This is a genomic window from Ideonella sp. FW305-24 (assembly GCF_058788035.1).
In genome coordinates, this window is record NZ_JBYTAI010000021.1 from 55,849 (window position 1) to 96,812 (window position 40,964).

Sequence of the window (40,964 nt, forward strand, 5' to 3'; positions counted from 1 at the left end):
GGCCTCCAGCCGGATGCGCGCATCACCCAGCTCGAAAATGCGCGCCAGTAGCCCGGCCGGCGCCGGCCGGGCCAGCGCCTTCAGCAGCACCAGCACCGTCTGCAGGTTGCGCCGCGAGGGCCGGGCCGGGTCGCGGTAGAAGTCCAGCGGGTTGACCTCGTCGTCGAACCACAGCGTGTCGTTGGCACGCTGCGCCCTGTCCTCGGAATCGTTGAAGACATGCAGCGTGACGCTGGGCGCCGTGGTGTCGGGATTGCCCAGTGCATGGATGCAGGGCGGCACCAGGAAGCCGGTCTGGCCGCGGGCGGCCACGAAGCGCTGGGTCGGGTTCAGCGTTTGGCTGGCGGCGTCGCGCTGGTAGAGCGCCACGTCCAGCCGGTTGTGCATCACGCCGCTGACGCTCCAGGTGTTGTGCTGGTGCGGCGCATTGGTGAAACCCGGGTCCCACAGGAACAAGGCCATGCGCCAGCAGCGCCCGTGCTCGATGTGCAGCGGCTCGTAGGGCGCGCCTTCGAGCAGGCAGCGGGCGGCCTTGTCGGTGGTAGCTTCGGCGCATTCGAGCACGAAGCGCTCGTCCAGCATCGCGCTGCCGACGATGGGCCGCACCGCGTGCACCACGTCGGCCGGCGACAGGTGCCGGTCAACCGCGTCGTTGATGCCTTGGATCAGGGTGGTCAGTGCCATGCACGGCTCCCGCTGCACGCGAAGCACTCGCCGGTGCAGCGTCAAGGAACTCGCCGAGCAAACCGCAAGCTCGGACCTCGGAACAGGGGCACCCCGACCCGGCACGCTGTTGACATGCCGCACCAAGGTGCCTGGACGGGGCTCAGGCGAAACCGCCCGGGCCGCGTCCGTCAACAGCTCACGAGCAGCTCAGGCAGCCGACGGCTTGGGCAGCCACGGCGTCGACGCTCTGGGTGTCGACGATTTCGAACGCGTCGACTTCTTGCAGCAGCGCGACGTCAGCGGCCGAGATCACGGTGGTTTCGATGCTCATAGTTTCTCTCCTTGAGTGTTAAGAAAAACCCCGGCATGGACATGCCTGGGTGGCGGGTTTTTACATGCCATCGCCCTGTTTCCGACATCCCCTGACATGGGGGGTTATTCAAAACAATGGCGATCGACTGAAAACCAAACCCGCGTAACACCAGGAAACCGATCTGAATCTATTTGTATCTGCAGTTTCACTGCCGCACAGCCGGGCACGCCGCTTACATCCATGCACATTTCTCAGCTTCGCCTAATGCTCGCCTAACGCAGCGTTTGCGCTGCTGCGCTAGGGGTGTGCGCGCGATGGCGCGCCGCACGCGTCAGCGCGCATATACCAGGGCCGAAAGATATTCGAAAGTGCTGCTTTCAAGGCGTTACAGATACACCCTGCCCGGATATCGGATATTTCCATTCCGAGAATAACCAACCCCCTTCAACGTGGGATATCGAGCCGGATTCGCGCGGTGTGCAATCGGCGCGCAGGAGATCCCGAAAAGGGTTTTCCAAAACCCCACAAACCAGGGTGAGAAAAATGAACCACATCGACTGGACCGAGCTGCTGGCGCAGCCGCAGATCAATCTGGCGGACTGCCTGGTGCAACGCCACATGCGCGAGGGCCGCGGCGCGCGGCCGGCCCTGCTGTTCCACGACAGCCGGCTCAGCTACGACGACCTGCAGCAGGCCATGGCCCGCAGCGCCAACCTGCTGCAGCGCCACGGCGTGCAGCCCGGCGACCGGGTGCTGCTGGTGGTGCCGGACAGCCCGGCCTTCGTCAGCAGCTTCTACGCCATCCTGGCGCTGGGCGCGGTCGCCGTGCTGGCCAACCCGCTGCTGCCGCCGGCCGACCTGGTCTACATGGCCCAGCATGCCGGGGCCCGCTTTGCGGTGATGCACCAGGGCATTGGCGCCAAGGCGCAGGCCGTCGGCGAAGCGGGCGTGCAGGTGCTGCAGTGCGGCGACGGCGCCGCCGAGCGCGGCGAGCTGGAGCGTGCCGCGGCAGGCGAGCCCAGCGTCTTCCCCATTGCCGAGACCGCAGCCGACGCGCTGGCCTACGTGCTGTTCAGCTCCGGCACCACCGGCAAGCCCAAGGCGATTCCGCGCCGCCACCGCGACATCCTGCACTGCACGCGGGCCTTTGGCGACGACATCCTGGCGATGGGCGAAAACGACCTCATCGTCGCCGTGCCCAAGCTGACCTTCGGCTATGCGCTGGGCGGCTCGCTGCTGTTTGCCGGCGTGGCCGGCGCGGCGGCGGTGGTCTTTCCGCTGCGCTCGACCGCGGCCATGGTCGCCGAGCAGATCGAGCGCCACCGGCCTTCGGTCTTCCTGGCCACGCCGCGCATCCTCGCCGAGCTGCTGAAGAGCCCCGGCGCCGAGGCGCTGCTGGACAGCGTTCGCATTGCCACCTCGGCCGGCGAGCCGCTGCCGCCTTCTGTGCTGCAGGCCTGGCGCGCGCGGCTGGCCGCACCCTTGATCGACGGCTTCGGCTCGACCGAGGTCGGCCACATCTTCCTGTCGAACTCGGTGAGCGACATCCGCGAGGACAGCTGCGGGCGCTGCCTGTCCGAGTTCCGCGTCAAGCTGATCGGCGACGATGGCCAGCCCGTCAGCGAAGGTACCTCGGGCCGCATGTGCATTGCCGGCCCCAGCGTGGCCAGCGGCTACCTGAACGACCCGGAGCGCTCGGCCGCCAGCTTCGACGGCGAATGGCACATCAGCAGCGATCTGTTCACCTGCCGCGACGGCGCCTACACCTACGTTGGCCGGGCCGACGACATGGTCAAGAAGGGCTGCGGCGAATGGGTCTCGCCCTACGAGGTGGAAGACGCGCTGATGAAGCTGGACGCGGTGCTGGAGGTCGCGGTCGTCGGCAGCCGCACGCCGGCCGGCGTGATCGGGCTGAAGGCCTTTGTGGTCACCACGCCGAACACGCCGGTCTCCGAAGCGCTGATCACCACGCTGATCGAGCACACCCGCCAGCGCTGGCCCGACTTCCCGCACAAGCACCTGGACGAGGTCGAGTTCATTGCCGAGCTGCCGCGCAATGTGGCCGGCAAGGTGCAGCGCCAGCAGCTGCGCCAGCAGTCGCTGACCGAGTTCTCGTATGACTGCTGAGGCCTGCCCGCTGGGCAGGGGTGGCGCAGCGCAGGCCGGGCTGCATGCCGGCCTGCGTTATGCAGGCTACCTGCGGCTGGACCAGGTGCTGGGCGCGCAGGCGCCGCTGAGCGCGGACACCGCGCAGCCCATCCACGACGAGCACTTCTTCATCGTGCTGCACCAGGCCCACGAGCTGTGGTTCCGCCAGTGGCTGGTCGAAGCCGCCGCGGTGCTGCAGGCCGATGCGCAGGCCCCCGGCTTTTTTGCCGACGCACTGCCCAAGCTGCACCGCATGGCCGAGATCCAGGCGCTGCTGAACCAGCAGCTGGGCCTGCTGGCCACGCTGGACCCGCTGCAGTTCCTGGCCATGCGCCCACTGCTGGGCAGCGCCTCGGGCAGCCAGAGCCTGCAGTTCGTGCTGCTGGAAGCCACGCTGGGCACGCTGGACGAAGCCCGCGCGCCGCAGGCCTGCACGATGATGACGCCGGCCGAAAACGCGCAGGTGCTGGCCACCTGCCGCCAGCCCACGCTGCACGACCAGCTGGCACGCGGCCTGGCCGCCGAATGGCAGCGCCAGCAGGCCACACCGGCCGCCAAGGCCTGCCACGCGCAATGGGCCCAGGCACTGACGGAACGCGAGGCCGCCCAGGGCTGGCCGGCACTCGCGCTGCCGGCGGCCTTTGCCCGGCTGCCGCGCGCGGCCGCGCTGGCGGCGCTGCTGGCGCGCTCGCGCAGCCAGCCGCGCGAGCGGCTGATCGACGATGCGCTGGACCGCCTGTGCCAGCTCGAGCAGCAGCTGCACCGCTGGCGCCTGCTGCATGCCGAGCAGGTGCGTGAACTGCTGGACGAGCTGCCCGGCACCGGTGGCAGCAGCGGCCACCGCTACCTCAGCGCCAATGCCGCCGCGCAGCCGCATTCGGCGCTGCGCACGCTGCGCCAGTGGGCCGCCCGGCCAGGCATCCAGGTGCCTGCATGACGTTGCAGCCCGCCCTTGCCCACGACGCCTTCTGCCGCCCGCTGGCCGCAGACGGCCGGCCGCTGAGCTATCTCTGCGGCCATTCGCTGGGCCTGGCGCCACGCGCCGCGGCCGAGCGCGTGGCGCACGAGATGCACCGCTGGGCCACGCTGGGCGTGCGCGGCCATTTCGAAGCTGCGGACCGTGGCGACACGCCCTGGGCCCTGGCCAGCGAGCCGCTGCGCGCGCCGCTGGCACGGCTGGTCGGTGCCTCGGTCGGCGAGGTGGTGGCGATGAACAGCCTCAGCGTCAACCTGCACCTGCTGCTGCTCAGCTTCTTCCGGCCGCAGGGCGCACGCTCGCGCGTGCTGCTGGGCCGCAACGCCTTTCCTTCGGACCGGCTGGCGCTGGAGTCGCAATGCCGGCTGCACGGGCTGGACCCCGCGGTCTGCCTGGTCGAGGCGCAGGCCACCGAAGGCGTGTCGATGACGGACGCGGTGCTGCGCGAACTGCACCGCCACGGCGAGCGCGTGGCGCTGGTCTGGCTGGACGCGGTGGACTACACCACCGGCGAAGTGGTGGACATTGGCCGCGTGGCCCGCGCCGCGCAGGCGGCCGGTGCCCGCGTCGGTTTCGACCTGGCGCATGCCATCGGCAACCTGCCGCTGGCGCTCAGCGAAGACGGCGTGGACTTCGCCGTCTGGTGTGGATACAAGTACCTCAATGGCGGTCCGGGCGGCCTGGGCGGCGCCTATGTGCACCGCCGTTTCCATGACGACGCACAGCTGCAGCGCCTCGAAGGCTGGTGGGGCCAGGCCGCCAGCTCGCGCTTTGCCTGGGGCCAGCAGCCGCGCGAGCGGGAGGCCGGCGCCGGCGCCTGGCAGCTGAGCAACCCGCCGGTGCTGGCGGCGGCGGCGCTGGTCGCATCGCTCGAACTGTTTGACCGTTTCCCGGCCAGCACCTGGCGCGCCCGCAGCCTGGCGCTGACCGCGCTGGCGCGCGAGCACATCGAGGCGCTGGACCGCCCGCCGCTGCGCATCCTGACCCCCGCCGAACCGGTGCGCCGGGGCTCCCAGCTGTCGCTGGACCTGCCGGGCCAGGCGGTGGCGATGGAACACGCGCTGCTGCGCCACGGCGTGGTCTGCGACGCGCGTGGCGCCGACATCCTGCGGGTCTCGTTCTGCCCGCTCTACAACGACGCCGACGACGTGCGCGCGCTGGCCCAAGCCCTGGAGCAACTGCTGTGAAACGCGTCTGCATTGCCGGCGCCGGCCTGGCCGGCCTCTACCTCGCGGTGGCGCTGGCCCGCCGCGGCATCGCGGTCCAGCTGCACGAGCGGCGCGAGGCTTCCGAACTGGGCCTGACGGAAGACGCCAAACGCCGCTCGATCGCGCTGGCGCTGTCGCACCGCGGCCTGCATGCGCTGCGCAGCCTGGGGCTGGAAGCCCGGGCCAGCGAGATCGGCCGGCGCATGCTCGGCCGGGTCATCCACCAGGCCTCCGGCGAACTCGCTTTCTCGGCCTACGACCCGACCGGCCAGGGCCGCATCCTGGCGGTGCAGCGGGCCGAGCTGTACGAGCTGCTGGCCGAGGCGGCGCGGCGCGAACCGCTGGTCACGCTGCGCTTCGGCCAGGGCTTGCGGGACTGGGCGCATGGCGAAGACGGCCAGGTCCAGGTGCGTTTCGACCACCTGGCGCAGCCTGCCACCTTCGACGCGCTGCTCGGTGCCGACGGCGCCGACTCGCGCACCCGCGCCACGCTGGAACGCCAGCGCGGCGTGGCCTTCCAGCGGGTCGACTTCGAGCAGGCCTACAAGGAGGTGCGGCTGCGCGTGGCGCCGCGTCCGGCCGGGCAGGACGGGCTGCACATCTGGCCGCGCGACGAGGTGATGCTGATCGGCCTGCCCGGCCGCCAGGCCGGCGAGCTGGACGGCACGCTGTTCCTGCCGCGCGCCGCCGAGGCTGCCTGGTTCGGCCTGGACGCGGCGGCGCTGCAGCAGCGTTTTGCCACGCTGTTCCCGGACCTGCAGCTGCCCGCCGGCGAAGCCCAGGCGCTGCGCAGCCGCCCGCTGGGCCGCATCAGCACCATCGAAGGAGGGCCCTGGTGCGACGGGCCGGTGCTGCTGGTAGGCGACGCCGCGCATGCGGTCACGCCCTTCCTCGGCCAGGGCATGAACTGCGCGCTGGAAGACTGCGAACTGCTGCTGGACTGCCTGGACCAGGCCAGCGGCTTTGCGCCCGCCTTCCAGGCCTTCTACCAGCAGCGCCGCGAGGACGCGCAGGCGCTGGGCCAGATGTCCACCCGCAACCTGCAGGAAATGATGGTCGAGACGCGCACCCCCGCCTATGCTCGCCAGAAGCAGTTGGAAGCCTGGCTGGCCACGCGCTTTCCCGGCGTGTTCCTGCCCAGCTATTCCGCGATCACCTTTGATCGCATGCCTTATGCCAAGGTCTTGCGCATGAAGACACTCCAGGAAGCGCTGCTCGCGCGCTTGCAGACGGCCAGCGGCGAGCCGCCTGCCACTGCCCAGGCCGAGCGCGAAGTGGCCGCCTACCAGGCCGCTTTTTCTTCGCTGATGGCGGAGCCCGCATGCTGAACACCGCTGCCACGGCGCCGCTGCTGCAGGTCAACCAGCTCGGCAAGCAGCTGGGCGCCCGCGTGATCTTCCGCAGCCTGAGCTTTGCCTGGGCCCGGCCCGAGCTGGTCTGCGTGCGCGCGCCCAACGGCGCCGGCAAGACCACGCTGCTGACCATGCTCGCCGGTGCCGCGCTGCCCGATGCCGGCCAGGTGCTGCTGCAAGGCCTGGACCTGGCGCGCTCGCGCGAACAGGCTGCACGCCAGCTGGCCTTCGTGCCGGACGGCTGCCCGATCTACCCTTTCCTGACCGGCCGCGAATGGCTGGCCTTTGCCGCTTCGGTGCACGGCAGCAGCCCGGCCGCGAGCGACGAGCTGGTGGCGCGCTTCCAGATCACGCCGCATCTGGACACCCGCTTCGGCGCGATGTCGCTGGGCACCGCGCGCAAGTTCCTGCTGGCCTCGGCACTGGCCAGCGACGCGCCGGTGCTGATCATGGACGAGCCGACCAACGGCCTGGACACCCGCTCGCTGGCCGTCTTCAAGGACTGCCTGGACCAGCGCCGCAGCCGCGGCCTGGTCGTGCTCACCTGCCACGACACGCAGCAACAGCAGCTGCTGGGCGTGCGCCCCGTCGAGCTGGCGGACCTGGAGGCGGTGCCAGCGTGAAACCGACCGAGTCCATGCCGGCGCCCACGCAGATGGCTCGGGCCGAGCGCCCCGCCGAGCCGCAGCCTGCCCGCCTGCCTTCGGGCAAGCGTTCGACCGCGCCCTCGCCCAGTGGGCAGACCACGTTCCGCAAGCTGTTCTGGTGGCGCATGCACCATGTCGCCAGCGTCGGCTTCCGGCTGCTGACGCGGCGCTGGCAGGCGGCCATCCTGGTGCTGTTCATGGTCTCGCCCAAGCTGATGCCGCTGGCCCAGCAGCTCGAGATCCTGGGCACGCCAGTGCTGCGCCTGACCGAGCCCGGCGCGCCGGCCACCACGCTGGGCGTGTGGCTGCTGATGCTGAGCCTGGCGGCCAGCTGGTGCGCGCTGCAGGCGGGCCTGCTCAGCGGCGGCCCGGCCTGGGCCTACCTGCGCACGCTGCCGCTGCCCAGGCACCTGACGCGCCGGGTCGACCTGGCGTTGCTGGCGGTGGCCGACCTGCCGCTGCTGCTGCCGTTTTTCGCCGCCCAGTACACGCTGCACCACGAGGCCGGCCCGGCCGGCCATGCCCGGCTGGCGGCCACGCTGGTGCTGGCCGCGCAGCTGCCGCTGGTCCAGCTGCTGGGGCTGCAGCGTTCGCGGGCGCTGCTGCCGCTGCTGGCAACGCAGGCACTGGCGCTGCTGGCGGTCGCGCTGGGCCTGGGCAGCGGCTGGCTGGCGCTGCTGCTGCTGGCCGCCAGCGCCGCGGCGCTGTGGCTGCCGGATGCGGTTCGCCAGCGCCGGCCGCGCGCCCCGCTGCCACCACCGGCCTGGCTGCGCATGAATGCGCAGCAGGCGCCGCGGGCCAACCTGCTGCGGCTGGACCTGCGCTTCCTGCTCGCCCCTGCGCAGCTGCTGCGCCAGCTCGGCCTGTTGACCGCCACCGGGCTGCCGGTGCTGCTGTGCTGGCTGTTGCCGCGGCTGGGCGTGCAGGCGGTGGTCGTGCACTACGTGCTGCTGATGCTGCTGGTGCCGTTGCTGTTTGCGCTGGCGGGCCGGGCCTTCGACCTGCGCCAGCTGCATGCGCCGATGGCCGCGCTGCATGCCAGCCAGGGCATCAGCCCGCGGGCCACGATGCAGGTCGGCCTGCTGGTGCTGCAGCTGCTGGGCCTGCTGGCGCTGCTGCCGCTGGCGCTGGCGCTGCTCTACAGCCTGGGCGCCGCCCGCGCGCTGTGGCTGCTGCCGGCCGGCCTGCTGGCGCTGCTGCTGCTGGCCGCGCTGAACTACCGCGGCGACCAGGGCATGTTCATTCCCAAGGTCCTGATTGCCGCGGCCGCCAGTGGCGGCCTGATGTATGCGCTGCTGTGAGCGGCGCCGCTTGCCCATCCCAACTTGCCTTTCCCACACGCCCGGAGGAATGCCATGACCCCCATCGACAGCATCAAGGCCCTGACCATCGACTACCTGGTCAACACCGCGCAGGTCCCGCGCGAGGAGCTGGCCAACGGCGCGGTCAAGCTCTCCGCGCTGAACATCGACTCGCTGTCGCTGGTCGAGATGCTGTGGATGGTGGAGGAGCAATACGGCGTGACCATCGGCCGCACCGAAGCGCTGCGCGACATGACGCTGGACGACATGGTCGCCGCGCTGGCCGAGCAGCACCGCCAGCGCGGCCAGCCGGGGCTGGACCCGTTGCCGCTGCCGCTGGCTTCGTGATGCGGCGCGCGGTGGCCATCACCGGGCTGGGCGCGGTCACCCCGCTGGGGCTGGACTTCGCCAGCAGCATGGCCGCGCTGCTGGCCGGGCAGAGCGGTGTGCGCGCCGCACCGGCGCCCATCCTGGCGTCGGCGCCCACGGCGATTGCCGCCTCAGTGCCGGAGGGGTTTGCCGCGCGCATCGCGCCGGCCGAGGCGGGCTACGACCGCGTCACGCTGCTGGGCCTGGCCGCTGCCCGCGAGGCCGTCGCGGATGCCGGGCTGGCGCCGGATGAAGCACAGCGCGAGCGCATCGGCGTGTTCACCGGCATTGGCATGGGCGGCCTGCTGACGCTGGAGACCACGATGCGCGACGTCGAGGCCAAGAAGGCCCAGCGCGGCCCGCACGGGCCCATCCTGGTGCACCCGTTCACGGTGCCGCGCATGATGCCCAACGCGCTGTGCGCCTGGCTGGCCATCGAGCTGGGCCTGCACGGCCCCACGCAAAGCTACAGCGTGGCCTGCGCCTCTTCGGCGGTGGCGCTGGGCGAGGCCATGCGCTGCATTGCGCACGGTTATGCCGAGGCCATCGTCGTCATCGGTGCCGAGGCCTTGCTGTCGCCCGGCTCCTACGCCGCCTGGCAGGCGCTGCGCGTGCTGGCCACGCCAGATGCTGAGGACCCGGCCCGCAGCCACAAGGCCTTCGACCTGAAGCGCTCGGGCTTTGTGCTCGGCGAGGGCAGCGCCGCGCTGGTACTGGAAGCCGAGGACTTCGCGCGCCGCCGTGGCGCCCGCATGCACGCGCGGCTGGCCGGCTACGGCAACAGCACCGATGCGCAGCACATCACCAAGCCCTCGCGGCCAGGCCAGGCCGCCGCCATGCGCGCCGCGCTGCGCGACGCCGGCTTGCCGGCCGATGTGGTGGGCTACGTCAATGCCCACGGCACGGCCACGCCGCTGGGCGACCTGGTCGAGTCGCAGGCCATTCACGACGCTTTTGGTGCGCACGCCAGCCACCTGGCGGTCAGCGCCACCAAGTCCATGCACGGCCACCTGATCGGTGCCGGCGGCGCGCTGGAGTTCGCGATCAGCGTGCATGCGCTGGCCAGCGGCTCGATCCCGCCGACCGCCAACCTCAGCGAACAGGACCCCGAATGCGCGCTGGACGTGGTGCCCGGCAGCGCACGCCACGGCCAGCGGCTGGACGCGGTGATGTCCAACTCGTTTGCCTTCGGCGGCAGCAACGTGTCCTTGATCGCCACGCGGGCGCCAGCATGAGTGCGCTGCTTCAGTCCGTGGCGGCACCGTTGCCACCGCTGCAATTGGACCGCAACGCGATCGAGCAGCTGATCCCGCACCGCGGCGATGCGCTGCTTGTGCACAGCGCCGAAGTGCTGGGCGAAGGCCGCTTTGCCGGCAGCGCCTGCTGGTCCACCGAGCTGGCGGCGATGCAGGGCCATTTCCCGGGCCGGCCCATCGTGCCGGCGGTGCACCTGGTCGAGGCCGCTGCGCAGATTGCCGGCGCCGCGCTGCGCGCCAGCGAGCCGCAGGCCCAGGCCGCGGGAGGTGGCCAGCTGGGCGTGCTGGCGATGATCCAGCGCTGCAAGTTCCTGCGCCCAGTGCTGCCAGGCCAGCAGGTGCGCTTCACGCTGGCGGTGGACCGCGCCACGGCGGGTTTTGTCTCGGTAAGCGGCCAGGCCATGGTCGACGGGCAGCGGGTGGCCGAGCTGTCGTTCGTGCTGGGGCTGGCCGGTCCGGCCGAGCTGGGTTTGTCATGACCTTGGCGCTTCAGATTGCCAGCCTGCGCAAGGTCTACGACAGCGGCTTTGTCGCGCTGCAGGACCTCAGCCTCAGCGTGCCGCGCGGCGAGGTGTTTGCGCTGCTGGGTCCCAATGGCGCCGGCAAGAGCACGCTGATCAACATCGCCTGCGGCATCGTGCGCGCCAGTGGCGGCACGGTGCAGGTCGAGGGCTTCGACACGGTGCGCGAAGCCCGCCAGGCGCGGGCCCGCATCGGCCTGGTGCCGCAGGAGCTGCCCAGCGATGCCTTCACCACGGTGCAGGCCGGCGTGGCCTACAGCCGAGGGCTGTTCGGCCATGCGCCGAACCCGGCCCGCATAGAAGCGGTGCTGCGCAGCCTGTCGCTGTGGGACCAGCGGCGCAGCCCGATGAAGGCGCTCTCGGGCGGCATGAAGCGCCGGGTGCTGATCGCCAAGGCCCTGTCCCACGAACCCTCGCTGCTGTTCCTGGACGAGCCCACCGCCGGCGTGGACGTGGCCTTGCGGCGCGACATGTGGGCCACCATCCGCCAGCTGCGCGAACAGGGCGTGACCATCATCCTGACCACCCACTACCTCGAAGAAGCCCAGGCGCTGGCCGACCGCATTGGCGTGCTGCGGCGCGGCGAACTGGTGCTGGTCAGGCCCACGGCCGAGGTGATGCGCGAGCTTGGCGGCAAACGCCTGACGCTGCAGCTGCAGCAGCCGCTGGTCGAACTGCCCGCGGGCCTGGCCGACCTGGCGTTGCAACGCTCGGCCGATGCGATGCAGCTGAGCTGCGACTGCACACCGCGTGAGGGCTGGCCCGGCATCGGCCCGCTGCTGCAGCGCCTGGCCGCACACGGCATTGCGGTGCAGGACCTGCAGACGGCGCAGCGCTCACTGGAGGACATCGTGATCGACCTGGTCGAGGAGACCGGGGCATGAATCGCCATGCCGTGAGGGCCATGTACTTTCATGAACTGCGGCGCATGCGGCGCACGCTGACGCAGAGCCTGATCGCACCGGTGGTCACCACCACGCTGTACTTCATCGTCTTTGGCGCCATCGTCGGCGCGCGGGTGCCGACGGTGGCCGGCGTGAGCTACGGCGCCTTCATCGTGCCGGGGCTGCTGATGATGGCGCTGATGTCGCAAAGCCTGTCGCATGGCTCGTTCAGCATCTTCTTCCCGCGCTTCACCGGCACGGTCTACGAGCTGCTGTCGGCGCCGGTGTCGCCCTACGAGATCCTGCTGGGCTTTGTCGGTGCGGCCGCGACCAAGGCGGTGCTGGTCGGCGGCGTGATCCTGCTGACCGCGCGCTGCTTCGTGCCGCTGCAGATCCAGCACCCCGTGTGGATGCTGGTCTTCAGCCTGCTGGCGGTGCTGGCCTTCGGGCTGGTGGGCTTCCTGATCGGGCTGTGGGCCGACAGCTTCGAGAAGCTGCAGATGGCGCCGCAGCTGGTGCTGACGCCGCTGACCTTCCTGGGCGGCAGCTTCTACGCGCTGGAGATGCTGCCGCCGGCCTGGCAGCAGCTCGCGCTGTTCAACCCGCTGGTCTACCTGATCAGCGGCCTGCGCTGGAGCTTCTACGGCCAGGGCGATGTGCACCTGTGGACCAGCCTGGCGGTGGCGCTGGGCTGCGTGGCCGCGGCCACTGCCACGGTCGCGTGGACCTTCCACACCGGCTACAAGCTCAAGGCCTGAGCCTCCCATGCCAACCTCGCCTGCCTTGCGCTACACCCAGCCCTTCACCGTCGCGGTGGCACCGTGGGGGCCGGCGCGGCTGCTGACGGTCGAAGTCTCGGCCGGCCCGGAAGACAAAGCGCCCGCGCTGCGCGTGCGCTGCCTGGCCGACGATGGGTCGCGCGAGCTGATGGCCTTGCCGACCATCCGCCCGCTGTGGCTGCGCTGCGGCCAGCAACGCTTCGCCATCGTCAGCGGCAGCGAGGTGCAGCTGTTCGACGCCCACGGGCCGGTGGCGCGGCTGCCGCTGGGCGGCGTGTCGGCCGCCGAATTTGCGGGCGACGACGCGCTGTGGCTGCTGCAAGGCCAGCGGCTGTACCGCGCCGCGGCCGACACGCCGGGCCAGCCGCTGCCGGTCGCCTCGCGCGTTGCGGCCTTCACGCTGAGTTCCGAAGGTGCGGCCTGGATTGAGCGCGACGAAGCCGGGCTGGCCGAGCTGGTGCGCTTTGACGGGCGGGACCGGCAGCGCCTGCCACTGGGCAGCGTGCCAGGACAGCGCCTGTCGCTGTGCCTGTCGGCCGGGCTGGCCTGGGTCATGGCCCAGCCTGCCTTTCACACCGGCCGCCAGGGCGCGGTGATCCACCGCCATGCGCTGGCCGACGCGCGCGCGCTGCCCACCCTCGCGCTGCCGGCGCTGCGCCACGCCGGGCTGCGCAAGCTGCCGCTGGTCGGCTGGGGCGAGGCGGGCGTGCTGACGCTGGCCGAGCCGGGCGACGAGATGGCGGTCTGCCTGCTGCCGGCCGATGGCGGCCCGCTGCAAAGGCTGACGCCCGCAGGCGACGAGGTGCTGGACTTCGATGCCGACGCAGCGCACGACACGCTGGCCTGCCTGAGCCAGGCCACCGCCGCGCCTGGCCAGGGGCGCACGCTGAGACTCTGGCGCGGGCTGCTCGCCGGTGCGCCGCGGCTGTCGCAGCACGAGGGTGTGGCGCCGGCCTTTGGCCTGCAGGGTGGCAACCTGGGCTTTGTGCAGGCGACTGGCCCCGGCTTCCAGGCCTGCGTGGACAGCCAGGACCACACGCAGACGCAGGTGCGGCCGCTGGACCGCTGGGCCAGGCGCACGCTGCCGGCGTTGCCGGTCTGGTCCGCCGCGCCCAAGGGCGGCTGGCGTTGCCGTGGCGGGGCCACACCGGGCCGGCCCCTGGTGGTGGTGCTGCCGGGGCTGCACAAGGTCGTCACGCCCGAGCTGCAGACCAATTTCCTGCAGGACTTCCTGACCCGCAGCGTGGCCGACCTGGCGCAGCAGCAGGGCTTCGATGTGGGGCTGCTGCAGGTGCCCGGCAGCGCCGGTGCCGGCAAGGCCTACCGCGAGGCGGCGGGGCTGGACGATCTGGGCGCACTGGCCTCGCAAACGGCTGCCGCGCTGGAAGCCCTGGCCGATGCAGCCGGTGGCCCGCTGGGGGTCGTCTCGGCCAGCCTGGGCACGCTGGGCCTGTTGCAGGCACTGGGCCGCACCGAGGCGGTGGCCGCCTGCGCGCTGGTGGCGCCGGTCTACACCCCGGCCGTGCTGGACGGCGCGCCGGCGCACCAGGCGGACTTCCCGGCCCATTGGCCCACGGGCCGCTGCGAGTTGCTGCTGCTGCACGGCGAGCGCGACGAGGTCACCCCGCATGCCCACTCGGCCGCCTTCGTGCGCGGCCAGGCCGCGGCCGGGCGCCGGCTGTTCACGCTGCCCGGCGAAGGCCACATCTTTGCCCACCCGGCCGCCTGGCAATGCGCGGCGGCCGAGCTGTCTTCCTTCTTCGCGGCCACGCTGCAAGCCCGGCAAACCACCTGATGCGCAACGACTCCATCACCACCTTCGGCGTTTCGGAAATCCAGCGCCGCTTTCTCGCGGCCGAGGCCAGGCATGCACAGCTCGCGCCGCACCTGCAGCGCTCGGTCTGCCTGCTGCCGGCCGGCGTGGACCTGGACCGGCTGCGCCAGGTGTTCGCACAGGTGAGCCAGCTGCAGGACGCTTTCCGAACCTCGTTCGAACGTGGCCCCGACCTGTTCACCTTCTTCCAGCATGTGCAGCCCGAAGGCGGCCTGCAGCTGGACGAGCAGGCCTTTGACGGCAGCGCCGACAACCTGGTGCAGGCGCTGAACCATGGGCCCTTGTTCGACCAGCTTCACCCCGGCATCGACCCCTTCGGCCCGCCGCCGCTGGCCCGTGGCAGCCTGCTGCACACGCAGGACGGCGTGACCGCGCTGGCGCTGTCGGTGCACCACGCGATCTTCGACGGCTGGTCGGCTGCGGTGCTGTTCGGCCAGCTGATCGAGCTGTTCGAAGCCGAGGACGCTGCCGCCTGCCAGGCCGGCATCCAGGCCCGCTTCGACCCGTACCCCGCCTTCGTCGAACATGAGCGGCAGACGCTGCAGGGCGAGCGCCTGGCCACGCTGCAAGGCTTCTGGCGCGACTACCTGGCCAACCCGCCCGGCGTGGCCGCGGACGATGCTGCTGCGGCGGCGCTGTCCCTCGGCCAGGAGGGCGAGGTGCGGCACACCGAGATTGCGCTGCCGGCGGACGTGGTGCAGCGGCTGGACGCGCTGGCCGGCGCGCACCGGCTGACGACCCATGTGCTGCTGCTGGCCTGCATGCAGTGGGCCATGGCAGCGGGCAATGGCGAGCTGGACGTGTTGACCTCGACACCCACGCGCAACCGGCCGGCACGTTTTGCCGAGACCATTGGCTGCTTCGTGAACCCGGTCATCGTGCGCCAGCGCATGGACCCGCAGCGCTCGCTGCTGGACAACCTGGCTGCGCTGCGCAACGCAGCCACCGCCGCCTACCGGCACGGCGCGTTCCCGGCGGCACGCGTGGTGCGCGAGCTGTTCCCCGAACTGCTGCGCCAGCGCATTCCGCTGGCCAGCAGCTGGTTCGCGATCCAGGTGGGTACCGCGACACAGGAGGTGCAGCAGCGCCACCAGTTCCGCCTGCTGAACCTGGCGGCCGGCCGCGCGATGGGTGCCGGCTTCGCGCTGGAACTGCGGCCGGTGGACGGCTTGCTGCGCGGCCCGTTCCTGACCCGCCGCCACTTCGATCCCGACCACCTCGCCCCGCGCCGCTTCCTGGACCTGGTCCAGGCGCTGCTGAGCGCCCCACAGCAAACCCTGGCCCAGGCCTGGCGCCGGCCGCTGTCGAACTGAAAGCCCATGAACTCACTGAAGCAGACCGCCGAGCGCCTGCTGGCGCAATCCGAGCTGGTGGCCAGGCTGCAGCCGCTGGGCGAGCCTTATGTGCACGGCAGCTTCGACCTGGACTTGATGGTCTGGCCGGAGATCGACGTGTTCCTCGCGGTGGACCCGCCCAGCGTGGCCACCGCCTGCGCGGTGACGCAGACGCTGTCCGAAGCGCTGGCGCTGCGCGACATCCACATCATCAACCAGGTCGACCACGCGCCCCGCTTCGCGCTGAAGGACATGGTGCTGCTGGACCTCAGCACCGAATTCGAGGGCGTGGAGTGGAAGCTGGACATCGGCATCATCCCGACGGCCATGCTGCCCAGCGTGCGCAAGTACAACGCCACGCTCAAGCCCTTGCTGGCACCGGCCACTGCGCAGGCCATCGTCGACATCAAGCGGCAAAGCCTGGCTTCGCCGCGCTACCGCCGGCACAACTGGAAGTACATCGAGGCCGGTGACTGGTTCTTCTCGGGCGACATCTACCGCGCCGTCGCCTTCAACCAGGTCACCAACTTCGATGAGTTCGCCGGCTTCCTGAAGCGCACCAAGGGGCTGGACCCGTTGCCGGCGTGAGTGCCGGCATCAGGACAGCCGATTTCAGAGCGGCGCTTCGGGCGTGCCGACCGGCGCGGCCTGGGCCTGGCGCACCACGTCGGGCTGCAGATGCGGCGCGAAGGTCTGGATGAAGTCGTAGGCGTAGCTGCGCAGCAGGCCGCCGCGCCGCACCGCCACGCTGGTGGTGTTGATCGAGAACAGGCTGCGCGCCTCGATGGCCCGCAGCTGCGTGTCGCGCGCCTCGTCGTAGGCGATGGAGGCCATGATGCCCACGCCCAGGCCCAGCTCGACGTAGGTCTTGATCACGTCGGCGTCCATCGCGGTGAGCACCACGCGCGGCGCGAGGCCGGCGCGGCTGAACGCATCGTCGATGCTGCCACGGCCGGTCAGGCCGGTTTCGTAGGTGATGACCGGGTGCTCGGCCAGGCGCTCCAGCGTCAGCGGCTGGTCCAGCAGCGCATGGCCCACCGGCACCACCACCGAGTGGGTCCAGCGGTAGCAGGGCAGCGCGACCAGCTCAGGGTTGTCGGCCAGCACATGCGAGGCAATGCCGATGTCGGCCTGGCCGGTCAGCAGCATCTGTGCGATCTGGTCCGGCGAGCCCTGGTGCATCTGCAGCTGCACCTTGGGATGCAGCGAACGAAAGTCATGCACTGCGCCGGGCAGCGCGTAGCGGGCCTGCGAGTGGGTGGCGGCAATGCTCAGCATGCCAACCTCGCCGAGGCGGAAGTCTTCGCCGGCGCGGTGCAGGTTCTCGGCGTCCAGCAGCAGCCGCTCGACCCAGGGCAGCACGCGCTCGCCAGCGGGCGTCAGCCCGGTCAGCCGCTTGCCGGCGCGCACGAAGATCTCCACACCCAGCTCGTCTTCCAGCTCGCGGATCTGCCGGCTGATGCCGGGCTGCGAGGTGTGCAGCGCCTCGGCCACATCGGTCAGGTTGAAACCCCGGCGCACGGCCTCGCGCACAGAGCGCAGTTGCTGGAAATTCATGATTTTTGTGAGCCGCTGGCGAAACACAGCAGCAGGAGCGGGTGATCAGACGTTTTCCGCATTATTGAAAATCCAGCCCCCAAACACCAACAACTCAAAAAGCGATTCCTTCATCGCTGAGCGCATAAGGACGGCGCGGCCGCGGGGTCATCCCGCCATGTCCTGCCGCTGCACGGGGCCCACGGTCCGGTCGCGGCCGGCATGCTTGGCCTGGTAGAGGTGCAGGTCCGCGGTGCGCAGCAGCTCGCTGGGGTTGACCGGCGGGGTGCCGAAGGCCAGGCCGAGACTGGCGGTCACGGGCAGGTCGCCGGCAATGTCGGCGAACGAGGTGGCGCGCAACCGTTTGCGGATCTCGTCGCCGCGCACCATCGCGGCGTCGCAGGGGATGCCGCACCAGGCCAGCAGGAACTCCTCGCCCCCGAGCCGCGCCGCGAGCATCGGCGTGCCCGGCCCGCTGTCGGACCGGTTGAACACCTCGTTCAACATCGCACCGAAGCGCTGAAGCACCAGGTCGCCAGCCGCGTGCGAAAAGGTGTCGTTGATGCGCTTGAAATGATCAAGGTCGGCAATGGCCAAGCAGAGCGGGACGTCGGCGTGCTCGGCCAGCCAGTGTTCGGCATGGCGGCGGTTGGGCAGGCCGGTGAGCGGGTCCGTCATGGCCAGTTGCTCGAAGTGCCTGGACTGCCTGCGCGCCTCGTCCACCGCCACGGCCTGGCTGGACTCGGCCACCGCCCGGTCGCCCTCCACAGACCGGATCTGCTCGTATGCCGCCACATAGCGGACCATCCATTGGTAGGCCTCTTCCCAACGCTGCAGCCCGGCCATGACCCGCGCACGCACGCCCAGGTCGCGCGCATTGGTCCAGGCGGAGCTGGCGCGGGCGAGGCGCCGAGGGTGTTCAAGCATCGCCAGGGCACCAGCCGCATCGCCGCGCGCCAGCGCCACCTCGGCGCAGCTCAGCCAGGGATCGCCGTTGACATCACAGCAGCCCAGTTGTTTCTCAAGCCACAGGGACTCCTTGCAGGCGCGCTCTGCGGCAGCGAGCTCCGACAGCGCCAGCCGCGCCCGCGCGACGGACTCCCAGCTGAGCGCGGCGGCGGCCTCCGGGTGCCGCCGCATCATGGCCTCGGCTTCATCGGTGAAATGGCTGGCAATGCCCAGCTCGCCACACTCGGCGGCGACCTCGGCAAAGTTGGCTGCCGTGGCCGACACCAGAGCCGGCAAGCCGGCGACGCGGACCGCAGCCATGGCCTGGTACACCAGCGTGTAGTCGGCCCCGGCGCGGCTGGTCGAGAACAGCGCCGCCACCATCAACGCCTCGGCATGCCAGGCCGAAAGGTCCTCGCTCGACGCCCCGCGCAGCGATGCCTCCGCCCAGCGCATCGCTTCGGCCCGGCGGCCGACGCGGTCGCAGGAAGACACCAGGTAGGTGGCGGCATGCCTGGCCAGCGCGGGCCATGCCTGTGCGGCTTCATGCAAGGCCAGCTGTTCCACCCGCGCCGCCTCGGCCATGCCCTGGCGGCTGCGAACGTCACTGGCCAGCAAACGCGCGCGGATCGCCTGCGGCACCAGCCCGAGCGCATCGGCCTGCGCCGCGATCTCGTCACAGGCCGGGATGACCCACATCAATGACCGGTAAACCTCGGCCTCCCAGCGACTCAGCTGCGCGTCCAGATCGGACGCGAGCTCATCGGAGTTGACAGTTGCCATCCGGCCAACACTAGCACCGATCCCGGCAACGACCATAGGCGCTGGTGCCGAGTGCGCGTGACAAAAGTTCACGCTGGCGCTGCGGGTCGCCTCGGCCGCTGCTTGTCGACCTCCGCCTTGACAACGGTGCTGAGCGGCGGCGCGGCCTGCAGCGCGCTTTCGTGGGCGGCGATGGCCTGGCGGATCAGTGCCACGACGGCCGGCGCATCAAGGTCTTCCGCCTGTTTCAGCCGAATGCCGCGCACCTGCTTGCCTTTGCCTTCGAGCAGGCCTCGCGGGTCGTCGAGCGCCGTGCCGTAGAGGAAAAACAGCGTGACCCACTTCGGATAGCCGGCAATGGAGAGGAAGGACTCGCGCGAGCGTTCGCTGGGGCTGAAGCCGAAGACCAGCGCGTTGTAGTTGTCGAACACCAGCTCGAAGCCGCGCGGGAAGTGGGCGCGCAACCTGGCGCGCGCGTCGCGCAACTGGGCTTCGATCTCCGGCGTGTACCTGGCCAGGAAGCCGTCGATCCGGGACACCGTGTCGCGCGTGTTCATGAGGACTCCCTGGTGAAAGAGCAGCCGTTGTCCCTGCCTTCATGCAAGGTGCGAAGTGTCCCGCAACGCGCGACGTTCGTCTCGCAGCCAGGCGCATGGGCCACCGCACCACCACTCTCGCCCCGCTCCGTGACGGAATTGGCGAAGGGCGGCCCGACGCGAAGCAGCAGGTCTGAGGCGCTCTCAGGCCGCCCGCTCACAACAGGCGGTTGGCCGCCTCAGTGGTCGAACGCGCCCGCCATGGCCAGCAGCCACAGCGCACCAAAGACAAAAGGCAAGGACTGCGCGGCCAGCTTGCCGTAATTGCCGCTGGTGCGCCCTGGCGAGAGGCTGCACAGCGCGTCCAGCCCGGCAGCCTCGAAGCGCGTGTTGACGACCTCGATGGCCGTCAGCGCCGCAAAGATGCTGATGCCGATCACGGCGGCCACGACGATGCCGAAAAACGGGAAGCCCAGCACCAGCCAGTGCAGCTTGGCGGTCGACAAGGTGCCGTAGGCGGTGAACAGCAGGCCCTGCGACAGGATCAGCCACATCAGCCGGTGGTTGATGAGATTGTCCTCGTGGGTCCACTGCTCACGCAAGGCGCGGTACAGCTCCCAGTCGGGCAGTTTGTCGGATGGGGCGGCTTGGCTCATGGAACGCCAACCATGAAGGGGAGGCCTGCACCGACGAACAAGATCACAGCCAACACCAAGAACCCGACAAAGCCGAGCAGGGCCTTGATGCGCTGGCCCTTCGGCCGGCTGCGAACGAGGTAGTACGGGACCGCCACCACGGACAGCACAATCACCGCCCCGCCCAGCAGGACCGAGCGCTTATATCGCCGCTCAGCCGCGTCCAGGTAGTACCAGACATACACCAGCACCGCCAATCCGATCGTGAACAAGAGTTCCAGCGGCTTTGGCAGTGGCGCATTGACGGAGGCGAAGTAGCCGCCCAGGGCACCATAAACCACCACCGCAATGAAGAAGAGGATCAGCGCACGCTTGGAGGTCATGAAGCAATCCGCCGCTTGCGCAGCGCGTGAGGGTCGAGGGAACCGGCCATGCCGAGACCTGATTCTGACCGCAGATGGCCCCCCTCGAATGCCGCGCAAGCGCGCGATGCTGCAGCAAGTGAACCGCTACCCCGGCAAGCGCATCAACCCCTGCCCCATGCGAACCTGCACCCCGGTCTCCACCCCCTCGCACAGCGCAAACCCCGGCGGTGCAAAGACGATCACCGTCGAGCCGTGCTGGAACCAGCCGAGGTCCTCGCCTTTCTTCACCTGTACCTGGCAGGGCAGTTCGTTCGGGCCGCTGTAGCGCTGCGGGTAGCGCGCCGGTATCAGGAGGTTCAGGAAATGCAGGCGCAGGCTGGCGACCAGGATGGCGGCGACCGGGATCATCGCGATGGGGTGGCCGCCTTGCGCGAGCTTCAGGTGCACGGCCGCACGCTCGTTCTTGCAGAACAGCCGCTCGACGCGCTTGAGCGCGATCGGGTTGACGTTCCAGGTGTCGCCGGCCATGTGGGTGACGTGATGGATGGTCGCGTCGTGCGGGGCGTGGAAGTGGTGGTACATCGCCGAGGTGAGGCGCAGCGTGACGAAGCTGCCTTCGGCGAACGGCGCGGCGCGGGCGGCATTGCCGAACAGGTCGGCCGCGCTGTACGGGAAGCCCTTGGCCTGCCAGAGCTGGCCTTGCTGCACGCGGCCACAGGCGCCGACGATGGCGTCGCAGGGCGAGATGAGGATGGCGGGGTCTTGTTCGACCGGCCGCGCGCCGTCCTTCAACTCGCGCACGAAGCAGGCGTGCAGGCTGCGGAACTGCTGTTCCTTCGCCTCGCCCAGGTCCAGCTTGGTGAACTGGCGCCACACCGCGATGGACAGGCGCGCCAACCAGGGCGACTCGATCTGGCTGAACCAGCCCATCAGCCAGGTGGCGGCGCTGCGCGGGATGCGGTTGGTCAGCAGGAAATTCAGGTCTTCCTGCTGCAGCAGCAGGTCACGCCAGCGGCGAGCTTTCATGGGCAGTCAACAGGCGACACGACAACCCGGCAGTGTCGCCAGGCTGTGTGACAGATCTCCCCATGCGGGCTCCCGCGGGGCGAGCACAGGGCCGCCCCAAGCCGGCCCGCCATCCCCCGGGGGATCGGCTGACGCCCGCCGGCCGAGGGGCGGTCATCAAGGGAACAGATGGATGCGCGTGACCAGCCATGGCGGCTGCGTCAGGTCCTCGGTGATCGCAGCGTTGATGGATGGGAGGCGGTGCTCCTGGTCCGACGCGACCAGCAGCGGCGAGCGCCCGCCCACCGGCGGCAGGAACTGCAGCTTGGATGGGAAGTTGAACAGCACCGGGTCCGGCCCGACGACGACCTGGCGCGAGCCGTTATCGGTGTTGATGCGGACCACGCGCAGCTGCAGCGAGTCGACCGCGTAGAGCCAGTGTTCGCCGGGCTTGGCAGGGTTGAAGGCCAGGCCGTGCAGGGTTTCGGCGGCCACGCCTGCGGCGCGCGGCGAGACCGGCACGATGTCAGCGGCACGGGCCTGCGGGTCGCGCGTGGTGTCGGTCAGCGAGGCCATGGGAATGCGCGAGACGCCGCCGTTGCAGGTGGTGGAGAAATACAGCTGCCCGCCGCGCTCGGCCAGGCCGACCACGCCGGGCCCGAAGTTGCCGGCGGTAGCAAACGGGATGCCGCCAACCGTGGTCGGCAGGAACTCGCAGGGCGCGAGCGCGGGAATGGGCACGCCGGTGACGGGGAACGCGCCATAGCTGATCGTGCCGTCCAACCCGATGACCCACAGCGCACCGATGATGGATTCGGACACCACGTACAGCCCGCTGGACGTGACCTCCACGTCTTCGGCGAAGACCAGCGGCAGGCCTTCGAAGCTGACGGTTCGCGTCAGCGTGGCGGTGAGCTGGTGGCTGCGTTCGTCGTACTGCACGTCGTAGTCGTAGACCCGTGCGATGGACGGCACGGTGGGGCTGGGGAAGCCGCCAGAGTCCAGCACCACGACGTGGCCTTCGCGCGGCACGCGCAGCGAAAACGGCAACAGCCAGCCGGCCGGTGGCGCCGGCAGTGTGCCGAGCTGCTGGCCGGTGTAGCGGTCCAGCACCGCCACCGCCTGGCCCAGCGGTTCGGCCACGAAGACCAGCCGCGAATCGCCCGCGGCGACAGAGGTCACCGTGGGCTGGTGGCCGAAGTCGTAGGCAATGCCGTGTCGGCCCACCGCCACCAGCGGGGCCGGCGGCTGCGCGGCCAGGTCCGCCGCGCCGGCGCTGCCCATCGCCAGCGCCAGCAAACCGACTTGCCACCACCGCACGCCGCCGCGGCGCCTGCCTTTGTTCGATGCCTGCATCTCGCCGTCCTCCAGACCAAGTGAATGAATGCGTGCAGGTTCACTGAACCGCCGTGGCGCTGCGGGCAGCAGCCTAGTGCAAGCCGCCAGGCCGGAACAGGGGCGGCGGCACCGGCAGCGCATTCAGGGGACATCCGGCTTTTTCACGCGGGTGTCAAAGGCAGCGGTTACAGATAGCGCTTTCGCCCTTCCCTCATTCCTGTCCGCGCGACCCGCCCATGATCCCCAGCCTGCTCGCCTCCTCTTCCTCCCTGCTGCTGACCAGCGCACTGGCCGGCGCTGCCGTGTTGGCACTGGCGCCACGGGCCTGGCAACGGCTCTCGCTGTCGCGCGCCAAGCACCGCTCGCTGACCGGCCACTCGCGCATGGCCCAACGCGTGGCACGGCTGCTGCCGGGCTACGCCTACGACGAGCAGCGCTTCTTCGCCTGCGACGACGCGCCGGCCGAGGTGCTGGCCCGCCGCCGCGCCGGTTTCCACGCGCTGGCCGGCCAGCTCGGCGAGCGCCACGCGCGCTCCGTCGCCTGGACCGACGCGCTGCGCAGCGGCCTGTCGGACCTGCAGTTCACCGGCGCCTACCGCGTGCCCTTCCCGTTCAGCCCCTACCTGCGCCAGCACCTCAAGCTGGGCAGCGTGGGCACCAGCACACATGGCGTGTCCCTGACCGACCTGGACGGCCAGACCTACGAAGACCTGACCGGCTCCTACGGCGTGAACCTGTTCGGCCACGACGTCTACAAGCGCACCATCGCCCAGGGCGCGGCCATGGTGGCCGACTTCGGCCCGGTGCTGGGCACGCTGCACCCCTGCGTGGCCGACAACGTCGCGCGGCTGCAGGCCATCTCCGGGCTGGACGAGGTCAGCTTCCACATGTCCGGCACCGAGGCCGTGATGCAGGCGGTGCGCCTGGCCCGTTACCACACCGGCAAGCGCCACCTGGTGCGCTTCTGCGGCGCGTACCACGGCTGGTGGGAAGACGTGCAGCCCGGCCCCGGCAACCCGCTGCCGCCGCGCGAGACCTACACGCTGCAGGACATGAGCGAACGCGCGCTGCAGGTGCTGCGCCAGCGCAAGGACATTGCCTGCGTCCTCATCAATCCGCTGCAGGCCCTGCACCCGAACCGCGCGGCGCCTGGCGACTCATCCCTGGTGGACGGCTCGCGCAGCGCGCACTATGACCGCGCCGCGTACACGCGCTGGCTGCAGCAGTTGCGCGAGGTCTGCACCGAGCGCGGCATCGTGCTGATCTTCGACGAAGTCTTCGTCGGCTTCCGCCTGGCACCGGGCGGCGCGCAGCAGTATTTCGGTGTGCGGGCCGACATGGTGACCTACGGCAAGACCCTGGGCGGCGGCCTGCCGGTCGGCGTGGTCTGCGGCAAGCGCGCGCTGATGAAGCGCTTCCGCGAGGACCACCCGGCCGACATCTGCTTCGCCCGCGGCACCTTCAACGCCCACCCCTACGTGATGGGCGCGATGTCCGCGCTGCTGGACCACCTCGCGCTGCCCCCCACCCAGGCGCTCTACGAAGACCTGGACGCGAAGCAGGACCGCCGCGCCGCCGCGCTGAACCAGCGCCTGGCGCAGGCGGGCGTACCAGTGCGCGTGGCCAACCTGTCCACCATCTGGACCGTGACCTACACCCAGCCCTCGCGCTACCACTGGATGTTCCAGTTCTACCTGCGCGAGCAGGGCCTGCTGCTGAGCTGGGTCGGCACCGGCCGGCTGATCTTCAGCCTGGCCCACACCGACGAAGACTTCGAGCGCATCAGCGAACGCTTCGTCGCCGCAGCGCTGGCCATGCAGGCCGACGGCTGGTGGTGGCAGGCGCCGGGCCAGACCAACAAGGGCATTCGCCGCGGCATGCTGAAGGAGATGCTGCACCGCTGGCTGTGACACCCAGGGCCGGACCGCCGTGGGCCACGCACCGCCATCCCGGCTCCGCTGGCGCCGGGTTGCGGCCCCCGTTCGCCTCCCCGGCGAAGGGCCATGGCGTTGCCGGAAACCCGTTGGCATGAGGCAGCGCCTGTCCCCGCGCGCCTTTTCCCCATATCGCCTCCAGCGCGCCGAGGCAGTTCATCGGCTTGCCCTGCCTGGCTTTGGTGCGGCAGTCGGTCGAGCCACATGGCGGCCAGCCGCGGCCGGGGCCGCGTTGCGACGCTCACCGTCCAGCTACCCATGCTGCCCGCCGCCGGCTCCGGCCAGGCCTGACCGCCCCGGCGCCCAGCGCCCGCAGTGCCCAGGCGCGGCCATTGCCGGCCGCGCGCATTCAGCTGGCCTTCTCGCCCAGGCTGCGCAGGCGCTGCAGCCACGCAAGCCGCCGCTTCGCGTCGCCCTCCACCATGCCGATCAGGCTCCTGCGCACCGGCGAGATGCCCACGAAACCGAGGATGTTGCGCTCCAGCGCCTTGACGTCGTGGGCCGCGAAGAACCAGCGGTACAGCGGGGCCGGCATGCCCATCGTGACGACGACCCGGGCGGAGCGGCCCTTGAGCAGTTGCCGCGGCCCGGGCGTGCCGGGCAAGGCCAGCGCAAAGCCCGGTCGGGCCACCTGCTCGAGAAAGCCCTTCAGCAGCGCCGGCATGCCACCCAGCCACAGGGGAAAGAAGAACACCAGGTGCTGGGCCCACTGGACGCCCTGTTGCGCGGGCAGCAGCGCCGGCGGCAGCGCCCCCTGTTCCCAGGCGTGCTTGGTGCGCAGCAACGGAAAGTCCAGCGCCGCCACGTCAATCACCCGCACCTCGTGCCCCGCGGCGCAGGCGCCGCTGGCATAAGCCTCGGCCAGCGCATGGCCGAAATGGCCGCCGGCGGGATCAGGATGGCCCTGAATGATCAGGATGCGCTGCTGCGGATGCATGGCGAGATGCTGCGCCGCCAGCGGCCGCCCGGCCTTGCGCGGGCGCAAATTCCGGGCGGCCGGCGCCGCCGCTCAGTTCAGCTCAGCGCGACTGCTGGGCGTGGTGCTGCGCGTGATGCGGGTCTATCCATTCGCCGCGCAGCAGGGCCAGCGGAGCTTTGTAGTACAGCAGGATGTCGTGGAACGGGTCGGTCAGGATCTTGGTCATCCAGGCCAGGCCGGTCTGCACGTTGAACAGGAAGAACAGGTGCACGGTGCGGAAGATCAGGCCGCCGACGCCGAGTGCCAGCCAGAAGATGCCAACGTCGTGGATGTAGCCTGCGGTGTCGGTCGCCGGCTCGATCAGGCCGCCGAGTGAAGGCGTGAACCACAGCAGCACCGGGGCCAGTGCCCATGCGGCCATCAGCACCACCTTGCGGCGCAGGTTGTAGCCGACCTTGATCTCTTCCTTGTGCTCGTGCGTGGCCTGGTTGACCTGGTCGTAGCCCTTGGGCTCGAAGAAGAAGTGGCCGGCCTGGCGGCTGGTCATCGAGACACCCCAGGCCAGCAGCGCAGCCATCGCCGGGTCGATGAACAGCAGCGCATAGGCGACCACGAAGCTGCAGGCGCTGAGCAGGTGCAGCGACTGGTTGATGCGGCTGTGGTGGTAGTAGCGGTGGTCATCCCAACGCTGCACGCGCAGGGTCTCCAGGAACTCGCGGATGACAGGCACGGACATGCACTCCTTAGTTTGACGGTGCGGCAGCATGCGGCCGACACATGAAGCGGCCGTGAAACGCGCGTGACAGCACGGTGTCGGTGCTGCCGTGGCGCCGTCATCGCGCTGTTGCATTGCCATCGCAACATCTTGCGATGGAGACGTGCGTGATGACCCCCAAGAAGCTGCTGGCTGCGCAACTGGACATGGCGCCCGATGAGATCGTCGTGGACGACTACCCGCCCGAACGGCGCTCGCTGCGCATCTCGGTCGTGACCGAGACCTACCCGCCGGAAGTCAACGGCGTGGCACGCACGATTGCCAGCGTGGTCGAAGGCCTGCGCGCGCGCAACCATGCGGTGCAGCTGATCCGCCCGGGCCAGCGCCGCGGCGAACAGGGCAGCGACGCGCCAGGTTTCCACGAGGTGCTGATGCGCGGCCTGCCGATCCCGCGCTACCCGCAGCTGCGCATGGGGCTGACCTCCAAGCGCACGCTGGTGAAGCTGTGGTCGGTGCGGCGACCGGACGTGGTGCACATCGCAACAGAAGGGCCGATGGGCTGGTCCGCGCTGCAGGCCGCCACACACCTGAAGCTGCCGGTGTGCTCGGACTTCCGCACCAACTTCCACGCCTACAGCAAGCACTACGGCGTGGGCTGGCTGCACAAGCCCATCATGGCCTACCTGCGCAAGTTCCATAACCTGACGCAGTGCACGATGACGCCGGACGAAGGCCTGCGTCAGGCGCTGACCGGCTACGGCTTTCGCAACGTGATGGTGGTGGCGCGCGGCGTAGACACGCAGCTGTTCCACCCGCGCTTTCGCAGCGAGGCCTTGCGCGAAAGCTGGGGCGCGGCACCGGGCGACCTGGTGGTGGTGCACGTGGGCCGGCTGGCGGCGGAGAAGAACCTGGGCACGCTGATGCAGGCTTTCGAGGCCATGCGCCAGGTGCAGCCACGCGCGAAGCTGGTGCTGGTGGGCGACGGCCCGGCGCGCAAGGACCTGCAGGCGCGCTGCCCGCAGGCCATCTTCGCCGGTATGCGCCATGGCGATGACCTGGCCGCCCACTACGCCAGCGGCGACCTGTTCCTGTTTCCCAGCCTCACCGAGACCTTCGGCAACGTGACGCCCGAGGCCCTGGCCAGCGGCCTGCCGGTGCTGGCCTACGACTACGCCGCGGCCAGCCAGCTGGTGCGCCCGCAGATCAGCGGCCTGCTGGCGCCGATGAGCAGCGCGCCGGAGTTCGTGCGCATGGCGGCCTCGCTCGCGGCCGACCGCGAAGGCCTGCGCGTGATGGGCCAGCAGGCCAGGCTGACCACCGAGACCCTGGGCTGGGACCGCATCGTGGCCAGCATCGAGACGATGTACCACGGCTTGCTGCAGCGCCCGCTGGAAACCGTGCCCGCATTGCCACCGGCCGGCTTCGGTTCGCTGCGCGCCTGAGCGGCTGAGCCGCTGAGCGCATGGCGCCTGAGGAAACGCCGGGACGGGCGCAGCCCGGCCCTTGGGGACACGATCAAAGCAGGCTGCTGCGCGCGGCGTGCACCTCGGCGCGTCGGCCGCGCCAGATCAGCCAGCCCATGGCCGCGGAGACCGCCAGACCGAAGCCGCTCATCAGCGGCACAAGAGGCATCTCTATTGCGATCAGCGCGGCATAGCCGGCCAACATCACCAGAATGCTGAGGTTCTCGTTGAAGCCCTGCACCGCAATCGAGCGGCCGGCCGTCAGCAGCGCATGGCCGCGGTGCTGCAGCAGCGCGTTCATCGGCACCACCAGGATGCCGCCCACCGCGCCGGCCAGCGCCAGCAGCGGCAGCGAGGGCAGCAGCGTGTCCTGCAGCGCAATCAGCACGATCAACGCGCCCAGCGCCACCCCGGCCGGCAGCACGCGCATGGCCTGGTTCAGCGGCACGCAGCGGCCCGCCAGCGCGGCCCCGGCCACCACGCCCAGCGCCACCACGGCCTGCAGGTAGGCGGCCTGGTCCAGCCGCAGCCCCAGCCGTTCCACGGCCCAGCGCAGCACCGCGAACTGCAGCGTGGCGCCCACGCCCCAGAACAGCGTGGTGACGGCCAGCGACAGGCCGCCGGCGCTGTCGCGCCACAGCCGGCGGTTGGCAGCATGGAAGTCACGCACCAGCGCCAGCGGATGCAGCGGCGCGCGCGGGTAGCGCACGCCGCTGTCGGGCACGCCCAGCTGCAGCAGCGCGGCCAGTGCGTAGGTGAGCAGCAGCCCGCCCAGCGAGATCAGCAGCGGCGAGGCCAGCGGCCAGTCGCCGGCCTGGGCCAGTGCATGCGCCCACTGCGCCAGCGCACTGGCACGCAGCGGCTCGGCCACCAGCGCACCGCCCAGCACCGTGCCCAGCAGCGCCGCGCCCACGATGGAGACCTCGATCCAGCCGTTGGCCGCGACCAGCCGCGGCCCCGGCACCAGCTCGGTCACCAGCCCGTACTTGGCCGGCGCATAGGCCGCCGCGCCCAGGCCCGCCACCGCGTAGGCCGCGACCGGGTGCAGCCCCAGCAGCAGCCCGCCAATGCCCAGCAGCTTCACGCCGTTCATCCAGGCCATCAGGCGGGCCTTGGGCATCGCGTCCGCCAGTGGCCCGAGCCAGGGCGCGAGCAGCACGTATGACAGCGTGAACGCGAACTTCAGCAGCGGCGCCCACCAGGCCGGCTGGCCCTGCTCGGCCAGCAGTGCCATCGTGACGATCAACAAGGCGTTGTCGGCCAGCGCCGAGGTGAACTGCGCGGCGATCAGCAGGTGGAAGCGTGGTGGCATGGAGGCGGCTTGACGGTGGCCGGATTGGACCGGCGCCGCATGCCATTGGCGTGACAACGCCGTGACCAAAGCGCGACGTCGAATCGCATCGATATAGTGCCCGCCATGTCGCCCCGCACGCCCCTCGCCTTGCTCGTGCGGCCAGGGCTGGCGCTGGTGTTGCTGCCGCTGCTGTTGTGCCTGCCGGCCAGCAGCGGGCCGCGCCACCTGCACCCCGCTCTGGCCACGCTGCCGCCGCGCATGCTGTGGGCCTGGGAGCGGCCGGAGGACCTGCGCGGACTGCCGGCAGACACCGGCGTGGCCTGGCTGGCACGCACCATCGAGCTGGACGGCCGGCACACCCTCGTGCGGCCACGCGCGCAGGCGCTGCAGGTCTCGCCCGGCACGGTGCTGGTGCCGGTGCTGCACGTGGACCTGATCTGGCGCCGCCCGCCGCGCTTCAGTGACGAGCAGCGCGAACGTGTCATTCAAGAAGCGCTGGACCTGCAGCGCAGCACCGCGGCCAAGGTGCTGCAGCTGGACTTCGAGATCGGCCGCTCGCAGCGCCCGTTCCTGGCCGAGGTCGTCAGCCAGCTGCGCCGCCGGCTGCCACCGGACGTGGCCTTGTCGATGACTGCACTGGCCTCCTGGTGCGCTGGCGACGCCTGGCTGGCCCACGCCGCCGCCGACGAGATCGTGCCGATGGCCTTCCGCATGGCTGGCGACGACGCCGAGATCCGTGCGCTGCTGGCCCGCCGCGGCCAGTTCCCGCGCGCCCGCTGCCAGGCCGCCGCCGGCAGCGCGACCGACGAGCCGATGCCCGCGCTGCGCACCCCGCGGCGCTACTACTTCTCTCCCCGTTCATGGACGCAAGAACAATGGCAACAACTGCCCGCCGCCGCGCCGCTCGACCCCACCTGACGCTGCGCCACCTGGCCCTTGCAGCCGCGCTGCTCTGCGCCACCGCGGCCCACGCCAGCGGTGGCGACGGCTTTGGCGAAAGCCCGCTGACCCCCGAGTGGCACGTGCCGGCCAGCGAGCTGCCGGCGTTTGCGGCCGGCCGGTCGGGCGTGCTGCCGGGCAGCCATTGGCGCGTCTTCCTGTTCCTGGCCTGGCGGGCCGCGAACGGCCACCCGCTGAGCGCCGAGGAGGTCAAGGCGCTGGACCTGAACGAGTGGCGCGTGGGCCCTTGGTCGCATGGCATTTCGGTGGAGACGGACGACCCGCAGAGCATGCTCAAGGGCTGGCAGGCAGCGCGGGACGCGGCCGCTGCCGCGTTGCCTGCGGCGAGCCGGCCAGCCCCGCCAGCCCCTATCGGCGCCGAGCGCAGCACCGAGGACTGGAGCAGCTACCTGAACTGCCCGGCCGACGCTTTTGCCCGTGCGACACAGACCCTGTCCGAGCGCCGCCGCCTGCCGGATTGGCCAGCCTGGGGCAGCGCCTGGCTGGCCCAGCAGGACCAGGTCTTTGCCAACTGCTCGCCGGACGATGCCCGCCCCGGCCAGCCCGCGCCGCCGCCGCGCCTGCCGGCAGCGCTGGCCAACGGCGCACCCGCGTGGCTCGCGAAGGACCGTGCCTATCAACTCGCCGCCGCACAGTTCTACGCCGGCCAGTACCCGGCCGCGCGCGCCGGTTTCCAGGCCATCGCCAAGGACGGCGCCTCGCCCTGGCAGCCGCTGGGCGCCTACCTCGCGGCGCGCGCGCTGGTGCGCCAGGCCACGCTGGCCACCGGGGCAGACAAGCAGCCCGACCGCAGCGAGACCGGCTGGCGCCAGCCGCTGGCCACCGCGCGCCAGGAGCTGCTGGCGCTCGCGCCCACGCAGCCGGCCGCTGCCGCGCTGGTCGGCTGGGTCGACGCGCGGCTGCGGCCGCGCGAGCGCGCGCAGGAGCTGTCCCAGCAACTGTCCGGCGCACCGGTCAACCGGCAGACCGCCGCCGCGCTGGGCGACTACCTGCGCCTGCTGGACGGGCTCACGCCGCAGCAACTGGCCGAGTCACCCGACGCCATGACCCGATGGATCGGCCTGATGCAGGCCAGCCAGGACAGCCGCACCGGCGTGGACGCGATCTCCCCGCAGCCGGCCGGGGACCCGGCCACCGAACGCGAGGCCGCGGCGCGCGGCGCGCTGGAAGGCGGCGCGCTGCAGCGCCTGGCCGCCAATCTGGCCCGCCAGGCAGTGGCCAAGGACAGCAAGGCTCCCGCCGGCCTGTGGCTCGCGCCGCTGCTGGCGCTGGCGCGGCCGGCCGGTGCCGGCGTTCCGCCCGAGCGTGTGCTGACCGAAGCCGAACAGCGCGCAGCCCTCGCCGTGCCGGCCAGCTCGCCGCTGTACCAGCACCTGCGCTACCACCTGGCGCGGCTGCAGATCGAGCAAGGCCAGGGCGCCGCGGCCGATGCCGGCATCAGCGCGATGCTGGCCGATGCGAAGCAGCCCATGAGCACGCCCACACGCAACCGCTGGCTGGGCTTGAAGATGCTCAGCGCGCCGACGCTGGCCGGCTTCCTCGCCGCGGTGCCGCGCCGCGTGCTGACCGAGGAAGCAGGGCAGCCCATCATCGACGCGGACCGCGCCGTCGAAAAAGGCACCTCAAAGGCTGAAGCGCCAGCTCCGCAGTTCCAACCGGCCGACGACTTCCCGCTGCGCCTCTACCGCAACCTGCCGCTGTCAGTCCTGAAGCTGGCCCAGCGCGCCCCGGCGCTGCCGGGCACCGAAACCACCCACCTGGCCGAGGTCATCTGGACCCGTGCGGCGCTGCTGGGCGACTGGGCCAGCGCCGACGAGATGGCGCCGCTGCTCGCCGCACCGCGCACCACCACCAAGGCGCTGTGGGACCGCTACGCCGCAGCCAACAGCCCGGCCGCCAAACGCGAAGCGGCTGTCGTGATCTGGGCCAACACGCCCGAGCTGGACCCGGCCCTCGTCAACGACCAGGGCCTGCAGCAGTCCTGGGGCTGCATCACCTACGCCAACACGGACACCACCGCGGACGCCACCCACCTCGCCGGCCCCGCCTTCCTCAGCGCCGCCGAGCGCGAAGCGGCACGGGCCGAGCAAGCCAAGCTGCAAGCCCTGCCACTGCGCAGCGAATACCTCGGCCCCCCGCTGCTCGCCTGGGCCCGCAGCCACACCTCAGACCCCGAAGCCCCCAAAGCCCTGCACTTCTTCGTCGCCAGCACCCGCATGGAATGCCGCGGCGTGCCCGCCCACCCGCGCCCCAAGGACAACCCCGCCACCGACTCGAAAGACGCCTTCCAGCTGCTGCACAAGCAGTGGCCGAAAAGCGAGTGGGCGGGGAAGACGAAGTATTACTACTGAACCGGCGATGCACACTGAGCCGGCAATGCGCCGCAGCCCCCGCAAGGGTCAGTGGTAGTCCTCTTCGCGCTGGTGACGCGCACCGATCACGAGGACCAGTTCCGGGGTGCGGATGTCGAAGCGAAGGACGTATCCAGTGGCGCCGAAGGGCACGATGAGTTCGCGCAACGATGGGCGTGCACCCACCTTGCGGTAGCTGTAGGGCGTGGTCGAGAGGTGGGTGTTGGCAACCGTGCGGAGCACCTCGATGGCGTCTTGAGCGCGCATGGCCTCCTCCACCGTCTCGGCACGCGCCAGCAGAAAGTCAAAAAGACGATCCAGATCGGCATCCGCCTCGGGGGTGAACTCGACCTTGAACGTCATTTGCGCAGCTGTTTCACCCGCGCTGCGACCTTCGCCTCCAGCTTCGACAGGACAACATCCGACGCGACGGAAACCCCGGTGCGTTCGTAGTTGGCCAGCGAGGCGTCGCAACGGGCAGCGAAGTCCGTTTGCATTCGCCGGAATTCGACGGCGTTGCGAACCGCGGTCTCGACAAAATCGGTCAGGGTCTCTCCGGGCAGCAGCGCGGCGTCGAGATCGGCGCGCAACTCAGGCTCGACGCGCACTTGCGGAATGACGGCGGTTTTCATGCGCGAAGTGTAGTGCGGGCGCACTACGTGCTCAAGCTATCGCTTCAGTGCGCTTGCGATCGTCCCGACCGTCTTGAGCGCCTGCTCGAATCCTGGATGATCGGGATGCCCGAAATTGATCCGCACGTGATGCCTGAAGCGCCGGTCGGCAGAGAACAGCTGGCCCGGCGCGAGGCTGATGTCCTGCGACAGCGCCAGCCGGTGCAGCGCCAGCGCATCGACCTGCGGTGGCAGCTCCAGCCACACGAAGTAGCCGCCCTCCGGCTGCGTGGCCCGCGTGCCAGCGGGGAAGTGCTTGGCGATGGCGCGCTGCACCACGTGCAGATGCCGCGCCAGCGTGGCGCGCAGCTGGCGCAGGTGGCGGTCATAGCCGCCATGTTCCAGGTACTCGCTCAAGCCCTCCTGCGAGGGCAGCGGCGCGGCGATGGAGCTCATCAGCTTGCGCTGCGCCACTTCGCGCGCGAAGCGGCCTGCGGCCACCCAGCCCACACGGTAGCCCGGCGCCAGCGTCTTCGAAAACGAACTGCAGTGCATGACCAGTCCCTGGCGATCCCAGGCCTTCGCAGGCCGTGGCTTGTGCGCGCCGAAGTAGAGCTCGCCGTAGACATCGTCCTCGATCAGCGGCAGCTGATGCTGTGCGAGCAGCGCCACGAGCGCCTGCTTGGCGCCATCGAGCATCAGGCTGCCGAGCGGATTCTGGAAGTTCGGCATCAGCCAGCAGGCCTTGACGGGATGCTGGGCGAGCACGGCGGCGAGCGCGGCCACGTCGATGCCGGTGCGCGGGTGCGTGGCGATCTCCACCGCGCGCAGGCCGCGCCGCTCCAGCGCCTGCAGCGCAGCGTAGAAGGTCGGCGATTCAACGGCCACCAGGTCGCCGGGCTGGGTCACGCTCTCCAGGCAGAGGTTCAGCGCCTCCATCGCGCCATTGGTGATGACCAGTTCTTCCGTGTCCACGCCGCAGCCCATGCCGAGGTAGCGCAGGCCGATCTGGCGGCGCAGCGCGGCGCTGCCGGGCGAGAGGTCCTCGACCGTGCGCCACGGGTCGAGCCGGCGCAGCGCCTTGCCCGTGGCCAGGGCCAGCTTGGGCAGCGGGAACAGCGCGGGGCTCGGGAAGGCCGAGCCCATGGGCACCAGCGTGCGGTTCCTGGCGTGGCCGAGCACCTGGAAGACGAGCTCCGAGATGGCCACGGGATGATCGCTCACGGCGGGCCTGGCGCTCTCTGGCTCCATCGGCCGGCCCACGGCGGCGCTGACGAAATACCCCGCGCGCGGCCGTGCTTCGAGCAGGCCGCGCGCTTCGAGCAGGTAGTAGGCCTCGAACACCGTCGACGGGCTCACGCCGCGGCTGCGGCTGGCCTCGCGCACCGAGGGCACGCGCTCGCCCACGCGCAGCTGGCCGGCGGCGATCGACTCGGCGATCTCATGGGCGAGGGCTTCGTAGCGCTTCATGGGCTCTGATCCGCTTTTTTTGCCCAGGTTCTGAGCCTGGGCTTTCGGTGCGGTCTTTGGCACAGTCTGGCCTGAAAGCCGGGTCCGGTCATGCGTCCGATCCGGTCTGTGCGAATGGTGTCTTCCTGCCCGTCTTCTGCTGATGAAGATTGGCAGATCCTCAAGATGGTCAGTGTCAAGCAATCGCCTGGAAATACCCAAACATGGAATGGATCCCCATCGTCTTCGTGACCTTCAAGCTTCTCGTGTTCGGCACGGGCATGTTCTTCGCCATCAAGTGGCACCACGATCAAGGGAAGAAGAACAAGAAGAAATGACGAAGCCAGTGGACCACACGCGTCAGGGACGGGCGTTCCACGACTTCGCTTGAGCCTAGCTGTCGCGGCGAATGGGCTTGCCTTTGGCGAAGCCCGGTTACCGCCATCAACGCAGCGTCAACGCCCCCATCGCCGGATCGCTGATGCTGTGCGCGCCGGTTTCCAGGCGGCCGGCGGCGCGGCGGGACCAGGTACTGGCGGGCTGACCGCTGACGGTGAACTGCAGGTCATACCAGCCTTGAGCGCTGCTGAGGTCCAGCAGCCAGGTCTGTTCGCCGCCGGCGGGCAGCAAGATGCTCCAGGGGCCGTCCTGGCGGTAGGCCAGGGGCAGGACGACGACGGTGCAGGCGCTGCTGCCGGGGTTGCTGAGGTGAACCTGCAGCGACTGGCCCTGCGGCTTGGCCTTGACGTTGACGACCGGGGCGGCGCTGGCCGTGGCAGTGCCGCTGAACTGGCGGTGGAAGCCGTTGGGGCCGAGCACCCAAAGGTCGTATTGGCCCTTGTCCTTGGCGAGCGGCCAGCTGCCGGAGAGCGACAGGCCGGCGCCCACCGTGTAGCGGCGCGGGCGGCGGGTCAGGTGCAGGCGGTCGTAGACGTGGAACACAGCGCCGGCGCTGCCGTTGTTGACGAATTTCAGCGACAGGCTGGGCGAGCTGCCGGTGACCAGGCTGGCCTGCACGGCGAGTGCATACGGCAGTGCGCGCGAGGGCTTCACGCCGGCTGGCTGCACCGGCGCGGTCTGCGAGGCTTCGCTGGGCACGGGCACCTTGGGCAGGGCTTCCTGCTGCACGCGCAGCGCGTCCACGCCGGCCTTGGTGAGCAGCGTCATCTGCGGCGGCTGCTCGGTGTTGGGGTCGAAGAAGTTGAAGACCGACATCAGGTCACCGGCCACGGTGCGGCGCCAGGGGCTGATGTTGCTCTCGGCCACGCCGAAGCGGGCTTCGAGGAAGCGCAGCACGGAGGTGTGGTCAAACACTTGCGAGTTGACCCAGCCGCCGCGGCTCCACGGCGAGATGGCCATCATCGGCACGCGCGGGCCCATGCCGAACACGCCCTTGTCGGGCCTGGGCTGGCCTTTGGAGCCCGGTGGCGCGGGCTGGGTGAAGCGCTCGGCGCTGGTGTCCACAGTGGACGCGCCGGCTTCACTGCCGTCCGAGTTCAACGAAGGCGCACCGGGCGGCGGCAGGTGGTCGAAGAAGCCGTCGTTCTCGTCGAACATGACCAGCAGCACGGTCTTGCTCCACACGTCCGGGTTGGCCGTCAGCGCGTTCAGCGCCTCTTCCACGTACCAGGCGCCCTGGGCCGGGCAGGACGGCGACGGGTGCTCGGAGTAGGTGGCGGGCGCGACGATCCACGAAACCTGCGGCAGCGCGCCGGCGGCGATGTCGTCGCGCAGCGCCTGCAGGAAGCCGCCGTCGGGCATGGTGTTGGTCGTGCCCTTGGCCAGCGGGTTCAGCGCGTCCATCGCGGTGGTGTAGGCCGGGTAGGGCGAGCCGTCGGGCTGGTTGCCCACGTCCAGGTTGGCCTGGCGGTAAGGCACGAAGCCGGCCAACGGGTTGTCGGTGAAGTTGTCGGGCAGGTTCTGGTAGAGCTTCCAGCTCACACCGGCCTGCTGCAGCCGCTCGGGGTAGGTGGTCCACTGGTAGCCGCTGGTGGGGGCTTCCATGCCGTCCCATTCGTTGACGACGACCGCCACGCCAGCGGGCTGCGCGCCATTGCTGCCGGTCCACAGGAACAGGCGATTCGGGTTGGTGCCGCCGTGCAGGCTGCAGTGATAGGCGTCGCAGACGGTGAAGGCATTCGCCAGCGCGTACTGGAACGGCACCTCGGCCTCGGCGTAGTAGCCCATGGCGTTGTTGGTCTTGAACAGCGGCCAGTGCGAAAGCCGGCCGTCGCCCCAGGCGCCTTGCGCGTCATGCCAGCTGTGCGGGTTGCCGCCGTCGCGCTGGGCGTTGCCGATGCTGCTGTCCAGGTGGTACGGCATGACGGTGCGCACGCCATTGCTCTGCTGCCAGACCGTCTTGCCGCCGGGCAGCGGGATGGTGAAGCGGTCGCCATAGCCGCGCACGCCGGGCAGCAGGCCGAAGTAGTGGTCGAACGAGCGGTTTTCCTGCATCAGGATCACGACGTACTGCACGTCCTGGACGCTGCGCGTGGCGTTGTGCGCCGGAATGGCCAGCGCGCGGGCGATGGCGGCGGGCACACCGGCACCGGCGGCAGCGGCCGCGGCGGTTTGCAGGAACTGGCGGCGGTCGACTGCGCTCATGGAAAACCTCGGTTCGATCAGTGCGGCCACAGTAGCCGAGCCACCGGGCCAGCGGCATCCCCAGCTTGGCAACCGGCGGTGACAGAAACAAGTTAGGCACGGGCTTTGCGCTAACGTGCGCCGCTTCATTCCTGGAGAGTTGCCGGTGTCATTCGCACGTTCCGCCCGACCGTCCCACCGCGATGCTGCCCCTGCCGCCTGTCGCCCGCTGCTGCTGGCCGCGCTGCTGCACGCCGGCTTCAGCGCAGCGCAGCCTGTCGTGCCGCCGCCACAGCCGGCAGCGCCCGTGGCGGCACTGCCGTCGCCCTCGGCCACGCCTTACCCGGGGCGCATCACGCTGGAGGTGGACGCGACCGACCTGGACCACCGCGTGCTGGCGGTCACCGAGACACTGCCCGTCGCGCCAGGGCGGTTGACGCTGCTCTACCCGCGCTGGCTGCCCGGCAACCACGGGCCGACGGGCAACCCGAACCCGTTGGCCGGCCTGCAGGTGACGGCCGGCGACAAGCCGCTGGCCTGGCAGCGCGACCCGGTGGAGGTCAACGCCTTCCACATCGAGGTGCCGGCCGGCGTCTCGCAGCTGACGCTGCGCTTCCAGCACCTGAGCCCGCTGAAGTCCGAACAGGGCCGCGTGTCGATGTCGCCGGCCTTGCTGGGCGTGCAATGGAACACCGTGCTGCTGTACCCGGCCGGCCACGCGACCGACGGCATCAGTGTGCAGCCACGGCTGAAGCTGCCCACGGGCTGGCAGGCGGCCACCGCGCTGCGCGCGGCGGACGGTCAGTTGGCCAAGGCCGATGACCAGGGCTGGATGGCGTTTGGCAGCGTCTCGGCGACCACGCTGGTCGACTCGCCGCTGTTCGCCGGCATGCACGCCAAGCGCATCGAGCTGGACCCGCCGGGCACGCCGCAGCCGGTGGCGCTGAACCTGTTCGCCGACGAGGCCGACCAGCTCGACGCCAAGCCCGAGCAGATCGAAGCCCACCGCAAGCTGGTGCAGCAGACCGACAAGCTCTACGGCGCTCGCCACTGGCGCCACTACGACTTCCTGCTCTCGCAAAGCCGGGAGTTCGGCGGCATCGGGCTGGAGCACCACGAGTCCAGCGAAAACGGCGTGCGCCCCGGCTACTTCAAGGACTGGGAAAAGGCCGCCCGTGGCCGCGACCTGCTGGCGCACGAGTTCACCCACTCGTGGAACGGCAAGTTCCGCCGGCCCGACGACCTGTGGACCGCCAACTTCAACCAGCCGATGCGCGGCTCGCTGCTGTGGGTCTACGAAGGCCAGACCCAGTTCTGGGGCCACGTGCTGGCCACCCGCAGCGGGCTGGTGACAGCGGCCGAGTTCCGCGACAACCTGGCGCACAACGCCGCCGACCTGGCCGCGCGCGGCGGCCGTGGCTGGCGCACCTTGCAGGACACGACCAACGAAGGCGCGATGGAAGCGAGCCGCAACAAGCCCTGGGGCGACTGGCAGCGCGGCCGCGACTACTACGAGGAAGGCCGGCTGATCTGGCTGGAGGCCGACATGCTGATCCGCGAGCAGAGCGGCGACAAGCGCTCGCTGGACGACTTCGCACGCGCCTTCTTCGGTGCAGCGCATGCCAATGCGCCGGACGGCAGCATCCTGCCGCGCACCTACGCCTTCGACGACGTGGTCAAGGCCCTCAACAGCGTGCAGCCCCACGACTGGGCCCGCTTCCTGCGCGAGCGGCTGGACCGCACCGGTGCCGATGCCGCGCCGCTGGGCGGCCTGGCCCGCAGCGGCTGGCGCCTGGTCTATGAGGAGAAGGAGAGCGAATTCGCCAAGGCCGACGACGGCCGCGGCGAATCCGGCGGGCAAGACCTCTCCTACTCGCTGGGCCTGCGCCTGGACAAGGACGGCAACGTGGGCGGCGTGCGCTGGGACGGCCCGGCCTTCCAGGCAGGCCTGGCGCCGGGCGAGCAGGTGCTGGCCGTCGGCATGCAGAGCTGGAAACCCGAGCGCCTGGCCGCCGCCATCACCGCCAACAAGACCGGCCAGGCGCCGATCGAACTGCTGGTGAAGGTGGGCGAGCGCTACAAGCTGGTGAAGATCGACTACCGGGGTGGGCTGCGTTATCCGAAGCTGGAGCGCATTGCGGGGACGGTGGATCGCTTGAGTGCGGAGTTGGCAGCGCGCTGAAGCGCCCTGTATGGAAGGCCCGGTCCAGGCTCAACTGCAGCAGGGCCGGGCCTCAATGTGCAGTCGGTTCTCGTCATGATTTATCCAAGTGAGCGCAATTCGCTTTCGAGCAAGAAAGGCACCTCAATCAACGGTTGGTATCGACGCGCGGAGAAGTCCCTGTAAAGGGCTAGGCGTCAGTCTGCCCGGCGATCTGCGCACGCAGTCTCTCCTCTTGCTCGCGCAACTCTGGCGTGAAGGCCTCGCCGAAGTCCTCGGCATCGAAGACTTGGCGTATCTCGATCTCCGAGTCGCCCAGCATCGGGTTAGGGCAGCGCTTGACCCAATCGATTGCCTCCTGCAACGAGGCGCACTTCCAGATCCAGAAGCCTGCGATCAACTCCTTTGTTTCGGCGAAGGGGCCGTCAACTACTTTGCGCTCGTGACCTGAGAAGTACACACGGGCACCCTTGGAACTGGGATGCAGTCCTTCGCCGGCCTGCATGACGCCGGCTTTCACCAGGTCTTCGTTGAACCGGCCCATCTCGGCGAGCAGTTGTTCGCCGGGCATCACGCCCGCTTCGCTGTTGCGGTCAGCCCTGATCAGCACCATGAATCGCATGTCGGTCTCCTTACGTAGAGTTGCGGAACGTTGTCGCTCCACCTTTACGACGAATGGAGGCGCTCATTTTCGACATGTGAGCCCGACGTCGTCATTGGGATCAGGGTGCCTTCTGACGCCTAACGCAAGGGGAGGCCCGCTTGCGGGACGCCTCCTTGACGAAGGGTCAGGCCGCATTGCTGGTTGCCTGAGGGGCGAGGGGCTTCGTCATGAGGACGCTCAAGAAGTTCGTGTGTGGTCGCCAGTCACAGGTGCCGACCTGAGCATAGCCCCAGGACCGGTACATCTCGATCAGTTCAGTAGCAGGCTCGGCTGTGTGGAGCGCCATGACTTGGCAACCCTCGAGAACGGCATGTTGCAATGCAGCATCGTGGATGCGCCTTCCGTAGCCCTTGCCCTTGTGTCCTGGCGCGACGGCAAACTGACCGAACGACCACGTGTACTCGTCGCGCAGGAGCGGAACCTTGGACTCGGGGTCGGGTTTGCTGAGCGTGATGGTGGCGATCAGTTCTCCATCTACCTCGCCAACGAAGCCGACGCCTCGGGAAAGGCGCCTGGCTGTGTCCTCGACGGACTGGTGGGTTGCCCAATAGCGGAGCCCCTTCAACGCATGCGGCGCATAGGCGGCACGAATCAAAGCAGTGAGTGCCACCAGGTCTTCGGTCTCGGCTGTTCTTCGGAAGAGCATGCTGGCACCTTGGTTAGTTTTGCGGCCTAACGAATTCAGTCGCCGCCGAAGGCGGTTGGCTGGAATGATTGGTTAGGGCGCTGGCGCGAGCGCCAGACACCATAGAACACGAGCGCGCCGACCAAACCATGCAGCGCGAACAGCAAGACGCTTTCGGCGTAGGTGAGCCAGGCATACGCGGTCGGAGTGCCGTTGACATAGGTTTCAATGTAGTTGCCATGCCAGTTCTGACCGGCCGAGTAGCCTTCGAGGGTGCGCGGCCAGGAAGACGCGCTTGGCAATGCTCCCAGAAGGGCTCCCGCGGCTCCTAGAGAACCCCAGCCTTCGCGGCGGAACCTCCGTAGTGCATTTGTGACGCCTAACGTTTGAGTTAAGCGGCGCCGACAGGCGTCCGCTTGAACGAAGGGTTAGGCATATTCTTACTTAGTCGGCCCTGAAAATCTCCCAAGTCGTTGTCCTGAAACGACTTTCGGGTGATATCCGATGGTCAGATCTCCCGAG

The 40,964-nt window shown here is 69.9% G+C and carries 38 protein-coding genes (1 of these 38 running past the window's edge); 19 read left to right on the forward strand and 19 right to left on the reverse strand.

Going from position 1 to position 40,964, the window contains the following annotated elements; translation table 11 throughout:
• Both AC3WR5_RS31970 and AC3WR5_RS31975 read right to left on the reverse strand, forming a co-directional pair.
• On the reverse strand, positions 1–684 hold the start of the coding sequence (locus AC3WR5_RS31970; RefSeq protein ID WP_492489807.1) for a hypothetical protein. It extends 1,122 nt beyond the left edge of the window; the window shows 684 of its 1,806 coding nt (coding positions 1–684); the start codon lies at positions 682–684; the stop codon falls past the left edge of the window.
• A gap of 178 nt (positions 685–862) precedes the next feature.
• On the reverse strand, positions 863–997 hold the full coding sequence (locus AC3WR5_RS31975; RefSeq protein ID WP_259372474.1) for a hypothetical protein: 135 nt from the start codon (positions 995–997) through the stop codon (positions 863–865).
• Between the two features lie 525 nt (positions 998–1,522).
• On the opposite strand from AC3WR5_RS31975, the gene AC3WR5_RS31980 reads away from it, so the two are divergent.
• The 14 genes from AC3WR5_RS31980 to AC3WR5_RS32045 are packed head-to-tail and all read left to right on the forward strand — an operon-like array spanning position 1,523 to position 16,176.
• On the forward strand, positions 1,523–3,106 hold the full coding sequence (locus AC3WR5_RS31980; protein WP_492489809.1) for a benzoate-CoA ligase family protein: 1,584 nt from the start codon (positions 1,523–1,525) through the stop codon (positions 3,104–3,106).
• Positions 3,096–4,064, forward strand: coding sequence for a tryptophan 2,3-dioxygenase family protein (locus AC3WR5_RS31985; RefSeq protein WP_492489810.1), 969 nt, complete (start codon positions 3,096–3,098; stop codon positions 4,062–4,064). The genes AC3WR5_RS31980 and AC3WR5_RS31985 overlap by 11 nt, the downstream gene beginning before the upstream one ends.
• Entirely contained in the window at positions 4,061–5,290 is a 1,230-nt protein-coding gene (gene kynU, locus AC3WR5_RS31990) for a kynureninase (protein ID WP_492489811.1), read from the forward strand. Before AC3WR5_RS31985 ends, kynU begins: the two co-directional genes overlap by 4 nt.
• Entirely contained in the window at positions 5,287–6,639 is a 1,353-nt protein-coding gene (locus AC3WR5_RS31995) for an FAD-dependent oxidoreductase (protein WP_492489812.1), read from the forward strand. The genes kynU and AC3WR5_RS31995 overlap by 4 nt, the downstream gene beginning before the upstream one ends.
• Positions 6,633–7,286 carry an ABC transporter ATP-binding protein gene (locus AC3WR5_RS32000; RefSeq protein ID WP_492489814.1) on the forward strand — a complete coding sequence of 218 codons (654 nt, stop codon included), beginning with the start codon at positions 6,633–6,635 and terminating at the stop codon, positions 7,284–7,286. The genes AC3WR5_RS31995 and AC3WR5_RS32000 overlap by 7 nt, the downstream gene beginning before the upstream one ends.
• Positions 7,283–8,611, forward strand: coding sequence for a hypothetical protein (locus AC3WR5_RS32005; protein WP_492489816.1), 1,329 nt, complete (start codon positions 7,283–7,285; stop codon positions 8,609–8,611). Before AC3WR5_RS32000 ends, AC3WR5_RS32005 begins: the two co-directional genes overlap by 4 nt.
• A gap of 54 nt (positions 8,612–8,665) precedes the next feature.
• Positions 8,666–8,959 (forward strand): acyl carrier protein, encoded by a 294-nt coding sequence (locus tag AC3WR5_RS32010; protein WP_231010500.1) that lies wholly within the window; start codon positions 8,666–8,668, stop codon positions 8,957–8,959.
• Positions 8,959–10,215, forward strand: coding sequence for a beta-ketoacyl-[acyl-carrier-protein] synthase family protein (locus tag AC3WR5_RS32015; RefSeq protein ID WP_492489818.1), 1,257 nt, complete (start codon positions 8,959–8,961; stop codon positions 10,213–10,215). Before AC3WR5_RS32010 ends, AC3WR5_RS32015 begins: the two co-directional genes overlap by 1 nt.
• Positions 10,212–10,715 carry a 3-hydroxyacyl-ACP dehydratase FabZ family protein gene (locus tag AC3WR5_RS32020; RefSeq protein WP_492489819.1) on the forward strand — a complete coding sequence of 168 codons (504 nt, stop codon included), beginning with the start codon at positions 10,212–10,214 and terminating at the stop codon, positions 10,713–10,715. The genes AC3WR5_RS32015 and AC3WR5_RS32020 overlap by 4 nt, the downstream gene beginning before the upstream one ends.
• Positions 10,712–11,641, forward strand: a complete 930-nt coding sequence (locus AC3WR5_RS32025; RefSeq protein WP_492489821.1) for an ABC transporter ATP-binding protein — start codon at positions 10,712–10,714, stop codon at positions 11,639–11,641. Before AC3WR5_RS32020 ends, AC3WR5_RS32025 begins: the two co-directional genes overlap by 4 nt.
• Positions 11,638–12,399, forward strand: coding sequence for an ABC transporter permease (locus AC3WR5_RS32030; protein ID WP_325653901.1), 762 nt, complete (start codon positions 11,638–11,640; stop codon positions 12,397–12,399). Before AC3WR5_RS32025 ends, AC3WR5_RS32030 begins: the two co-directional genes overlap by 4 nt.
• A 7-nt stretch (positions 12,400–12,406) precedes the next feature.
• Positions 12,407–14,215, forward strand: a complete 1,809-nt coding sequence (locus AC3WR5_RS32035; protein ID WP_492489823.1) for an alpha/beta hydrolase — start codon at positions 12,407–12,409, stop codon at positions 14,213–14,215.
• Positions 14,215–15,567: a condensation domain-containing protein gene (locus AC3WR5_RS32040; RefSeq protein ID WP_492489825.1), complete on the forward strand. Its 1,353-nt coding sequence runs from the start codon at positions 14,215–14,217 to the stop codon at positions 15,565–15,567. Before AC3WR5_RS32035 ends, AC3WR5_RS32040 begins: the two co-directional genes overlap by 1 nt.
• 6 nt (positions 15,568–15,573) lie before the next feature.
• Positions 15,574–16,176, forward strand: coding sequence for a hypothetical protein (locus AC3WR5_RS32045; protein WP_492489826.1), 603 nt, complete (start codon positions 15,574–15,576; stop codon positions 16,174–16,176).
• A gap of 24 nt (positions 16,177–16,200) precedes the next feature.
• Here AC3WR5_RS32045 and AC3WR5_RS32050 read toward each other — a convergent pair whose 3' ends face one another.
• The 7 genes from AC3WR5_RS32050 to AC3WR5_RS32080 form a co-directional block, all read right to left on the reverse strand.
• Positions 16,201–17,145 carry a CysB family HTH-type transcriptional regulator gene (locus AC3WR5_RS32050; protein ID WP_141288225.1) on the reverse strand — a complete coding sequence of 315 codons (945 nt, stop codon included), beginning with the start codon at positions 17,143–17,145 and terminating at the stop codon, positions 16,201–16,203.
• 147 nt (positions 17,146–17,292) lie between these two features.
• Entirely contained in the window at positions 17,293–18,891 is a 1,599-nt protein-coding gene (locus AC3WR5_RS32055) for a GGDEF domain-containing protein (protein ID WP_492489827.1), read from the reverse strand.
• A 32-nt stretch (positions 18,892–18,923) separates the two neighbouring features.
• Positions 18,924–19,391, reverse strand: a complete 468-nt coding sequence (locus tag AC3WR5_RS32060; protein WP_492489828.1) for a DUF1801 domain-containing protein — start codon at positions 19,389–19,391, stop codon at positions 18,924–18,926.
• Positions 19,392–19,609: 218 nt separating this feature from the next.
• On the reverse strand, positions 19,610–20,026 hold the full coding sequence (locus AC3WR5_RS32065; RefSeq protein ID WP_141288229.1) for a hypothetical protein: 417 nt from the start codon (positions 20,024–20,026) through the stop codon (positions 19,610–19,612).
• Positions 20,023–20,388, reverse strand: a complete 366-nt coding sequence (locus AC3WR5_RS32070; protein ID WP_141288230.1) for a hypothetical protein — start codon at positions 20,386–20,388, stop codon at positions 20,023–20,025. The genes AC3WR5_RS32065 and AC3WR5_RS32070 overlap by 4 nt, the downstream gene beginning before the upstream one ends.
• A 126-nt stretch (positions 20,389–20,514) precedes the next feature.
• Entirely contained in the window at positions 20,515–21,396 is an 882-nt protein-coding gene (gene asd, locus AC3WR5_RS32075) for an archaetidylserine decarboxylase (protein WP_492489829.1), read from the reverse strand.
• A gap of 156 nt (positions 21,397–21,552) precedes the next feature.
• Positions 21,553–22,731, reverse strand: a complete 1,179-nt coding sequence (locus AC3WR5_RS32080) for a hypothetical protein (RefSeq protein WP_492489830.1) — start codon at positions 22,729–22,731, stop codon at positions 21,553–21,555.
• Between the two features lie 218 nt (positions 22,732–22,949).
• Between AC3WR5_RS32080 and AC3WR5_RS32085 the strand changes: the two genes are divergently transcribed.
• Positions 22,950–24,623: an aminotransferase class III-fold pyridoxal phosphate-dependent enzyme gene (locus tag AC3WR5_RS32085; RefSeq protein WP_492489831.1), complete on the forward strand. Its 1,674-nt coding sequence runs from the start codon at positions 22,950–22,952 to the stop codon at positions 24,621–24,623.
• Positions 24,624–24,996: 373 nt separating this feature from the next.
• On the opposite strand, the gene AC3WR5_RS32090 is transcribed toward AC3WR5_RS32085, so the two are convergent.
• Together AC3WR5_RS32090 and AC3WR5_RS32095 are read right to left on the reverse strand one after the other, a co-directional pair.
• On the reverse strand, positions 24,997–25,584 hold the full coding sequence (locus AC3WR5_RS32090) for an NAD(P)H-dependent oxidoreductase (protein ID WP_231010507.1): 588 nt from the start codon (positions 25,582–25,584) through the stop codon (positions 24,997–24,999).
• An 82-nt stretch (positions 25,585–25,666) separates the two neighbouring features.
• On the reverse strand, positions 25,667–26,302 hold the full coding sequence (locus AC3WR5_RS32095; RefSeq protein WP_492489832.1) for a hypothetical protein: 636 nt from the start codon (positions 26,300–26,302) through the stop codon (positions 25,667–25,669).
• Between the two features lie 149 nt (positions 26,303–26,451).
• Here AC3WR5_RS32095 and AC3WR5_RS32100 point away from each other — a divergent pair, with 149 nt between their 5' ends.
• Entirely contained in the window at positions 26,452–27,723 is a 1,272-nt protein-coding gene (locus AC3WR5_RS32100) for a glycosyltransferase family 4 protein (protein WP_492489833.1), read from the forward strand.
• A 73-nt stretch (positions 27,724–27,796) separates the two neighbouring features.
• On the opposite strand, the gene lplT is transcribed toward AC3WR5_RS32100, so the two are convergent.
• Complete coding sequence (gene lplT, locus AC3WR5_RS32105; RefSeq protein ID WP_231010509.1) at positions 27,797–29,056, reverse strand: lysophospholipid transporter LplT; 1,260 nt, start codon at positions 29,054–29,056, stop codon at positions 27,797–27,799.
• Between the two features lie 105 nt (positions 29,057–29,161).
• On the opposite strand from lplT, the gene AC3WR5_RS32110 reads away from it, so the two are divergent.
• The gene (locus AC3WR5_RS32110) at positions 29,162–29,956 is read left to right on the forward strand and encodes a hypothetical protein (protein ID WP_492489834.1); all 795 of its coding nucleotides are present in this window, start codon (positions 29,162–29,164) and stop codon (positions 29,954–29,956) included.
• Positions 29,914–32,349 (forward strand): hypothetical protein, encoded by a 2,436-nt coding sequence (locus AC3WR5_RS32115; RefSeq protein ID WP_492489835.1) that lies wholly within the window; start codon positions 29,914–29,916, stop codon positions 32,347–32,349. The genes AC3WR5_RS32110 and AC3WR5_RS32115 overlap by 43 nt, the downstream gene beginning before the upstream one ends.
• Before the next feature lie 48 nt (positions 32,350–32,397).
• Here AC3WR5_RS32115 and AC3WR5_RS32120 read toward each other — a convergent pair whose 3' ends face one another.
• The 4 genes from AC3WR5_RS32120 to AC3WR5_RS32135 all read right to left on the reverse strand — a co-directional run bounded on the left by AC3WR5_RS32120 (position 32,398) and on the right by AC3WR5_RS32135 (position 37,013).
• Positions 32,398–32,712 (reverse strand): type II toxin-antitoxin system RelE/ParE family toxin, encoded by a 315-nt coding sequence (locus AC3WR5_RS32120; RefSeq protein WP_492489836.1) that lies wholly within the window; start codon positions 32,710–32,712, stop codon positions 32,398–32,400.
• Positions 32,709–32,981, reverse strand: coding sequence for a YlcI/YnfO family protein (locus AC3WR5_RS32125; RefSeq protein WP_141290485.1), 273 nt, complete (start codon positions 32,979–32,981; stop codon positions 32,709–32,711). Before AC3WR5_RS32125 ends, AC3WR5_RS32120 begins: the two co-directional genes overlap by 4 nt.
• A gap of 36 nt (positions 32,982–33,017) precedes the next feature.
• On the reverse strand, positions 33,018–34,430 hold the full coding sequence (locus tag AC3WR5_RS32130) for an aminotransferase-like domain-containing protein (protein ID WP_492489837.1): 1,413 nt from the start codon (positions 34,428–34,430) through the stop codon (positions 33,018–33,020).
• A gap of 423 nt (positions 34,431–34,853) precedes the next feature.
• Positions 34,854–37,013, reverse strand: coding sequence for a phosphocholine-specific phospholipase C (locus AC3WR5_RS32135; RefSeq protein WP_492489838.1), 2,160 nt, complete (start codon positions 37,011–37,013; stop codon positions 34,854–34,856).
• A gap of 145 nt (positions 37,014–37,158) precedes the next feature.
• Between AC3WR5_RS32135 and AC3WR5_RS32140 the strand changes: the two genes are divergently transcribed.
• A complete protein-coding gene (locus AC3WR5_RS32140) occupies positions 37,159–39,174 on the forward strand; it encodes a M61 family metallopeptidase (RefSeq protein ID WP_492489839.1) in 2,016 nt (671 codons plus the stop codon).
• A gap of 169 nt (positions 39,175–39,343) precedes the next feature.
• Here the strand turns inward: AC3WR5_RS32140 and AC3WR5_RS32145 are convergent, their stop codons facing one another.
• The 3 genes from AC3WR5_RS32145 to AC3WR5_RS32155 all read right to left on the reverse strand — a co-directional run bounded on the left by AC3WR5_RS32145 (position 39,344) and on the right by AC3WR5_RS32155 (position 40,744).
• Entirely contained in the window at positions 39,344–39,775 is a 432-nt protein-coding gene (locus AC3WR5_RS32145; RefSeq protein ID WP_492489840.1) for a YciI family protein, read from the reverse strand.
• A gap of 166 nt (positions 39,776–39,941) precedes the next feature.
• Positions 39,942–40,463, reverse strand: a complete 522-nt coding sequence (locus tag AC3WR5_RS32150; RefSeq protein WP_293192631.1) for a GNAT family N-acetyltransferase — start codon at positions 40,461–40,463, stop codon at positions 39,942–39,944.
• Between the two features lie 35 nt (positions 40,464–40,498).
• Positions 40,499–40,744 (reverse strand): hypothetical protein, encoded by a 246-nt coding sequence (locus AC3WR5_RS32155; protein ID WP_492489841.1) that lies wholly within the window; start codon positions 40,742–40,744, stop codon positions 40,499–40,501.
• Positions 40,745–40,964 lie beyond the last annotated feature (220 nt).

Bases quoted from the DNA above. Each gene is read 5' to 3' on its own strand.
- AC3WR5_RS31975 (WP_259372474.1), bottom strand. From the start codon at position 997: ATGAGCATCGAAACCACCGTGATCTCGGCCGCTGACGTCGCGCTGCTG.
- AC3WR5_RS31980 (WP_492489809.1), top strand. From the start codon at position 1,523: ATGAACCACATCGACTGGACCGAGCTGCTGGCGCAGCCGCAGATCAAT.
- AC3WR5_RS31985 (WP_492489810.1), top strand. From the start codon at position 3,096: ATGACTGCTGAGGCCTGCCCGCTGGGCAGGGGTGGCGCAGCGCAGGCC.
- kynU (WP_492489811.1), top strand. From the start codon at position 4,061: ATGACGTTGCAGCCCGCCCTTGCCCACGACGCCTTCTGCCGCCCGCTG.
- AC3WR5_RS32000 (WP_492489814.1), top strand. From the start codon at position 6,633: ATGCTGAACACCGCTGCCACGGCGCCGCTGCTGCAGGTCAACCAGCTC.
- AC3WR5_RS32010 (WP_231010500.1), top strand. From the start codon at position 8,666: ATGACCCCCATCGACAGCATCAAGGCCCTGACCATCGACTACCTGGTC.
- AC3WR5_RS32015 (WP_492489818.1), top strand. From the start codon at position 8,959: ATGCGGCGCGCGGTGGCCATCACCGGGCTGGGCGCGGTCACCCCGCTG.
- AC3WR5_RS32020 (WP_492489819.1), top strand. From the start codon at position 10,212: ATGAGTGCGCTGCTTCAGTCCGTGGCGGCACCGTTGCCACCGCTGCAA.
- AC3WR5_RS32025 (WP_492489821.1), top strand. From the start codon at position 10,712: ATGACCTTGGCGCTTCAGATTGCCAGCCTGCGCAAGGTCTACGACAGC.
- AC3WR5_RS32030 (WP_325653901.1), top strand. From the start codon at position 11,638: ATGAATCGCCATGCCGTGAGGGCCATGTACTTTCATGAACTGCGGCGC.
- AC3WR5_RS32035 (WP_492489823.1), top strand. From the start codon at position 12,407: ATGCCAACCTCGCCTGCCTTGCGCTACACCCAGCCCTTCACCGTCGCG.
- AC3WR5_RS32040 (WP_492489825.1), top strand. From the start codon at position 14,215: ATGCGCAACGACTCCATCACCACCTTCGGCGTTTCGGAAATCCAGCGC.
- AC3WR5_RS32045 (WP_492489826.1), top strand. From the start codon at position 15,574: ATGAACTCACTGAAGCAGACCGCCGAGCGCCTGCTGGCGCAATCCGAG.
- AC3WR5_RS32050 (WP_141288225.1), bottom strand. From the start codon at position 17,145: ATGAATTTCCAGCAACTGCGCTCTGTGCGCGAGGCCGTGCGCCGGGGT.
- AC3WR5_RS32055 (WP_492489827.1), bottom strand. From the start codon at position 18,891: ATGGTCGTTGCCGGGATCGGTGCTAGTGTTGGCCGGATGGCAACTGTC.
- AC3WR5_RS32060 (WP_492489828.1), bottom strand. From the start codon at position 19,391: ATGAACACGCGCGACACGGTGTCCCGGATCGACGGCTTCCTGGCCAGG.
- AC3WR5_RS32065 (WP_141288229.1), bottom strand. From the start codon at position 20,026: ATGAGCCAAGCCGCCCCATCCGACAAACTGCCCGACTGGGAGCTGTAC.
- AC3WR5_RS32070 (WP_141288230.1), bottom strand. From the start codon at position 20,388: ATGACCTCCAAGCGTGCGCTGATCCTCTTCTTCATTGCGGTGGTGGTT.
- asd (WP_492489829.1), bottom strand. From the start codon at position 21,396: ATGAAAGCTCGCCGCTGGCGTGACCTGCTGCTGCAGCAGGAAGACCTG.
- AC3WR5_RS32080 (WP_492489830.1), bottom strand. From the start codon at position 22,731: ATGCAGGCATCGAACAAAGGCAGGCGCCGCGGCGGCGTGCGGTGGTGG.
- AC3WR5_RS32085 (WP_492489831.1), top strand. From the start codon at position 22,950: ATGATCCCCAGCCTGCTCGCCTCCTCTTCCTCCCTGCTGCTGACCAGC.
- AC3WR5_RS32090 (WP_231010507.1), bottom strand. From the start codon at position 25,584: ATGCATCCGCAGCAGCGCATCCTGATCATTCAGGGCCATCCTGATCCC.
- AC3WR5_RS32095 (WP_492489832.1), bottom strand. From the start codon at position 26,302: ATGTCCGTGCCTGTCATCCGCGAGTTCCTGGAGACCCTGCGCGTGCAG.
- AC3WR5_RS32100 (WP_492489833.1), top strand. From the start codon at position 26,452: ATGACCCCCAAGAAGCTGCTGGCTGCGCAACTGGACATGGCGCCCGAT.
- lplT (WP_231010509.1), bottom strand. From the start codon at position 29,056: ATGCCACCACGCTTCCACCTGCTGATCGCCGCGCAGTTCACCTCGGCG.
- AC3WR5_RS32110 (WP_492489834.1), top strand. From the start codon at position 29,162: ATGTCGCCCCGCACGCCCCTCGCCTTGCTCGTGCGGCCAGGGCTGGCG.
- AC3WR5_RS32115 (WP_492489835.1), top strand. From the start codon at position 29,914: ATGGCAACAACTGCCCGCCGCCGCGCCGCTCGACCCCACCTGACGCTG.
- AC3WR5_RS32120 (WP_492489836.1), bottom strand. From the start codon at position 32,712: ATGACGTTCAAGGTCGAGTTCACCCCCGAGGCGGATGCCGATCTGGAT.
- AC3WR5_RS32125 (WP_141290485.1), bottom strand. From the start codon at position 32,981: ATGAAAACCGCCGTCATTCCGCAAGTGCGCGTCGAGCCTGAGTTGCGC.
- AC3WR5_RS32130 (WP_492489837.1), bottom strand. From the start codon at position 34,430: ATGAAGCGCTACGAAGCCCTCGCCCATGAGATCGCCGAGTCGATCGCC.
- AC3WR5_RS32135 (WP_492489838.1), bottom strand. From the start codon at position 37,013: ATGAGCGCAGTCGACCGCCGCCAGTTCCTGCAAACCGCCGCGGCCGCT.
- AC3WR5_RS32145 (WP_492489840.1), bottom strand. From the start codon at position 39,775: ATGCGATTCATGGTGCTGATCAGGGCTGACCGCAACAGCGAAGCGGGC.
- AC3WR5_RS32150 (WP_293192631.1), bottom strand. From the start codon at position 40,463: ATGCTCTTCCGAAGAACAGCCGAGACCGAAGACCTGGTGGCACTCACT.